Annotated in this window: 49 protein-coding genes and 1 pseudogene (2 of these 50 running past the window's edge); 25 read left to right on the top strand and 25 right to left on the bottom strand. The window is 60.2% G+C overall.

Annotation, left to right across the window (positions count from 1 at the left end; translation table 11 throughout):
- The 6 genes from QXZ85_RS14540 to QXZ85_RS14565 all read left to right on the top strand — a co-directional run.
- On the top strand, nt 1-115 hold the end of the coding sequence (locus QXZ85_RS14540; RefSeq protein ID WP_315704726.1) for a MarR family winged helix-turn-helix transcriptional regulator. It extends 350 nt beyond the left edge of the window; the window shows 115 of its 465 coding nt (coding positions 351-465); its start codon lies beyond the left edge, outside the window; it ends in the stop codon at nt 113-115.
- A gap of 246 nt (nt 116-361) precedes the next feature.
- The gene (locus tag QXZ85_RS14545) at nt 362-1,501 is read left to right on the top strand and encodes an ABC transporter substrate-binding protein (protein WP_315727674.1); all 1,140 of its coding nucleotides are present in this window, start codon (nt 362-364) and stop codon (nt 1,499-1,501) included.
- Between the two features lie 63 nt (nt 1,502-1,564).
- Nucleotides 1,565-4,426, top strand: coding sequence for a branched-chain amino acid ABC transporter permease/ATP-binding protein (locus tag QXZ85_RS14550; protein WP_316166420.1), 2,862 nt, complete (start codon nt 1,565-1,567; stop codon nt 4,424-4,426).
- Complete coding sequence (locus QXZ85_RS14555; protein ID WP_315741964.1) at nt 4,423-5,178, top strand: ABC transporter ATP-binding protein; 756 nt, start codon at nt 4,423-4,425, stop codon at nt 5,176-5,178. Before QXZ85_RS14550 ends, QXZ85_RS14555 begins: the two co-directional genes overlap by 4 nt.
- A 44-nt stretch (nt 5,179-5,222) precedes the next feature.
- Nucleotides 5,223-5,975 carry a class II aldolase/adducin family protein gene (locus QXZ85_RS14560; RefSeq protein ID WP_316174346.1) on the top strand — a complete coding sequence of 251 codons (753 nt, stop codon included), beginning with the start codon at nt 5,223-5,225 and terminating at the stop codon, nt 5,973-5,975.
- A 21-nt stretch (nt 5,976-5,996) separates the two neighbouring features.
- The gene (locus tag QXZ85_RS14565; protein WP_315741965.1) at nt 5,997-6,998 is read left to right on the top strand and encodes a 2-dehydropantoate 2-reductase; all 1,002 of its coding nucleotides are present in this window, start codon (nt 5,997-5,999) and stop codon (nt 6,996-6,998) included.
- Nucleotides 6,999-7,170: 172 nt separating this feature from the next.
- Here the strand turns inward: QXZ85_RS14565 and QXZ85_RS14570 are convergent, their stop codons facing one another.
- The 4 genes and pseudogenes from QXZ85_RS14570 to QXZ85_RS14585 form a co-directional block, all read right to left on the bottom strand.
- Nucleotides 7,171-7,836: a sugar transferase gene (locus tag QXZ85_RS14570; RefSeq protein ID WP_315704732.1), complete on the bottom strand. Its 666-nt coding sequence runs from the start codon at nt 7,834-7,836 to the stop codon at nt 7,171-7,173.
- A gap of 149 nt (nt 7,837-7,985) precedes the next feature.
- A pseudogene (locus QXZ85_RS33765) lies at nt 7,986-8,087 on the bottom strand (PEP-CTERM sorting domain-containing protein); the annotation flags it as partial.
- A gap of 783 nt (nt 8,088-8,870) precedes the next feature.
- A complete protein-coding gene (locus QXZ85_RS14580; protein ID WP_315704734.1) occupies nt 8,871-9,425 on the bottom strand; it encodes an FxDxF family PEP-CTERM protein in 555 nt (184 codons plus the stop codon).
- A gap of 1,195 nt (nt 9,426-10,620) precedes the next feature.
- Nucleotides 10,621-11,808, bottom strand: coding sequence for a glycosyltransferase family 2 protein (locus tag QXZ85_RS14585; protein ID WP_316174349.1), 1,188 nt, complete (start codon nt 11,806-11,808; stop codon nt 10,621-10,623).
- Between the two features lie 160 nt (nt 11,809-11,968).
- Between QXZ85_RS14585 and QXZ85_RS14590 the strand changes: the two genes are divergently transcribed.
- Nucleotides 11,969-13,192 (top strand): glycosyltransferase family 4 protein, encoded by a 1,224-nt coding sequence (locus tag QXZ85_RS14590; RefSeq protein ID WP_315704736.1) that lies wholly within the window; start codon nt 11,969-11,971, stop codon nt 13,190-13,192.
- A gap of 32 nt (nt 13,193-13,224) precedes the next feature.
- Here the strand turns inward: QXZ85_RS14590 and QXZ85_RS14595 are convergent, their stop codons facing one another.
- The 4 genes from QXZ85_RS14595 to QXZ85_RS14610 form a co-directional block, all read right to left on the bottom strand.
- Nucleotides 13,225-13,920 carry a metallophosphoesterase gene (locus tag QXZ85_RS14595; RefSeq protein WP_315704737.1) on the bottom strand — a complete coding sequence of 232 codons (696 nt, stop codon included), beginning with the start codon at nt 13,918-13,920 and terminating at the stop codon, nt 13,225-13,227.
- Nucleotides 13,921-13,984: 64 nt separating this feature from the next.
- Nucleotides 13,985-14,917, bottom strand: a complete 933-nt coding sequence (gene xrt / locus QXZ85_RS14600; protein ID WP_315704738.1) for an exosortase — start codon at nt 14,915-14,917, stop codon at nt 13,985-13,987.
- A 91-nt stretch (nt 14,918-15,008) separates the two neighbouring features.
- The gene (locus QXZ85_RS14605; protein ID WP_315704739.1) at nt 15,009-15,230 is read right to left on the bottom strand and encodes an XrtV sorting system accessory protein; all 222 of its coding nucleotides are present in this window, start codon (nt 15,228-15,230) and stop codon (nt 15,009-15,011) included.
- Between the two features lie 41 nt (nt 15,231-15,271).
- On the bottom strand, nt 15,272-16,102 hold the full coding sequence (locus QXZ85_RS14610; RefSeq protein WP_316174350.1) for a hypothetical protein: 831 nt from the start codon (nt 16,100-16,102) through the stop codon (nt 15,272-15,274).
- Between the two features lie 277 nt (nt 16,103-16,379).
- On the opposite strand from QXZ85_RS14610, the gene epsI reads away from it, so the two are divergent.
- On the top strand, nt 16,380-17,081 hold the full coding sequence (epsI, locus tag QXZ85_RS14615; protein WP_315704741.1) for an exosortase-associated protein EpsI, V-type: 702 nt from the start codon (nt 16,380-16,382) through the stop codon (nt 17,079-17,081).
- A 131-nt stretch (nt 17,082-17,212) separates the two neighbouring features.
- Here the strand turns inward: epsI and QXZ85_RS14620 are convergent, their stop codons facing one another.
- Together QXZ85_RS14620 and QXZ85_RS14625 are read right to left on the bottom strand one after the other, a co-directional pair.
- Nucleotides 17,213-18,004 (bottom strand): CpsD/CapB family tyrosine-protein kinase, encoded by a 792-nt coding sequence (locus QXZ85_RS14620; protein ID WP_315768399.1) that lies wholly within the window; start codon nt 18,002-18,004, stop codon nt 17,213-17,215.
- 21 nt (nt 18,005-18,025) lie between these two features.
- On the bottom strand, nt 18,026-19,357 hold the full coding sequence (locus QXZ85_RS14625) for a sugar transporter (protein ID WP_315765497.1): 1,332 nt from the start codon (nt 19,355-19,357) through the stop codon (nt 18,026-18,028).
- A 352-nt stretch (nt 19,358-19,709) separates the two neighbouring features.
- On the opposite strand from QXZ85_RS14625, the gene QXZ85_RS14630 reads away from it, so the two are divergent.
- From QXZ85_RS14630 to QXZ85_RS14640, 3 genes are all read left to right on the top strand, one after another.
- Nucleotides 19,710-20,459 carry an ExeA family protein gene (locus QXZ85_RS14630; RefSeq protein ID WP_315704744.1) on the top strand — a complete coding sequence of 250 codons (750 nt, stop codon included), beginning with the start codon at nt 19,710-19,712 and terminating at the stop codon, nt 20,457-20,459.
- Nucleotides 20,460-20,584: 125 nt separating this feature from the next.
- On the top strand, nt 20,585-21,163 hold the full coding sequence (locus QXZ85_RS14635; RefSeq protein WP_315768401.1) for a polysaccharide biosynthesis/export family protein: 579 nt from the start codon (nt 20,585-20,587) through the stop codon (nt 21,161-21,163).
- A 110-nt stretch (nt 21,164-21,273) separates the two neighbouring features.
- Nucleotides 21,274-22,413 (top strand): hypothetical protein, encoded by a 1,140-nt coding sequence (locus QXZ85_RS14640; RefSeq protein WP_315704746.1) that lies wholly within the window; start codon nt 21,274-21,276, stop codon nt 22,411-22,413.
- Nucleotides 22,414-22,663: 250 nt separating this feature from the next.
- Here the strand turns inward: QXZ85_RS14640 and QXZ85_RS14645 are convergent, their stop codons facing one another.
- Nucleotides 22,664-25,039, bottom strand: a complete 2,376-nt coding sequence (locus tag QXZ85_RS14645) for a tetratricopeptide repeat protein (protein ID WP_315768403.1) — start codon at nt 25,037-25,039, stop codon at nt 22,664-22,666.
- Nucleotides 25,040-25,056: 17 nt separating this feature from the next.
- Complete coding sequence (locus QXZ85_RS14650; RefSeq protein ID WP_315741970.1) at nt 25,057-26,295, bottom strand: WecB/TagA/CpsF family glycosyltransferase; 1,239 nt, start codon at nt 26,293-26,295, stop codon at nt 25,057-25,059.
- A 317-nt stretch (nt 26,296-26,612) separates the two neighbouring features.
- Here QXZ85_RS14650 and QXZ85_RS14655 point away from each other — a divergent pair, with 317 nt between their 5' ends.
- From QXZ85_RS14655 to QXZ85_RS14670, 4 genes are all read left to right on the top strand, one after another.
- Nucleotides 26,613-27,110: a serine acetyltransferase gene (locus tag QXZ85_RS14655; protein WP_315768405.1), complete on the top strand. Its 498-nt coding sequence runs from the start codon at nt 26,613-26,615 to the stop codon at nt 27,108-27,110.
- Nucleotides 27,111-27,195: 85 nt separating this feature from the next.
- Complete coding sequence (locus QXZ85_RS14660; RefSeq protein WP_315704750.1) at nt 27,196-27,714, top strand: serine O-acetyltransferase; 519 nt, start codon at nt 27,196-27,198, stop codon at nt 27,712-27,714.
- Nucleotides 27,714-28,703 (top strand): glycosyltransferase family 2 protein, encoded by a 990-nt coding sequence (locus QXZ85_RS14665; protein ID WP_315741972.1) that lies wholly within the window; start codon nt 27,714-27,716, stop codon nt 28,701-28,703. Before QXZ85_RS14660 ends, QXZ85_RS14665 begins: the two co-directional genes overlap by 1 nt.
- 72 nt (nt 28,704-28,775) lie before the next feature.
- A complete protein-coding gene (locus tag QXZ85_RS14670; protein WP_316174355.1) occupies nt 28,776-30,008 on the top strand; it encodes a glycosyltransferase in 1,233 nt (410 codons plus the stop codon).
- A gap of 76 nt (nt 30,009-30,084) precedes the next feature.
- On the opposite strand, the gene QXZ85_RS14675 is transcribed toward QXZ85_RS14670, so the two are convergent.
- Entirely contained in the window at nt 30,085-31,053 is a 969-nt protein-coding gene (locus QXZ85_RS14675) for a glycosyltransferase family 61 protein (RefSeq protein ID WP_316174358.1), read from the bottom strand.
- Nucleotides 31,054-31,458: 405 nt separating this feature from the next.
- Between QXZ85_RS14675 and QXZ85_RS14680 the strand changes: the two genes are divergently transcribed.
- Genes QXZ85_RS14680 through QXZ85_RS14690 form a run of 3 tightly spaced genes read left to right on the top strand, consistent with a single transcriptional unit; the run spans nt 31,459 to nt 35,584 of the window.
- Nucleotides 31,459-32,937, top strand: coding sequence for a hypothetical protein (locus tag QXZ85_RS14680; RefSeq protein WP_316174360.1), 1,479 nt, complete (start codon nt 31,459-31,461; stop codon nt 32,935-32,937).
- Nucleotides 32,938-32,967: 30 nt separating this feature from the next.
- On the top strand, nt 32,968-34,392 hold the full coding sequence (locus QXZ85_RS14685) for an oligosaccharide flippase family protein (protein ID WP_316166442.1): 1,425 nt from the start codon (nt 32,968-32,970) through the stop codon (nt 34,390-34,392).
- A 4-nt stretch (nt 34,393-34,396) separates the two neighbouring features.
- Nucleotides 34,397-35,584, top strand: coding sequence for a glycosyltransferase family 4 protein (locus QXZ85_RS14690; protein WP_315741976.1), 1,188 nt, complete (start codon nt 34,397-34,399; stop codon nt 35,582-35,584).
- Nucleotides 35,585-35,666: 82 nt separating this feature from the next.
- Here QXZ85_RS14690 and QXZ85_RS33770 read toward each other — a convergent pair whose 3' ends face one another.
- Nucleotides 35,667-36,464: a glycosyltransferase family 25 protein gene (locus QXZ85_RS33770; protein ID WP_409977721.1), complete on the bottom strand. Its 798-nt coding sequence runs from the start codon at nt 36,462-36,464 to the stop codon at nt 35,667-35,669.
- Nucleotides 36,465-36,586: 122 nt separating this feature from the next.
- Complete coding sequence (locus QXZ85_RS14695) at nt 36,587-39,253, bottom strand: hypothetical protein (RefSeq protein ID WP_315741977.1); 2,667 nt, start codon at nt 39,251-39,253, stop codon at nt 36,587-36,589.
- A gap of 194 nt (nt 39,254-39,447) precedes the next feature.
- Here QXZ85_RS14695 and QXZ85_RS14700 point away from each other — a divergent pair, with 194 nt between their 5' ends.
- Nucleotides 39,448-40,458 carry a glycosyltransferase family 2 protein gene (locus QXZ85_RS14700; protein WP_315741978.1) on the top strand — a complete coding sequence of 337 codons (1,011 nt, stop codon included), beginning with the start codon at nt 39,448-39,450 and terminating at the stop codon, nt 40,456-40,458.
- Between the two features lie 7 nt (nt 40,459-40,465).
- Here QXZ85_RS14700 and QXZ85_RS14705 read toward each other — a convergent pair whose 3' ends face one another.
- The gene (locus tag QXZ85_RS14705) at nt 40,466-41,125 is read right to left on the bottom strand and encodes a hypothetical protein (RefSeq protein WP_315704761.1); all 660 of its coding nucleotides are present in this window, start codon (nt 41,123-41,125) and stop codon (nt 40,466-40,468) included.
- A 399-nt stretch (nt 41,126-41,524) separates the two neighbouring features.
- On the opposite strand from QXZ85_RS14705, the gene rfbF reads away from it, so the two are divergent.
- From rfbF to QXZ85_RS14730, 5 genes are all read left to right on the top strand, one after another.
- A complete protein-coding gene (gene rfbF, locus QXZ85_RS14710; RefSeq protein ID WP_315704762.1) occupies nt 41,525-42,295 on the top strand; it encodes a glucose-1-phosphate cytidylyltransferase in 771 nt (256 codons plus the stop codon).
- Nucleotides 42,296-42,299: 4 nt separating this feature from the next.
- Nucleotides 42,300-43,364 (top strand): SDR family oxidoreductase, encoded by a 1,065-nt coding sequence (locus QXZ85_RS14715; RefSeq protein WP_315704763.1) that lies wholly within the window; start codon nt 42,300-42,302, stop codon nt 43,362-43,364.
- Nucleotides 43,361-43,927, top strand: coding sequence for a dTDP-4-dehydrorhamnose 3,5-epimerase (gene rfbC / locus QXZ85_RS14720; protein WP_315704764.1), 567 nt, complete (start codon nt 43,361-43,363; stop codon nt 43,925-43,927). The genes QXZ85_RS14715 and rfbC overlap by 4 nt, the downstream gene beginning before the upstream one ends.
- Nucleotides 43,924-44,853, top strand: a complete 930-nt coding sequence (locus QXZ85_RS14725) for an NAD(P)-dependent oxidoreductase (RefSeq protein ID WP_315730639.1) — start codon at nt 43,924-43,926, stop codon at nt 44,851-44,853. Before rfbC ends, QXZ85_RS14725 begins: the two co-directional genes overlap by 4 nt.
- Before the next feature lie 895 nt (nt 44,854-45,748).
- The gene (locus QXZ85_RS14730) at nt 45,749-46,132 is read left to right on the top strand and encodes an H-NS histone family protein (protein ID WP_315704766.1); all 384 of its coding nucleotides are present in this window, start codon (nt 45,749-45,751) and stop codon (nt 46,130-46,132) included.
- Between the two features lie 764 nt (nt 46,133-46,896).
- Here the strand turns inward: QXZ85_RS14730 and QXZ85_RS14735 are convergent.
- Nucleotides 46,897-48,357: an undecaprenyl-phosphate glucose phosphotransferase gene (locus tag QXZ85_RS14735; RefSeq protein WP_315704767.1), complete on the bottom strand. Its 1,461-nt coding sequence runs from the start codon at nt 48,355-48,357 to the stop codon at nt 46,897-46,899.
- A gap of 169 nt (nt 48,358-48,526) precedes the next feature.
- Here QXZ85_RS14735 and QXZ85_RS14740 point away from each other — a divergent pair, with 169 nt between their 5' ends.
- Nucleotides 48,527-48,799, top strand: a complete 273-nt coding sequence (locus tag QXZ85_RS14740; RefSeq protein WP_315704768.1) for a hypothetical protein — start codon at nt 48,527-48,529, stop codon at nt 48,797-48,799.
- Nucleotides 48,800-48,996: 197 nt separating this feature from the next.
- On the opposite strand, the gene QXZ85_RS14745 is transcribed toward QXZ85_RS14740, so the two are convergent.
- The 8 genes from QXZ85_RS14745 to QXZ85_RS14780 all read right to left on the bottom strand — a co-directional run.
- The gene (locus QXZ85_RS14745) at nt 48,997-49,200 is read right to left on the bottom strand and encodes a hypothetical protein (protein ID WP_315704769.1); all 204 of its coding nucleotides are present in this window, start codon (nt 49,198-49,200) and stop codon (nt 48,997-48,999) included.
- A 242-nt stretch (nt 49,201-49,442) separates the two neighbouring features.
- Nucleotides 49,443-52,610 carry an efflux RND transporter permease subunit gene (locus QXZ85_RS14750; RefSeq protein WP_315768416.1) on the bottom strand — a complete coding sequence of 1,056 codons (3,168 nt, stop codon included), beginning with the start codon at nt 52,608-52,610 and terminating at the stop codon, nt 49,443-49,445.
- Nucleotides 52,607-54,052 carry an efflux RND transporter periplasmic adaptor subunit gene (locus QXZ85_RS14755; RefSeq protein ID WP_315765353.1) on the bottom strand — a complete coding sequence of 482 codons (1,446 nt, stop codon included), beginning with the start codon at nt 54,050-54,052 and terminating at the stop codon, nt 52,607-52,609. The genes QXZ85_RS14750 and QXZ85_RS14755 overlap by 4 nt, the downstream gene beginning before the upstream one ends.
- A 75-nt stretch (nt 54,053-54,127) precedes the next feature.
- Nucleotides 54,128-54,523: a FixH family protein gene (locus tag QXZ85_RS14760; protein WP_315741983.1), complete on the bottom strand. Its 396-nt coding sequence runs from the start codon at nt 54,521-54,523 to the stop codon at nt 54,128-54,130.
- Between the two features lie 108 nt (nt 54,524-54,631).
- Nucleotides 54,632-54,991, bottom strand: coding sequence for a hypothetical protein (locus tag QXZ85_RS14765; protein ID WP_315765354.1), 360 nt, complete (start codon nt 54,989-54,991; stop codon nt 54,632-54,634).
- Between the two features lie 238 nt (nt 54,992-55,229).
- A complete protein-coding gene (locus QXZ85_RS14770) occupies nt 55,230-55,628 on the bottom strand; it encodes a CopD family protein (protein WP_315741985.1) in 399 nt (132 codons plus the stop codon).
- A 520-nt stretch (nt 55,629-56,148) separates the two neighbouring features.
- Complete coding sequence (locus tag QXZ85_RS14775; protein ID WP_316174365.1) at nt 56,149-57,060, bottom strand: NAD-dependent epimerase/dehydratase family protein; 912 nt, start codon at nt 57,058-57,060, stop codon at nt 56,149-56,151.
- A gap of 4 nt (nt 57,061-57,064) precedes the next feature.
- Nucleotides 57,065-57,671, bottom strand: partial view of a fumarylacetoacetate hydrolase family protein gene (locus QXZ85_RS14780; RefSeq protein WP_315704776.1) — the 3' portion only. 392 nt of this gene lie beyond the right edge of the window; 607 of the gene's 999 nt are visible here — the last part of the coding sequence; the start codon falls outside the window, past its right edge; it ends in the stop codon at nt 57,065-57,067.

The raw sequence follows: 57,671 nt of genomic DNA on the forward strand, positions 1-57,671 counted from the left end.
GACCCGGGAAAAGACCAAACACGTCTTCAAGGAAGCGCTGCGCGGCTTGACCAAGACCGAGGTGCAATTGCTCAATTCGCTGTCGGCCCGCATCTTCGAGAACCTGTCGCCATAATAATGTGACTTCCCGCCGCTCCACGCGCGACGACGGCCGGGATTAGTACTCAACTGACTGCTAATCATGCAGCTTGCCGCGAGAAGCGGCGGATTCAGCCGAATTAACTTGCTTGATTGTTCTAGTGAATATGCGAGTAATTTGAAGCCGCCGGCAGAGAGCCACAGCCCGGCAGCCGGAGTGCCGGCAGCTCGGCACGCCGTGCCGCTTTCGCGGCCGTCATAAAGAATGTGAAAGGATCGTGTCGTGCTCAGACTTATTGCCGCGGCGGCGCTGCTGACCGCGACCGTATTCCCCGCCAGTGCCCAGATGAAAGTGGGCGTCATCGCTTCCTCGACCGGCCCGGTCTCCGTGGTCGGCGTGCAGCAGAAGAACACAGCCGCGCTGCTTCCGAAGAAGATCGGCGACGTCGCCGTCGATTATATCTACATGGACGACAACAGCGATCCGACGCAGGCGACCAAGAACGTCCAGAAGATGCTGATCGACGACAAGATCGACGCGCTGATCGGTCCGTCCGGCTCGCCCAATGCCGTCGCAGTGCTCCCGTTCATCGCCGACGCCAAGACCCCGATGCTGGCGCCGGTCGGCACCACGGCGGTGGTGCTGCCGATGGACGACAAGAAGCGCTGGGTATTCAAGACGACGCAGAATGATAACCTCGTCATGGACGCGATCGTCGCGCATATGAAGAAGACCGGCATCAAGACGGTCGCCTTCATCGGCACCAGCGATCCGCTCGGCGACAATTTTGCGGCCGCTTTCAAGGCCGCCGCCGAGCCGGCCGGCCTGAAGATCATCGCCGAGGAGCGCTTCGCCCGCACCGATACCTCTGTGACCGGCCAAGCCCTGAAGATCCGCGCGGCATCTCCCGACGCCGTGCTGATCGGCGCCGCTGGTGCTGCGACCGTGCTGCCCGAAGTGACCTTGGTCGACCAGGGTTTTGCCGGCAAGATCTACCAGACCCATGGCGCTGCGACGCCGGAGTTCCTGAAGATCGGCGGCAAGAAGGTGGAAGGCACTTTCCTCGCCGCAAGCCCAATGCTGGTGTTGTCCGAGATCGGTGACGATGTCGCATCGCGCAAGGTCGCGCTCGACTACATCGCGGCCTACAAGAAAATCTATGACGTCGAACCCGGCACGTTCGGCGCCAACATCTACGATGCCGGGCTGCTGCTCGAGCGCGCCGTTCCGGTGGCCGCCACCAAGGCAAAGCCCGGCACCCCGGAGTTTCGCGCGGCGCTTCGCGACGCGCTCGAAGAGGTCAAAGACCTCACCGGCGCCCAGGGCGTCTACAACATGACCGCAAAGGATCATTCCGGCTTCGATCAGCGCAGCATCGTCATGATCGCGGTCAAGAACGGCAGCTGGTCGCTGGTCAAGTAAGCGAAAGGCGCGGGCGGAAAACTCCTTCCGCCTGCGCCACCGCGTTCCGGCCGGAGCATCTTCGTGAACCTTTTCGTCGCGCTCTACCTCGCCCAGGATGGCATCGCCAACGGCCTCGTCTATGCCCTGTTGGCGGTCGCAATCGTACTGTTGTTCTCGGTCACGCGCGCGATCTTCGTCCCGCAAGGCGAGTTCGTCTCTTTCAGTGCGCTGACCTTCACGACGCTGCAGGATGGGCACACGCCCGGAACAATCCCGCTCCTCGCGGTCCTCGTTCTCCTGCAATTCATCGCCGACGTGATCGCGGACGGCCGAAGCCGCGGCATCGCGGTGCTGCTCCCGGCCTTGCGGCGCGCCGTGCTGCCACTCGGCATCGCGGCGTTGGCGTTCATCGGCGCTCAACTCGATCTGCCGCTGGTGTTCAAAGCCGTGATCGCGATCGCAGTGGTCGGTGCCTGCGGCCCCCTGCTCTACCGTTTGGTGTACCAGCCGATCGCCGCCGCCTCCGTGCTGGTGTTGATGATCGTCTCGGTCGCCTTGCATTTCGTCATGGTCGGCATCGCGCTGTTCGTCTTCGGCCCGGGCGGTCAGCGCTCCGCACCGCTGATCGACGGCAGCTTTATCGTGGCCGGCGTGCCGATCGCGGGCCAGACCATCGCGATCTTGCTGGTCACGCTGGCTGTGATTGCGCTCCTTTACTACGCCTCCCAGCGCACGCTCTACGGCAAGGCCATGCTTGCCGCCGCGATCAACCGCGAAGGCGCGCGGCTGATGGGCATCTCGGTGCCGCTCTCCGGCCGGATCGCCTTTACGCTCGCCGCAACCATCGGAGCGCTAGCCGGTGTGCTGATCGCACCCACGACCACGATCATCTACGACACCGGCTTTCTGCTTGGGCTGAAAGGATTCGTTGCGGCGATTCTCGGTGGCCTCATCAGTTTTCCGCTCTCGGCGATCGGCGCAATCGTGGTCGGCCTGCTCGAAAGCTACGCCTCCTTCGCAGCTTCGACCTACAAGGAGGTCATCGTCTTCGGCCTGGTGATCCCGATCCTCCTATTTCGTTCGATGCGGATGTCGCGACGGGAAAAGGAAGACATCGCGGAAGAACCGGCCGCCCATGCGCAGGAAGATCTCTGCCCTGAAGCGCTAGCGCGCCGGCGGCTTTGGCGCCGCGGCCTCGAACTCGCATTCCTCGCCTTCGTGCTGGTATCGCCGATCATCTTCTCCGATTACAGCATCGCAATGCTCGACTATGTCGGGTTGGCGTCCATCACCGTCCTCGGTCTCGTATTGCTTACCGGCGTCGCCGGCCTCACCTCGTTCTCGCAGGCCGCCTATGTCGGGATCGGAGCTTATGTCACCGGCTATCTTTCATCGGTCTACGGCATCTCGCCGTGGCTCACGCTCCTGGCCGTCCTGGCCGTTGCCTTTACGATCGCGCTGGTGAACTCGCTGATTGCGGTCCGCCTGTCCGGCCACTATCTGCCGCTGGCGACCTTGGCGCTCGCGATCGTCGCCTTCTATCTGTTCGGCAGCCTGCCTCAAACCGGCGGTCAGGCCGGTATGAGCGACATCCCGCCGCTCTCGATTGCAGGCTTCGCGCTCAAGGATCCCAAAAGCTTCTATGTCGCGACCTGGACGGTGCTGCTCGCGCTCCTGGTCGGCACGCGTAATCTCTTGGACTCTCGGCCCGGGCGCGCCATCCGTTCGCTGCGTTACGGCACGATCATGGCCGAGAGCGTCGGGGTCAATACGCAAAGCTACAAGGTCGCAAGCTTTGTGATCGCCTGTCTGATGGCGGCGCTCGCCGGCTGGCTCTATGCGCATTTCCAGCGCTTCATCAACCCTTCCCCCTTCTCCTTCGGGCAAGGCATCGAATATCTGTTCATGGCTGTGATCGGCGGAGCCTCCTCGATCGCGGGCGCGGTGGCCGGCGCCGGCATCGTGGTGCTCTCCAATCAATGGCTGCAGAGCCATCTTCCGTCGCTCCTGCATGTTCAGGGCGATTTCGAGATTGTCATCTTCGGCATCGCGGCGGTCGCAATGCTGCAATTCCTGCCCGAGGGCATCTGGCCGGCGCTGATCAACCTGTTGAGACTCAACGTGCCCGACGCGCGCCCGAAGGCCGAGGACGCGCCGCGCCTGCCTGAGCGCGACAAGCCGGCGCGCGGCCGCGCTATCCTCTCGGTGATCAACGTCACGAAATCGTTCGGCGTCGTAAAGGCCAACCGCGATATTTCGCTCGACGTCCATGCTGGTGAGATCCTGGCGCTGATCGGCCCCAATGGCGCCGGCAAGAGCACGCTGTTCGACCTGATTTCTGGCGTGCAGTCGCCAACCAAAGGCTCGATCAACTTTCTCGGCAAGGAAAGCCGTTATGCCACCCGCGCACTGTCGCTTGACGGCATGGGCCGCACCTTCCAGCACGTCCGCATCATCCCCGACATGAGCGTGATCGAAAACGTCGCGCTGGGCGCGCATGCCCGTGGGGCGACCGGCCTCGTCACCGCCAGCCTGCTCCTCGATCGCAAGGAAGAGGCGACGCTGCTGGCGGAAGCACAACGGCAGCTCACACGTGTTGGTCTTGCGCAGCTCGCCGAGCGCAATGCCGGCAGCCTCGCGCTCGGCCAGCAGCGGGTGCTGGAAATTGCACGCGCGCTCTGCTCCGATCCCTGCCTCCTCCTGCTCGACGAACCCGCCGCAGGCCTGCGCCATCTTGAGAAGAAAGCACTCGCCGATTTGCTTTCACAGCTCAGGACCGAGGGCATGGCCGTGATGATCGTGGAGCACGACATGGACTTCGTGATGAACTTGGCGGACCGGATCGTCGTGATGCAATTCGGCGAGAAGCTCGCCGAAGGCACGCCAGCCGAGGTCCAGGCCAATTCCAAGGTGATCGAAGCCTATCTCGGAGGCGTGGAATGAGCGCCGCATCCACCAGCTCCGACGTGCTGCTCGCGGCCGAGAACATCAGCATCGGCTACGGCCGCGTCGAAGTCATCCGAGGCCTGAACCTTTCGATCCGGCGCGGCCAGATCGTCGCGATCATCGGCCCCAACGGCGCCGGCAAGACCACATTGCTGAGCGGCCTGATGGGGCAATTGCCGGTGCGCGGCCGGCTGACCTTCTTCGGTGAAGTCGCGGCGGAACAGCCGCCCGTCGAGACGCTGGTTGGCCGCGGCATGACCTTGATCCCGGAGACCCGCGAATTGTTCACGACTATGACCGTCGAGGACAATCTGATGCTCGGCGCCTTCCTGCGCTACCGCCGCGGAGACAAGAGCTATTTAAATACTCTTGAAGAGGTCTACGCGCTGCTGCCCCGATTGAAAGAGCGGCGTTGGCAGCTCGCGAGCACCCTGTCTGGCGGCGAGCGCCAGATGCTGGCGATGGGCCGCGCGCTGATGTCCAAACCTCAGCTTCTGATGCTGGATGAGCCGAGCCTCGGGCTTGCCCCACTCGTCACCCGCGACATTTTGCGCTCCGTGGCCGGCTTGCGCGATCGCGGCGTATCTTGCCTGCTGGTCGAGCAGAATGCGCGCGCCGCGCTGCGCATTGCCGACTACGCCTATGTGATGGAATCCGGTGCCATCATGCTCGAAGGCCCGGCCTCCGAAGTCGCGAGCAATCCCGACGTGATCAATTCCTATCTCGGGATTCGGGCAGCCGCATCCTAGACGTTCTCGAAGCCCGCAATGGCGCGGGCAAAGGCAGGTGCAACATGCTGATGGTCAAACGAAGCGAACGGGACGAGGAACATCACCTCCGGAGCGAGCTCGCGCTGTTCTATCGGCTGGTCGATTTCTTGGGCTGGACCGAGATGATCTTCAACCACATCTCGGTGCGCCTACCCGGCGTCGAGAAGCGCTACCTGGTCAATCCGTTCGGACTGAACTACAACGAGGTCACGCCTGACAATCTGCTGACCGTCGACGTCACTGGCCATCTGATCGGCGACTCGAACTACAAGCCAAATCCGGCCGGCTTTGCGCTGCACGGCGCGATCCACGCCGCGCGCGAGGACCTCCACTGCGTCGCGCATGCGCACACGACGGCGATGTCGGCGGTGGCGCAGAAGAAGGACGGGTTGAGCCACGATAATTTCTACGGCGCGCAGCTCGCCGGACGCACCGGCTATCACACCTTCGAGGGCATCACGCTGTTCGACGACGAGCGCGAGCGCATGCTGGCGAGTCTTGGCAATGGCGACGTGCTGATCCTGCGCAACCACGGCGTCGCCGTCGGAGCCGCCGACGTGCCACGCACCTTCATGCTGCTGTGGACCGTGCAGCGCGCCTGCGAGATCCAGTGCCAGGCCGGCATGATCCCGGGGCCGGATAGCGCGCTACCGGATGCCGTGCGCGCGCAGTGCGTCTCGAATTCCAAGCGTCTGATCGAGGAAGCCGAATTCGCGAGACTATTCTTCGACGCGGCCATCCGCCGCATGAGCGCCGTCAAGGGCAAGCCGTTCTGATCGCGCGATCGGGCTTCATCGATGCCGCCGGCTCAGCCGCTTAAGATCGGGATCGTCGGGGCCGGCGCAATCGGCTCTGCGTTGGCCGCCCAGCTTGCGCTCGCCGGCCAGCCCGTGTCACTGGTTGCGCGCGGCGCGCGCCGCGAACTGCTGGCCAGGGAGGGCGTGCGGCTGCGCAACGGCAGCGGCGAGCTCGCGATCGCGCATCCCGCGATCATCACGCTGCGCGAGCTTGCGACCTGTGATGTGGTCGTGGTCGCAGTGAAGGCGCAGGCGCTGCCGGAGCTGCTGCCGCAGCTTGTGCAAGCCATGGCGCCCTCGGCGCTGCTGATGCCCGCCGTCAATGGGCTGCCCTGGTGGTATTTTCTCGGTGCGAGCCGTTTTGCCCGAACCTCGCTTGCATCTCTCGATCCCAACGGCGACATGCTCTCGCACTTTCCGGCGGAGCGCCTGATCGGCTGCGTCGTCTATACGCGTGCTGCGATGAACGACGACGGCGACATCATCGTGCATGGCGAGCAAAGCCTCCGGATCGGACAGGTCGGACCTGTGCCGCCTCCCATTGCGCTCGGCAATCAGCTGGCGTCGGCGGGAGTTACCGTCAGCGTGGAGACGGATGTTCGCCGCGAAGTCTGGCGTAAATTATTGCGCAATGCTTCGACGAATCTGGTCTCCGGCCTGACCGGCACGAACCTGGAGCAAATCGGCAACGATACCGGCCTCCTCGCTGTCACGAGCAATATCGCGCGCGAGGTGGCTGAGCTTGCCGAGAAACTCGGCTATCCGACCGCACCTGATCTCGACGGCTTCGTCCACGAACTGCGGCGCGCAGGGCCGCACGTGCCATCGACGTTGCAGGACATCCGCGCGGGGCGTGCGCTCGAACTCGACGCGCTCGCGGAAGCACCGCTTGAAGTCGCACGGTGGCTCGGATGCCACATGCCGACGCTGGACTGTGTCCTCACGCTGCTGCGCGCGCAGCTTCGCTACGCCAACTCCGGCCGCCGGAATCAGGAGCGATAGACATCGGAAGTTACACCTAGCGAAAATCAACGGAGTCCCGTTTGAATTTCACTCCGTGCGATTCGACTTCCCGCTACTGGCGAGACCAGCAGGCAGACGCGGCGTGCAACCCGCTCGAACGCCAACTACATCAGGGTGAAACTTCGCTGACCGGCCAGGACGTATCGGCTCGTCAACAAGCTCCGTCGGACAGCAACAACGAAGGGATCGTCACGATCAGGATCTTTGCATCGAGCGCCATCGACCACTGATGGGCGTAGAACGTGTCGTAAGCAACACGTTCGCCGTAGCTCGTCGCACTCCGACCGCTAACCTGCCAGAGCCCAGTGATGCCGGGACGGCAAGCCAGATAAGCGCGGGCGGATTCCGAATATCGCACCAGTTCCTGCTCTGTCACGGGACGGGGGCCGACGATGCTCATATCGCCCTTCAGAACATTGAAGAGCTGCGGCAACTCGTCGAGGCTCGACCGGCGCAAAATGGCTCCGATCATCGTCACCCGCGGATCTCGCTTCAGCTTATGATTGGCAGCCCATTCCGCCGCGGCAGCGCTATCGTGCTCGAGCAGCCATCGCAATTGCTCCGACGAATCCACCACCATCGTGCGAAACTTCAGGCAATCGAAGTTTCGTCCGTTGAACCCTACTCGCCTATGGCGGAACAGAATGGGCCCGGAAGAGGACAGGAAGACGAGGAGGCCGCAGATGATAAGCAGCGGCGCCAAGAGGACAATGCCAGTCAGCGCGAGTATGATGTCTACAGCGCGCTTCGGCGTCAAGCCGATCGGACCGACCGGTGCAGCACGAGCAACAAGGCGCATACCGTCACGTCTAAGCATGTTCAGCACCAACTACTTTGCACAGCACTAACCAGATTTTGCGCAATACGGGCGAAACGGAAATTGACAAGTCGATTTAATCAAAAGTGGACCAACGATTAGATCGCGATCTGCACACAACGCGCAGCAGGCGGCCCCGGAAGAGCCGCTCAGGCCGCAGCCGTTCTCAGCCGCGAACGCCGATACGCCATGAAGCTTAGGCCGGTGAATCCAAGCAGCATCATTGCCCATGTCGAAGGCTCGGGAACGGCACTGACGTTGACATCAGCGATCGACCAGAGCTCATCCTTCGCCCCCTGAAAACCTGCACGATAATCGCCGCCCAGGCTCTCATAAGAGAAGGTCAACGTGTTCTTTCCCGCCACCAGCGGGATGGAGGCAAAACTGAATTGCTGCTCACCGCCGCAATAGCAAATTCCAGTGCCGTTATTGGTTGGGTTGCTGAAAGTTGCACCGAGCGGATTGGAGTATACGACAGCCTGCGTTTCGTCGGATCCGCCGCCGAGATTGAAGGTCCCCCGGAATATCTGGGTGCCATTCAATGCAAGCCTGAAGTCGTCCTCGAAATAGTTATGCCCATCGAGACTGATATAGCCATTAAGCACGAAGCTCAGGCCAGAGGAGATCGCGTTGGACGAATAGAAGTCGACCGAGAAAGATGTGTCTGTCACCATCGGAGTGGACGGGCCGCTGTAAACGATGGCTGCCCGCGCCGGCGCGCAAAACAAGCTGATAACCGTCAGGGTGATCCAGGCCGCTACATTACGCATACAAATCTCCCACTAAACCAGCCGAGCACCGTCTAGACCAAAGCTGAATGCATCAGCCGTACCAACTCGAATTACAAAGATTTACCGCTTCAATTCAGTCAAACATCCGTAAGCGATACGAATCAGCTCGTCCGTTATGCGATGCGACGTTTGCCGAATCACGAGACGAGCAGGTCATGCGCCGAGTTCGCGCCCCTCCCTCGCAACGTTGCCCCGACACACGGGGCAACGACATCGATGAGACGGCAGGGCGAGAGTCTTACTTCAGATGAAGCGGAAGGACGCAGCGCTGCCGCGGCGACGGTAGGCCATGAAGCCAAGGCAAGCGAAGCCGATCCCCATCAGCGCCCATGTGCTGGGTTCAGGAACCGCGACAGTGAAGGTGTTGCCGGCAACCTGAAGGTTGGTCGGACCATTGCCCGAGTTCTTGCCGAAGATCTGCAGGATGTAGTCGCCGTTCGCCGCAAACGAATCGATAGCCTGGGCAAACTGCACCCCGGCAACCAGGAAACCGGTCCCGGACGCAACGAGCGTACCACCGATCGACCCAGACCAGATATCGACCGTCAGCCCCTGGACCTGTCCCGAGGCATCCGTGAGCCCGGCCTTGAAGTTGGAGAGGCCCGACAGAGACGACAGACTGAAAGTATAGTTGATGTCGAAAGCCTCACCGGCGTTCAGCCCGCTGATCGTAAAATTGATGTTGGGGTTCAGCCCCAACGAGCTGCCGCTCGCAGGCACTACGGTATAGGCCTTGGAAGGCACTATGGATGCTGCGACCATCGAGAGCGCCAGCAAACCGGCCTGAATAAGCTTCATATCTCGCCCCTTTCTATTCGAAACTGATCAAACGAATTAGGAAACAAGTCTGGGAGCATCAGACGTCGACAGAACGTTCAGGTTGTCCCGCGAGCTATCAATCGCGGCGACCTTTCGCCTCCTGCCTCCTCTACGACGCGGCCTCTTCCACGGCTAAGGACCGCCCCAAACTCGCTCCCTTCGGATTTAATTCTTATCTTAATCGAGCCGGCAGCTCAATGGATTATTAACCAATAAAATGTTTTTAAACGATAAAATACATGAAATAAATCAATTGCTTAGATTCGACGCAACAATATCCAGCCACAACTGTGGCCGATCAGGAACAGGAATGCCGGCCACAAGATTATTTCAATTGGGATTATGGCAAAGCCGGAAGATCGACATTTAAATGTCCACCTTGGGATTCAAATCACCCTTCAGTCGACCGTCCGGACCTTGGTCAAGCAGGCGTGAATCGTTGATACGAAGCGGTTCTGGGCGTCGTACGCCCTGCCATTTTCTGCAGAAGCCGGATCCAACTGCCCTGGCCCTTGGAGGTCAGCCGAACAGGCTCGATGGTCTACTCGCGACTCGTAAGGCCTGACGAGACGCTCCGGCCCCTCCGTGACATTGTTGAGGGCCTCCAACAACTCGATGGCGAACCGATCCAACGACATGCGACCTCGCTCTCCAGCTTCATGGCGAGCCAGCACAATCCATAATTGGGTACGCAAACGCCTTCAGAGAAGCCGACCGGCAGTTCGTTCACAGCCGGATCAGCGCGAGCGAGCTACGGTGTTCGATTCTCAAGCCGGCCGTGCATCTCGACCGTTTCAGCTTTCATGACCTCTAAGCGAAGCCTTCGGACTTGCAAGTACAGCTTGGCAAGTTGTGGATGTCTCAAAGGCTGACGACATACGACAACGTCTCTCCAGGTCCACGCGCTACGAGAAGCATAACGGGATTGGGAGGATCTCAACCGAACTCTCGACACCATCAATACCTTAAAAAGTCGCTTGCTCAAAATACCGACTGGGAGGCTCAACTCCTACTTCGGTGGCTTTTGTGTCTCTTGGTCACACGGCTCGAGCAAAGGTTCGAATCGTGTGTCGCAACTCGGGCTGCGATTGCCGCTTGGAAGTCGCGGCAGAATTAAATTCGAATATTATGCCGCTCATGCCAAGAAAATATGAAGATACATCATCAATATCAATCAGCTTCGTCGACGCTCCGTTCTTATCCAGCTGCGTGGTCCGCGCCCACGAAAAATATCCACAAAAAGCTTCATCTGCCTCAACAAGCCCAGTCCGCTGAGCACGATGCGGCGGAACGGAAGAATGTTACGCCCAAATCCGGCCCACGCAATCAAGATTGTCACGCTGAGCAACACAAAGTCGGTGGCCGCGATTGCGAAAGGAGCGAGCGCGCCAGTGACCGCGACCATCAGCACGTCGATGACGCAAACTCCGAGCGTCAGCAAGACGAGCAGCGACAGCGGAGGAATGGCGATGTCGAGCGCAAGCAAGAGAAGATCCCAGTTTCGCTGCCGGACCGCCCTAAGAATCAGACGCGGCACGGCAGTCATCAGCGAAAGATGACCTTGGATCCAGCGTTGACGTTGGCGATCCGCACCCTCCTCAGATACCGGAAACTCGCTGACGATTTCGACGAAGGGAAAGAAGCGGGGCGCGTATCCCTGCTCGGCCAGATCGAGCCCGAGCTTCATGTCTTCCACCAGATCCCCGTTCGCCAGTGGCGCACGTTCGATGACGTGCCAGGGAAAGGCCATGCCCGTGCCCATCAATTGAACAGGCCAGCCGAGTCTGCTTAGCCCGAGCGGACGGACCCAGTTCTTGATCGTCCAGGCAAATTGGGCAAGACCGCTGCCCCCCGCAGGTCCGGGAGCAGCGGTCATACGATAATTGCACTGCAACGGTTTCTGGATGCGAGAGCATGCGACCGACATCTTCCGAACAGCGCCGGCAGACAAGCGGCAGTCCGCGTCGACGAACATGATGATCTCGGGAGGATCGGACCGCAGGAAGTCGACCGCGTACGCCAACGCAAAGCCCTTGCCAATCCGTGACGGATCGTGGCGCTCGATGACCTCTGCACCTTCGCCATAGGCCACCGTGGCCGTGTCGTCTGAGCAATTGTCGGCCACGACGATGAGGCGGTCCCGATCGGTCATTTGCGTACGCAAGTCCCGAAGCGTGGGAACGATGCCACCACTCTCGTTGTGAGCGGGCACGACGACGGCCGCCCGTGGCGATGCGCCACGCTGCCCCTCCGCTTCTGCAGCCTTGAGCAGCGATGCGCAAACCTCGATCATCAAGAGGGCGATCGGAATACCGATTACTCCGGCGATCAACGTCAGCGATATCGTCAGAAAGATCGTCATCCTGCTGTCAATTGCCTCTCACTGCCCAGGCGCCATTTGCTGCGGGTCGGCGCGCCGGCGTGCCAAATCTCGTTCGTCGATGGCCCCTGCAACTTGACGAGCCGTCCGATTATGGTCTTGTGCTCGCAGTATTATCCACTTGTGGCGTACGGATTATTGAATGCGTCTTGCCTATTTAATCAATCGATATCCCGCTGTCAGTCATAGCTTCATTCGGCGCGAGATTCACGCGCTCGAGCGATTAAATCACCAGGTCTTGCGGATCGCCCTGCGCGGCTGGGCGGATGAGCTGAGCGACGTCACGGACGAGACCGAACGCAAACTGACCCGCTACGTTCTCGATCAGGGTCCTTTGCCACTCGCTTTCGCCTTCGTCAGGGTCGCCCTGACGCGCCCGGGACGGTTGTCGACCACATTGCGGCTCGTGTGGAAGATCGGCCGCCGCGCCGAACGTCCGCTGATCGTCCACCTGATCTATCTTTTTGAAGCTTGTCGCGTTCTCAACTGGCTGAAGGACGAAGGGATCGAACATCTGCACGCCCATTTCGGGACCAATTCGGCCGTCGTCGCGATGCTGGTCCATTCCCTGGGAGGACCATCCTGGAGCTTTACCGCCCACGGTCCGGAGGAATTCGACAAGGCGCAGATGATCGCACTGGCTGAAAAAATTCAGCGTGCAAGCTTCGTCGTGGCCGTCAGTTCGTTCGGCCGCAGCCAGCTGTTCCGGCAAGTCACTCACGATCAGTGGAACAAGATCGAGGTGGTTCATTGCGGAATCGAGTCGACATTCTATCGGCAAGCTGTCGCAGACGGCGCCCCGCCTGCACGCCTGGTCTGCGTCGGTCGCCTCTGCGAGCAAAAAGGACAGGCACTTCTGCTCGATGCGGCGCGACGGCTCGCCGCCCGGGGCGTGATGTTCGAACTGGTCCTGGCAGGCGATGGCGAACTGAGAGGCGCCATTGAGGCTCTGATCACCCGCTATGACCTGCAGAGGAAGGTGCGGATTACCGGCTGGATCGGCGGGGATCGCGTTCGCGACGAGCTCGTTGCGGCGCGGGCGTTGGTGCTGCCCAGCTTCGCCGAGGGACTGCCAGTCGTCATCATGGAAGCAATGGCATTGCGGCGCCCCGTCATCAGCACGTTCGTTGCCGGGATTCCTGAACTCGTCGTCCCGGGCGAGCATGGTTGGCTCGTACCGGCCGGCGACAGTGAGGCCCTGGCGGATGCGATGCAGGCCTGCCTCGATGCGCCGGCCGAAATCCTCGAAAGCTTCGGGAGCGCCGGCTACCACCGCGTTCGTGACCGGCACGACATCGACAAGGAAGCGGCCAAACTCGCCGATCACTTTCAGACGGCGATAGCGCAAAGCGCGATGGCTGGATAGGACGCTCGGTTGCGGCGCTGCGATCCGTTCATTCAGGGCACCTCGCGCCGATCGGACGAGCCGGTGATTTCCAGATACTCCAACGCGTTGCCGGGCCGATCATCATCGAAAACGCCGACGATCAGCCGTCCCGTCTTCCACGCCATTCCATCGAGATTGGTCCGGTATCTTCCGGCCAGCGGAGCACGAACATCGGCGTGATGGCCATGCACGACGTGCCGGCGGCCGTGGCCGATATCGGCCCGCTCCGAATAGCGTTTCCAGAGCAGCGTGCGCTCGCTCTGCGCCCGCAGCGGAACAGCGGGATCCACGCCGGCGTGAACAAACACCCGATGTCGGTCGGCATGCACGAGCGGAAGTTTGCTGATCCATTGCAGATGTGACACCGCCACATCCCGCATCTCGAACCTGCCGAGGCCCTCGCCGAACGAGGCCAACGTATCGCTGCCGCCGTTCTCGATCCACCAGTCCCATTCGCAGAGCCCGCTGCAGGCCTCCCACATCATCGCTTCATGATTGCCCTTGAGGCTGACGAGACGCATCGTGGCGGATTGCCAGGACATCAGAAGCTCGACCACCTCCCTGCTTTGCGGGCCCCGGTCGACATAGTCTCCGAGCGTAACAACCGTCGCGGGCGTCGCCCCCGCATGTCCTGCAATCGTCTCCATGGCCAGCCGCAGGAGGTCCGCACGGCCGTGGATATCCGGAATGGCGTAGGTCAGACCCATCTGGACAACAAAACCGCCACGACCGGCGCGCTTCCCTCAGGGCTTTCGAGCCCGGCGGACCGGATCAAGTCGAGGACGCCGCATTGAGAACCGGAGTTGGCGCAGAGCGAAGCAACGGGCGCCTGGCCAAGTTTGACACCAAAGTGAGAAGAGCGTCGAGCAGCAGCAGGAGAATGAGTGCAACTATGAAGAGACCGATGCCGGTGAGATCATGGACGATGCCTTCGAGCAGGTCGGGACCACCATAATAGGCGATGAGCACCAGCGTCAGAACGCGGATGAAATTGGCCGCAATGGTGATCGGGATGATCGAGGCCAAGAGGATGAAGCTACGCAGCTTCTCATCCCCTCGGAATACGTAGGCATAGAACACACCGATCGCCGACAAGGCAAAGATCGAGTTCAGACCCGAACATGCATCCTTCACCAGGAGCTGATAGGTCGAGATCATGATCATGACGCCGTTCTGCGCGATCGGATAGCCCAGGTGATACAGCACCTCCGTGACCGTGTTGGAGATGAAGACCTTCAAGGGGATTGTCGCAGCGTCGATCAGCCAATCGGGCATCGGCACCGCAAAGAATAGAAACCCGAGCGGAAATGCGAGCACGCGAAGCGTCGACCACCCGGCCGTGATCAGGACACAACCGATGATGACGAGGATCATCGACAGCGCCTCGAACGTCAGCAGTCCCTGCTGAATGCGGGCGAGAAACAACAGCACGAGCCCCCCCAGGAGAGCTCCCCACCCCAGAATGGGAGCGGGATTATCGACCACGGTCATGAGCCGGTTGCGGCTCTGCCAGATGAACCAGAGCGATGCACAGATCACCAGCGGTCCGTGCCCCTCCTGCTCGGTCTGCCAAGGACCGTCGATCAAGCCCCGGAAAGTCGGAACATATGCAACCAGAAACGCTGCCGAGAGCAGGACGGGTCCCCAGAGATTTCTGATGGAGAGGCCACCAGCCGATTGATCAGCGAACGACAGGGGCTTCATACCCGTCACCAATGAAGACGCACGATAAAGACCTTCCGACGATCACCAAGGCTAACATCCGACGCCATACCTAACAACAACTGCGTTATGTCTATCTCTGCGCTGCCAGAGTGACCCAGACAATCCCGGCCAATATCAAGACTGAAGCAAGGATCGCAGATCCAGCGTTTCCGAGTTGGTTTGCAACCGCGAACAACAGGCACGCCAACAGCACATTCAGCAGTGTTTGGATACCGCGATCGGTGAAGCGAAAGAAGATGAGCACGACCACGCCGAAGCAACCGACCGTAACGAAATCAAAGATCGTGCTCATGCTGCCCTGATGCTGGCGTTGCCGCGACCGGTGCGACCGTTTTACTTGCGGATGGCGCTCTGAGGACCGTCGTCGCGCTGCATCGCCTTGGCATAATCGCCTTCATATTTGACCTCGATATTGGCAGCGTAGGCTGCGAGGCCGGCCTCGGCCTTCACCACATCGGCCCGCATCAATTGTCGCGCCATGTTGGCTGCCGCTTCGCCTTCGAGGGGACGAGCCTGTTCCCCGGTCACCTGGAAAAAAACCCCGGTGGCCCCCGCGCGAACGAAGAAAACTTCGTCCGGCTTGCGCTGCTCGATCGCTGTCAAATAGTCCGGGTTCAGATCGCTGCTGTTCAGAAGCCCCAGCTGCCGGACATGCATCAAGCCGGCTTCGGACAGCGCTTGATCGACCTCGTCGAGCGACTTGGCCTGTTTATTCGCCTCGACGAACGACTGTGCCTCCGGCGTAATCGGAAGGCTGATCTGCTCGATGTTGAAAAGCTTTCGGCCAGCGAATCTCGATAGATTGTTGGCGATGAATTGATCGATATCGGCTCGGCCGGGAGATCGGCCAGAGGCCCGGCGATTGAGATAGGCATTCTCCAGGACCTGCTCGCGGGAGCGGAGCACGTCCAGGAGCACGCTGGGCTCGCGATCCAGCCCCGCTGCCAGCGCCTGTTGTACGACATATTTGCGTACGACGAGCCCGCCTAGCACCTGCCGAACGGCATTGGGATCGTTCTGCCTGTCGAGCGAAACGTTGTTGGCGCGAAACTCGTTCTCCAACTCTTGCGTCGTCACGACGTCCTTGCCGATCCGCGCGACGACCTGGCTCGACGAGCTCGTTTGTTCCTTTTTCTCGCAGCCGACGAGCATCGCCGCAACCATCGCGACGAAAGCGCCTCGAACGAGACCCCGCCCAAGAGGTGCCAACCCGCGCCCGCACCGCAACAAGGGCATCCTAACGCTCATTTAATACTCCACAAACGCGCCGAGGGACGACCTTACCCACGACCCACAAATTATCCGCACTCCGTCATGATCGCTCGACCAGACGCTCGAGACGGCACGGAGGGCCACCGAAGCCATCGCGATTGGCATTAAATACGTTTATCGTATATTAAATCATCCGCTACCCCGCCGTTTCCCGGAGATCAACAGACAAATGAGCCTGCGCCACGCTCAGATCGTTCTGGCGTCGACCGCAATCGTCCTGGCCGCCATCCTTTCCCAGGTCATGGTTCCGAAGCGATTGATGGCCCGGACAGCCGCCTCGCCCAGCCTTGAGGAGATCATCCCGCGGCAGTTCGGCACTTGGCGGTTCGTTCCCGAGATCAGCCCCATCAAGCCGATCGATACCGATGCCTATTTCCAGCCCGACGAACGCGCCGCCAAGGTCTACAGCCAGGAGGCGGCTCGTGGTTACAGCGATGGACAGGGCAACATCGTAATGCTGCTGGTCGCATACGGGCCGGTCCAGAATTATCGGCTGAAAGCCCATCGGCCAGAAATCTGTTATACTGCCAATGGTTTCCGGGTCTCAGGCAAGACCGCGACAACACTGCAAATCGGCCCCGGCGAATCGCCGATCAACGTAGCAAGGCTGATTGCGGAACGAGAATCCCGCCTCGAGCCGATCACCTATTGGATGCGGGTCGGCAACGACATCTCGAATGGCGTGATCGACAATCAGCTGAGTCGTCTCAAATATGGCTTGAAGGGAATCATTCCGGACGGCGCCCTTATCCGAATTTCGACCATCGGCCTATCGGAAGATGCCGCATTCAGATTGCAGGATCAGTTCATCCGCGATCTGCTCCGCGCAATCCCGGCGCAAGAGCTGAAGTTCTTCGTCGGAGCGTCATGACATCGACCGCACATAGGTCAGTTCGGAGGGCGGCGAAGATCTTCGCAAATCGTCCGCCTCAGAACCGCGAGCCGATCGGCGGTCGTCCGCTCCAAGGCGGGTGACCTTGCTCGGACTTTGGACGCAGCCGCTCAATAGTAGCCGTAATAGGTGGAGTGGGACTCGGGCGCCTTGTTGACGACGACGCGCACGATCGGCGTCCGCTGCAGATGTTTCTGACACTCCTTGATCTCGGTCGTCGTGGTCGTCCCGACTGCTGTCACCAGAAGCACCGCATCCATCAACGGCAGGATCGAGATGACGTCGTCCCCAAGCAGAAGCGGCGGCAGATCGAAGATCACGAGACTCGATCGGAAGTCGCGCCTGATCGTCTGCAGCAGGGAAACCATGCAATGCGACGCCATCCACTCCGAGGGTCCCGACGAGGCGATCGAACCGGGCAGCACGGTAATCTGATTGGGGCCAAATCTCGCGCGCAGCATGGCCACACTCGGCTTCAGGCGCCCTTCGAGCAGATCGATGACCCCGGCACCGCTGTCGAGGCCAAGATAGTTCGCGACCGACGGCTTGTGCAGGTCCAGATCGATCAGAAGCACCGATCGCTCCGGGAGCCGGCCAACACTCAGCGCGAGGTTGCACGCCGTCACGGTCTTTCCACAAGCCGGTGAAGGCGAGGTGATCGCGAGAAACTGCCATCCCCGCTTGTCCATCTCCTGCAGCACCTGAGTGCGCAGCATGTCGTATGCACGCCCGTTCGGATTGGTGCCTCCCAGAGCCACGACGCGCTTGGCTTGCAGATCCGGTGGCACCAGCCGTACTTCCCTGGCGATCGGGGTAGCGCTGGAGTGCACGAGATCCGAAGATGCGCTTCCGCTGCCGTCGCCGCCACGCGCCAGATTGATCGCCTGCTTGATCGGGTCCAACCGAAGCCTCCGTCCCTAAGCCTATTTGAACAGACCTACCCTCGCCTTCGCAACCATGAGGTCGATCGGCAGGAAGAGATAGGCCGCGATCAAAGTCGCAGAAACCAGCGCAACCAGACCCAACAACAAGATCCGGATCCGCCATTGCTTCCGGCGCTGCTCGGCCGCCGTCTCGATATACGGAATCGATAAAACGAGCTGGCTATCCACCAGGCTGAAGATATCACTGGTGCGGCGGATCGACTTGTCCAGCATCTCGAAGACCATCGTCAGCCCGGCCCCCGCGGCCAAAGCGAGCAGAAGCGAGAGAGCTGCGAGCTTCGGGCGATTCGGCTTGATCGGCCGTTGCGGGACGGTTGGCTGCTCGATGACTTCGAGCTTCTCAGCCTGTTGATCCTTCTCGAGATTTTCGCCGAGCCGCGCTGCCGCCAACTTTGCCGTCGCGGCTTCCAGATTCTTCTGCAATGCATCCTGCTGCGCCAACAACGCCCCCAGCGTCGCGCCCTGGATGGTCTCCGCCTTCGCAACCGAAGCCGCCGCAGCCTCCAATGCCTGAATTTGCTTTTTCAAGGACTGAATCACGGGATGACGCTCGGAATAGAGCGCACTCTTCTGCACGAGTTCAGCCCTGAGTTGACTCAGCATGGTGGGCTGATCGGCCGCGGCTGAGGTCGGCCTCGACTGCCCGACCTTCAACTGGGCAATCTTCGTGTCGAGGGCAGCGTTGTCGGCCTGAAGCTTTTGGACCTCGCGCGCGAGGAACTTCGTGGTGTCGATCGCCCGGCTCGTGCGATCGCGCAGGTCCTCATTCAATATCCGCGTCATAAGTTCGTTGGCGACCTGGGCCGCAACGGCCGCATCGGAATATTCGAAGCCAACGGAAAACACGATGGTCGGAGGTTCCGAGGAGCGCCGCTGTTTGAAATCGAGATCCAGATCGACGGGAGCGATCTTCGTCTGCTTCTTCATCAGCTCGACGAGCTCGGTCACCGACATCAACGTTCGCTTACCCGGAAAGAGTTGGAACTTGTCTGCGATCGCGACCAGATTGTCGCGCGTCATCGTCCGCTGCTCGATCACCTGGATCCGCTCCTGGGCGGCACTGGTGATCGTGGGGCGTACCAGTTCGGTCGGAATCTGCTGCGATTGCACCAGGATCTTGCCTTCGGACAAATAGGTCGCGGGCCAAACGATGGCCACAGCGATCCCGAGGCTGCCGAAGACGAGGAACGGCACAAGGATCAAAGCCCAGCGGCGCTTCAGAACTTCCAGGTAAAAGCTTGCAGTCAGCAGGTAGCTGCGATCCTGCTCGTCCTCTTCGAAATCGTCCTCGTAATCAAGCTTCTTAAGCATGCTTCATGCCATGAATTGGCCAAAACGACCTGAATGGGAGCCTTTCCGAAATATAGCATCGCTTCAGATTTAATTGAGAGATTAATGCGCCTTGCCATCAAAAACCGTGCAAACCAGTGACGGCGTGGCCGGTGCGGCGTGCATCTTGCATTAATTTGCCGGAATTCGATACTTTTCCCAAGTTGCCTCTTTTAATTGCGCTATAATTGCGGCGGTCAGCTGCGAATTCCGCTATAGTCAATCGGAGTCCCAGCAAGGAATTTCGATGTACGAGGCATTCTATCAGCTCCGGGAGAAGCCCTTCACGATCCTGCCTGATCCCGATCTGATCTACTGGGGCAAAATCCATTCGATGGCGTTCACGATGCTGGAATTCGGCATCATGAACAATGCCGGGTTCACCGTAATTACCGGCGAAATCGGATCCGGAAAGACGACGCTGGTCCGTTATCTCCTGCGGCAGGTGACCCCGGGAATCACCATCGGCTTGATCTCCAGCGCTCCCCAGGGCCGCGAGGAACTGCTGCAGTGGATCCTGATGTCGCTCGGCCAGCCCTTCGAGGGCAGTTATCCAGCCCTGTTCAAGCGCCTGCAGGATTTTCTCCACGGACAGTTTGCAAGCCGCCGCCGGACCATTCTCATCATCGACGAAGCCCAGAACCTGGAGCCCGGGGCACTGGAACACCTGCGGATGTTGTCGAACATCAACTCCGACAAGTTCCAGATCCTGCAGTTGGTCCTCGTCGGGCAGCCTCAGTTGCGCGAGCTCCTGCAGAGCTCACAGCTGCACCAATTCGCACAGCGCATCTCGTCGGATTTCCACATACCGGCGCTCGATGACAACGAAGTCGCCTGCTACATCGACTTTCGCCTGAGAGCCGCAGGCTCGCCTCGACCACTCTTCACCTTGGATGCCTGCAGTCTGATCGCAAAGGCCAGCGGAGGTATTCCCCGGATGATCAACGTGCTGTGCGATATCGCGCTGGTCTACGGATTCGCAAACGAGAGGACCGTCATTACGGACCAATTGATCCAGGACGTCATTGCAGACAAGCAACAGTACAGTATTTTTCCGGTCAAGACGATCGCACGAGTTCCCTAAAACATTGGCTTCGCATTAATTCTTCATTTAAGAGTCCAACCGGTGGCGACACTGCGCTTTTAATTCGACCGCGCCGGGGACGCCACCAAAAATGCAGTAATATTCAATACTTAGGGCCTGCGAGCATGCGAACTCTGGTATTTATTTTTTGTCTGCTCGGTTTAATTTCCAGTGCCAAGGCGCAGGCACTGAAATCGGGCGACACCCTCACCATTACGGTTTTGCAGGAGCCCAAGCTCGACCGAACGGTCGTGGTTGACCCGCTCGGCGAGATTGCCTTCCCGTTGGCAGGCCATGTCCGGGTGAGCGGCCTCACGCCTTTGGCAGTCGAGAACTTCCTCAGGGCCAAGCTCCGGGCGAATTACAAGGATGGCGATCTCGATATCACGGTCGCGGTCGCCAATGCGGCGACCCCGGAGGAAGATCTGAAGCCGCGGGTTTACATCACCGGCGAGGTGCTCAAGCCCGGCTACTACGTCGTACGCCAACCGACGAACTTGATGCAGGCCATCGCACTGGCCGGGGGGCTTGGACCATACGCCGCCAAGCGGCACATTCAGATCAGGCGGCGCGAGGCCAGCGGTAACGAGGCGATCTTCGTATTCGATTATAAGGCCTACGAAGCCGGCGCCGCCGTCGAGGGCAACATCATGCTCCGCGCCGGCGACGTCATCATGGTTCCGGAACGAGGGCTGTTCGACTAGTTGAATTCGATCTCGCGTCGAGGCACAGCGCTGTGAAAAGGGCGGCCATAGCGGTCCCGGTCTGGCTCGGCTTGGCGGCATCACCGGCCCTTGCTGTGGACTGGTCGCTGATGACGTCCCAAAGCCAGACCGTCGAGCTCAACAGCAATCTCTTCTTGAACACGCCGCCCGCAGGTGTGGTCGGATCCTATTCACTGCTGTCGGCCCAAGCGGAAGCGCGGACCCCCATCACCAAATTCAATCTTGATGTGGACGGGTCCTATCGCAAGAACTGGGGACCGGCGGCGAACCTGCAGGCATCCGAGTTCATCAACTACGGCGTGAACGCCCGCTATGAGTTCAAGGAAAAGACGGCGTTCGATCGAGAATATGTCGAAACGAGCTGGCGGCAGCAGAGCACCGCGCTTGCGCTCCTGAGGGATCTCGGCGTCGCCACCAACGTCAACGGCTTTCTCGATCGCCTGACACTCGGCGGGGGGATCGACCGAACCTTGACTGCACTCGATTCGATCAGTCTCAGGGCATTCTCGACACGGACGAGCTACGAGCCCGCGACCGGCGGCACCCCCTTTACGGATACCCTTGCGACCGGCTTCTGGCGACACAATCTATCGCCGATCGCGGCCATGACGGCCTCGTCAGAGGCCGAATTTCTCAACTTCGACAACGCGTTCAACACGCGGATTCAGATCTATCGGAACCAGATCGGGACCGATCTCGCGCTATCGCCGCAGCTTTCTTTCCGCGGCAGCGTCGGGCCTGCCGTCACGTCCATCCAAGGCGGTGTGCCCGCGACCGGTCCGATCGTTCCCTTCGGAAGCACCAGCACCGACTGGATCGGTAATGCGGTCTTGACCTACAAGATGTTCCGAGACACGACCTTGATCGTCGCGGCCGACCAGTCGATATCGCCGAGCATCGTCGGCAGTCTCTTCAAGCGCGACTCGCTCACGACGACGCTGAACTACACGATCAACTCGCATTCATCGTTGTCCCTCTCGGCCAGCGGCAATCGCCAGGTGTCAACCACGACGACCGACTTCGCCTCGGCGTCAGCCGGCTACACCCACGAGTTCACACGGGAATGGAACGCCCAACTATCCTACCGCTACCTGCACCGCTTCTCGAGTTCCGGGACCACGATCTTTGATCCGATCACCGGCCTCCCCACCGTCACCGGCTTGGGCGCCGCCGACTCGCACTCCATCCTGATGGTGGTAACCCATAGCTATATGGTGCTTCCGCCGTAGCGCCGGATGACGTGCCCCCCCGCGGGCCACGGCGAAACGCACCCCACGAGGCTTGGCCGTCGTCCCTGGACGGCCGACGCGACAATCCTCAAGTTCGACGCGACGGAGTGGGGTCGGCCTTCGTTGCGATCGCCGGCAGGGCGGAAAACCCGGGCCATCGCTCGACCGTGTAAGAGGCCGCCCCGCTGACTACGGCACGAGCAGGCCTTGCGAAGTACCGGCCGCCATGGGCGAACAGCCGGCGGCAGGCCTATTGGATCGCGGTGCGGATGCGATCCTTCAGCTCGGTCCCGTCCGGCTCGAGGTTCAGAGCGGTCTTCAGCTGATCGGCGGCCTTGTCGGCCTGCCCTGCTGCCTTGTAGCTCATGCCGAGATGATAGCGCGCCACAGCCAGATTGGGGACTGCCGCGACGACATCCTCAAGCGTTGCAATCGCGCTCTTGTAATCTCCGCTGCGGTATTGAGCCCATCCCAGCGTATCCTTCAGAGACGGCAGCGCGGTCCCCTTCAGCGACTGCGACAGCGTGACGGCCCGATCAAGGCTCTGCTGGTCCGTGCGGTAATCCAGCAACAGGCTGACCAGATTATTGGTCGCAACGACGGACGTCGGCTGATCGCGCAAGATCGCTTCGTATTGGGCGATGGCGGCTTCATAGTCCGGCCTCAGCAGCTTCACGCCAGCCAGAGCGAGACGGAAGTTGAGATTATCAGGCATCTGTTTGAGCGCTGCCTGAATGACCTCTTCGGCCGCGTCGTATTTCTTCTGGGAGTCGTAGAGGTCGGACAGAGCCGTGTAGCCGGCGGCGTCCTTCGGCTGCCTGGCGATCGCCTCCTTGAAATGGTTGATCGCATCTCGTTCCTTGTTCTGAGCGAGCTCGACCTTCCCCAGCGTCACGAGCAGCTGCGCATTATCGGGGTTTTTCTGCCGGGCTTCGCTCAACACGGCAAGTGCCTTGTCGAAGTTCTTAGCCCTGGCGTAGGCCGAAACCAACGCCACCAGCGGAGCCACCGCATCCGGTGACGCTCGCCGGGCTTGTTCCAGCGCGGCAACGCTTTCCTCGATCTTGTTCTGGCCGGCGAGCGCAGAAGCGCGAACTTCGTCGGCCAACACGCTGCCGCCGTTGACGTGGCCGATGGTCTCGGCCAGCGCCATGGCACCAGCCCAGTTTTGGCGCGCCAGCCTGATCTGGGCCAATGACGACAGCACCTGCAGATTGCCGGGTGTCCGCCCGGCGGCCTCGGCCAGGATGTCCTCCGCACGCGAAAGATCCTTCCTTCGCTGCAGGAACGCGACATAACGAAGCACCACTTCCGGATTGAATTCGGAAGACCGCAGCGCATCGGCATATTGCCGATCCGCAAGTTCGTTCTTGTCCCCCCGCTCATAGGCGAGCGCCAGCGCCATCAGGAGGTCGACCGATTTCGGCTCATCGTTGAGCGCTTCGCGCAGATCAGCGACCGCACTGTCGAACTGTCCCCTGCCGACGGCGATACCGGCCCGTAGGCGCAGGGCGCCCGAATTGCGCCGGTCCTTGGCCAGGATACCGGCGATCAGCGGCTCCGCGGCAGCCAGATTGGACTTGGCGACGTACATCTCCGCGAGCTTGACCTGCGCTGAGACCTTCCGCTCCGGGGTCGAGGCATTGGCGGCCAGCGCTTGCAGCGCCTGGACCGCATCCGCAGCGTTACCTTGGGCAAAATTGAGCTCCGCCAGGGCAAGCTGGTAGTCGAAAACCTCACCGCCTGCCTTGATGCGGCTTTCCAGCTCGCTGCGAGCCGCATCGGGACCGCGTGCGCTCGCCAGGAACCGCACCAATTCGAGCTCAAACTTGCTATCACCCGGATGGGCCGTGGCCCGCGTCCGCAACACCTTCTCGGCATCGTCGAACCGACGCTGGCTGAGCAGGAAGCGGAGCCAAGACTCCTGATAGGTCTCCGGATCGAGTGTCACGAGCGTCTTCAGGAGACCTTCGACTTGTTTCAGGTCTCCCTTTTTCTCGAAGGCCTGCGCTCGTAGAACGGTGACGCGCGCTTCGTCCGCCGGCGTCACCTTGACGGCCCCAAGCAACTTCAGGGCGCCATCGGCATCGCCGTCGGACAATGCCTTGGCCGCCAGCAGGGTCAAGGCCTCGGAATTGGAGGCATCGATCTCGACCGCGCGGCGCGCCTCGCGCACAGCGCCCTGCGTGTCCTTGTTCCGCAACAGCGCGATGGCTCTGACGGCGTGCAATTCGCTGTTCGGCTTGTCGCCTTCCGTGGCGACGTCGAGGACCTTGAGCGCAGCCTCGGCCGCTCCGCCGGACACCATAATCCGCACCAGCTTCAGACGTGCGCCGAGATCGTTCGGGTCGAGCTCGACGATACGGCGGAGATCGAGAAAGAGCGACTGGGCTTTGGTGCGCTCGTCGATCCCAGCCAAAGCACGCCAGACCTCGACCTTGTCGCTCTTGTATTTGACCGCCTTCAACAGTTCCACGCGGGCATTGAGGTCGTCCTGCTTTTCGATCAAAGCCATGCCGCTTTGATAGTAGGCCTGCGCCTTCTCCTCCGGCGAACCACAGCCGGATAGCAGCAGGCTCGACAGAACGATCGATGCCGCGGTCGCAAGCCACCTGCTCGTACTCATTGGAAGCCGACGCAACATCATCTGCACACCCCGAACTCAAGATCTGGTACTGCCACACCCGTCTGCGACAGGAGAAACTCGAACCTGTTCAGCCTGAATAACCGCCTCATCCCGCGCCTCAGCCCGGTGAAGTCGAGTCGGTTGCCACCTTCGGAGAGGGCCTGCCTCAGCGTCAGCAAAAGTCCGAAGAAACGAGCATCGATCCGGCGCGCCTCAGACAGATCAATCGATATCGATTTTCCTGCGGCCAGTGCCGTCCGGAACTGGAGGATCGCGCCATCGACATGCGCGGCGGTGGCGTCGCCGGCGAGGCACACCACGACCGAATCGGCGTTCTCCGCAACGGAGATCCTCAAGGCGTCCTGCGATCGGCGCGAACGAAGTGCTTCCAACATCAACGGCAGCACCGAGCCAGCGAGGAGGCCGAGCAGCGCCCTGCCATCGTTGAAGTAGCGGCGCCAGAGATAAGGCTCCTCCTTGATCCGCCACAACCACTCAAGGCCGTTACGCCGCATGAATCGCGGCGCTCGCCTGACTCGTCCGGCCTCGAAATTGATGGTCGCGCCGAACTGGGCCCGGATCGGCGGACGCAACCGTTGCGCGTTGTGCATCAGCCAGCCCTGCGCCTTTTCCGCGCCGAAGAACACCGCGAGCAGGTCGGCGGGATTTTCGTTGATCTGGTCCAGCACGGCCGGGGCGCTGATCTCCTCGATGGAGCCATAGCCCGGGTTGAGCGCGCCGACACAACGCAGGCCGCACTGCTCCGCGTTGAGCTTGTCGCGGACTTCCGCAGCGACCCCCTCCGCTCCGCCCACCAGAAACACCCGCAGCGGCCGCTCACTGCTGACCGCCGACTTCAGTCGGCTGAACAGGTCGGCTCCTGCAATCCGCTCCGGCAGCGGAATCCCCAGCAGCCTCGCAATCCAGATCAGCGGCATGCCGTCGGCGAGGCAGAGATGGCTGCACAGGAGCGATTCCCGGAAGGCGGCACTCTCCTGGCTCTTCACCAGAAAATTCACGTTCGGCGTCGAAATCAGAAACGGCGCCCCACGGTCCGCAGCGTCCTGGATGGCGGCCAGCAGGATGGTAAAGCTGATCGCGTCGATGGGGATTCCCAGCAGGCCGTAGACGTTACGCGAGAGATGATCGTTCCTGTCGTCCTGCGCCGGGGTCGACTGCGCCTCGTCCTGAAATGTAGGCTGCGTTCGCGCCGCCGTCGCTAACCCAGCACCACGACCGAAAGGCAAGGTTTTCACGACAACGCCTCGAACTAAAACAATTATACCAATATCGACGATAACGGCCCGATGCCTCCCGCCTTTAAATTTAGTTTAACGCAGAATACAAGGGCGGTAAATTCGATTTAATCCATTTAATTTGCGGCGCAGCGTGGCAAACCAGTCACATCACCCAAGGGCATCCTGTCCCGCTATATCCACTCCCGGCAGCCGCCCGTCTCCCAATGACCGTGGCCGACCGGCCGGCAGAGAGCAGAAATGTGCTATTCGGATAGTCGCGGCGCGCCGCGCACCCGCCAACCGGCATTCCCCATTCGGCCACCTGGCCCTTCGATATGATGGATCGGACGTTACCCGAGATCAGCGCGGACATTGCGGACTGGAGCCGCGAACAGCCGCGGCAATTCTGGGATCCGGGACGAAAGCTGCTGCTGGCCATTCGCAACTACCAGGCCTGGCGCGCGCGGCGTGGGCTGTTGCCGAAACTGCTCTGCAAGCTGGCCGTCCTTCGCCATCGCTTCTGGAGCGTCGTCACCGGCGCCGATATTCCGCTGACCTGCAGGATCGGCGGCGGCCTTTTGATCCCCCACCCGAACGGCATCGTCATCCATCCCGCAGCCGAGATCGGGGTCAATTGCCTGATCTTCCAGCAGGTGACGATCGGCAGCCGCGAGGGCCCCAGCGTGCCGCTTATCGGCGGCCACGTGGATATCGGCGCCGGAGCCAAGATTCTGGGTGCCTTGACCATCGGCAACCATGCACGGATCGGCGCCAATGCCGTGGTCATCACCGACGTTGGGCCAGGCCAGACGGCCGTCGGACTGATCCGTTGACGACGCGGAGCCACGCGTTGCAGGAGCGCCATGCGAAATGAGCGATTTGACCCGAAGCAAACCGGACCAGCGAAATCAATCATCCATGTTTGAGAACATCCGCGCTGATTTTGCCGCGCATGGGCGCAACTGGGGCGCACAGGGACTTTGGGTCATGGCCGTCTACCGCTTCGGCCGGTGGCGTTACGGCATTCGATCTCCGCTGCTGCGCAAGCCCTGCTCGCTGCTTTACAAGTTCATGTTCAAGCTGGTTCAGATCCTGACCGGCATCGAGCTGCCGTGCGAGGCGGTGGTCGGCCGCAATTTCGTGATCGATCATTTCGGCGGCATCATCATCAGCGGCTACGCACGGTTCGGCGACGATTGTCGGATCCGCAACGGCGTCGTCGTGGGGCTGCGCCGCGTCGATGAGCCCGCCGCCCCCGTCATCGGCAACAATGTCGACATTGGCGCGGGCGCCAAGTTGCTCGGGCCGATCACGATCGGCGACAACGCGATCATCGGCGCCAACGCCGTGGTCTTGCAGGACGTCCCCGAGAACTGCATTGCGGTCGGCGTTCCCGCCGTCATCAAGCCGCGATCGCGCGGCGCCGAGGAAGCATGATGCCGGCCGTCTGCAAGCCGCCCGCCTACGGCGTTGTCGCGATCGGTCGCAACGAGGGTGAGCGGCTCAAGCGCTGCCTCTCGTCGGTGTCGGACGCGGCGCTGACGGTCTATGTCGACTCCGGCTCGAGCGATGGATCGATGGAATGGGCGACGAGCCGCGGCATTGAGGTGGTGGAGCTCGACACCGCGGCGAGCTTCACCGCGGCGCGTGCGCGCAACGCCGGCTTCGCCCGCCTGATGGAGCTGGCGCCTGATCTGCTCTATGTGCAGTTCGTCGATGGCGATTGCGAGATGATCTCGGACTGGCCGGCGCAGGCAATCGAATTCCTCGCTTGCCACGCGAGAGCTGCGGTCGTTTTCGGCCGGCGCCGCGAGCGCCACCCCGAACGGTCACCGTACAACTGGCTGTGCGACCAGGAATGGTCCGGGCAGCCCGGCGAGGTGCGTTATTGCGGCGGCGACATCATGGCACGGACCGAAGCCTTGCGCGCCCTCGGCGGCTATCGCGACACGATGATCGCCGGCGAAGAGCCCGAGCTGTGCGTGAGGCTGCGGGCGGCAGGCTGGTCGATCTGGCGGATCGATCAGGAGATGACGCGGCACGATGCCGACATGCTGCGCTTCGGCCAGTGGTGGCGCCGGACACTGCGCAGCGGCTACGCCTTCGCCGAGGGCAGCCATCTGCATGGCGCGCCCCCGGAGCGCTTCTGGGTGTGGGAGAGCCGCCGCGCCTTGATCTGGGGCCTCGGACTGCCGTTGGCGGTCCTGGCGGCCCTGGCCGCGATCGGCCCCATCGGCCTCGCGCTGCTGCTGCTTCTGCCGCTGCAAGTGCTGCGGCAGACCCTGCGCGGCTCAGGCCCGTGGCAGGAGCGCTTCAAGCTCGCTCTGTTTCAACTGATGGCGCGTTTTCCCGAGGCAATCGGGCAGATGAAATTTCGGGTAAACCGTTTGAACTGCAGCAGCCAGGAGATCATCGAATACAAGTGAGGCCTGATCGAACCGGGCGAACCTACCCACATTAATCTCCACTTGGCATCTGCCCCTCCTGACATCGTCGACATGATGGCAAACGAAAGCATTCTCCTTGTGCTGCCGCTACGGGCGTACAACGTTCACGGCAGGATCTTTACCGATGATCAGGCGTGCAATGGCCTGCTGAGGTGGCTGGACAACTTCCAAACCGTCACTCTGGCATGCCCCACCATCGTTGCAAGCGAGGCACCAGCCGATACCCTGCCAATCGATTCCCTGCCGACGCAAGGTCGATTTTGCTTCCATGCATTACCCTATGCATATTCACCCGGCACGTTCGCCCGCGCCCTCCTGCCGACGATGTCCCGGCTGCGGACCCTGATTGCGGAATCGAATTACCTGCACTTTGCGATCGGCGGTTTCTGGGGGGACTGGGGCTCTTTTTCATGTGTGCTCGCAAGCCGCATGCAGCGCCCCTACGCCGTCTGGACTGATCGGGTGGAGTCTGACGTCATCCGTTTTCAGGCCTCATCAAAGAGCGGCCTGAGGCGCCTGTATGGGCAGATGAATGCGATCGTAACTCAGCTCCTGGAACGGTCCGTCATCAGGCGAGCTGGCCTCGGCCTGTTTCACGGCATGGATTGCTACAACGCCTACTCTCGCTTTTCGACGAACCCGCAGCTGGTTGACGACGTACACCTTGGTGCGGACGCTCATATCTCCGAAGCCGAACTCTCCACACGGCTGGCGAGGCAATCATTACGCCATTTCGTTTACGCCGGGCGCGCACATCGAGACAAAGGCATCCATGATTGGATCGCGGTCTTCGCCACGCTCGCGCAGAAACGGCAAGATTTTCGCGCCACCTGGTTTGGCAGCGGCCCCGATCTGGAGGCTGCCCGAGCGGAGGTCAAAAGACGGTCTCTCGATGCAGTCATCCGCTTCGAGGGATCGATCTCCCATAACGACCTGCTGAGTGCGCTCAAGAACGCCGACGCTTTCGTGTTCTGTCACAAGACCCGGGAATCGCCGCGATGCCTGATCGAAGCCCTGGCATGCGGCCTTCCCCTGGTCGGATATCGCTCGGATTACGCTTCCCAACTCGTTGCCGAACATCACGGTGGACTGTTGATTTCGCCGGATGACGTCGTCTCTCTGGCCGCCGCGGTCGAGACATTGTTCGATGACTCGACCCTGCATTTGCGTTCAAGGGCAGCTGCGCGCGACGGCTCGCTATTCTCGACCGAGGCCATCTTCAAGCACCGCTCTGATCTGATGAAGCGGTTGATACCCATATTGTTGGAGGCTCGCGACAGTTAGCGACCGAGGCGTCGCCGGCAGCTTACAGCTAGAACCACTGACGCGCGCTTTCAACAATCCGGGGACTGCGCAGAACCTATGCCAAGCCGCTCAGGACCAGATCGGCCGTTCTGAGGATCTCCTCGGGGTGGAAGACATACGCCGCTCGGTCTACCTCGCCCACGACGAAGCCGAGACCGACGCCGACGCATTCGGTCCAATGTCGGTGGATCGCCGTAAACCGGTCTGCCGGCTGCAGGAGCACCAATCCGCATCCCGGATCGAGCGTAAAGGTACAGTGCGCGACATGACTGCCCTCCATCGAGATCACCAGCTTGGCCCGCTGGAGCGTAGGGATTATCTCGCTGAGCGGCCCAGCGACGTCGACGATCTCGAATCCGTTCCGCTGGAGAGCATTGATGAGTTCTGGCTCATCCTTCACGACGCGGGCCGCTCCGGTGTTGCCACGGCGAAGATAGATCAACTTGTCGCGCCTCAAAGGCGGTGGGAACGACTCCGCCAGCCGCTGCGACAGTATCCTGTAGCGCTGGTGCTTCAGGCTGTTCTGCGCGAAATCCTGATAGATCGTCAGCTCGCCGAAAACCGCATATTCCATCGGCGTCCACGCCTGCCGCAAACACGACGCATAGGGCGGAAGATGTTCGAACGCCGATGGTCTGAACACGCAGATCGGATGGCCCGCCTGCTCGGCGAGCAAATATTGGCAGCAATCGTCCCGCAGCCAATGGCCGAAATAGGTGTAGCCGACCGCGCTCGATGCCAGGGCCCCCTTGCGGATGTGGCGAACCTGTCCCGCCCGTCCCGTACGCCGGCCGATAAAGTGTCGCATATTCTTCGCATAGATCGACCCGTCGTGAAGCACGGCATCGCGCAGGTGATATGCGATCGTCGGCGCATGCGTGTAGCGCGCCGCGAGCATGCTCTCGATCTCGACGTTCAGCGGGTTGTGTCCCGTGCTCGCGGTAAGGCGGTCAAGTTGACCCGCGAGGTACACCGGCGGCCGGGTCGCGGCGATCTCTTCCGGGCAGAGGACCTCACGATCCACCGCAGCCGACTCCGCCGTTCCGGGGCCTTGAAACACCCGCCGCACCAGCCGGCAATAAGGCGCCGCAGCAACCGCTGGAGAAAAACGCACTTTTCTACCGATCATACAATTGATTTCTATTTAATTTGAAGCGCAGGCAAAATACCACTTTCAATATTCTTAAAAACGATATTTAACCTCCATTGTCCGGACGCGATCGGCTCTATCCACACAACATTTTCGCCAGACGGCGCGAGAGGCACACGGCAATTTTCTCGTGCGCACTGTTGATGCAGGGCCCCAATGAGACCTCAAGGCCTTTGGCCGCCAAGACATCGAAGGACGAGAGAGCGCGAATCCCTTCATCAAAGGCTTATGGGATCACTATACTGGCGCCAAACCTCCATACGGCCGGGCTAACAGGATATGGTTTCTGAAAATCTGACACCGGCGGCCGTCATTGCGTTGTCATTGTGGCTGCCGATTTCGATCTTCATCTTCGCGTATTGCAGAGCCCCCTCGATAGCCCTGATCGCCATTTTCTTGAGCGCTCAGTTGCTCCTCCCTGCCAACACGAACATCAAGTTCCCGATGTTACCGCCAATCGACAAGGCATCCATCGCCAGCTTCGGGGCACTCGGCGGCTGCCTGCTTTTTGCGCGTCGGCCGCTGTTTCGAAAGCGCTTCGAATTCGGATTCCCAGAGATTTTAGTCTTACTACTTGTGGCCGGCCCCATCGTAACCTCAGAACTGAACACCGATGCGATCCTCGTCGGCGACCGATTTCTTCCTGGCGTAGGCATCTATGACGCCATGTCGGCTGCAGAAGCGGCGTTAATCGCTCTGCTTCCGTTCTTTCTTGGACGTCGTCTCCTACGCAACCACGAAGATCTCACGGCAATCCTACGGACGATCACAATCGCCGGCATGATCTATTGCATCCCGCTCCTGTTCGAGGTTCGCTTCAGCCCCCAACTGCACTACTGGGTCTATGGTTACTATCCGAGTGACTTCGTTCAGGCCGTACGTGAGGGTGGCTTCCGTCCCATGGTCTTCATGGGTCATGGTCTGCTTGCAGCCTTCTTCATCATGATGAGCTTCCTAGCAGCCATCTCGCTTTGGCGTCGCAAGATGTCTATTTGGTCCCTCCCTCCCGTCACGCCCGCGGCAATTCTGACTTTGATGCTGCTTGTCTTTAAAAGCCTCGGTGCCCTCTTGTACGGGATGTCTGGCGGAATGATTGTCCTGTTTCGAAAGCCGAAGACAATCTTCAGTGCTTCGCTCGTTCTCGTCGCCATTTCGATCACCTATCCGCTCCTCCGTGCCACGAGCCTTGTACCAACGGGAGAGATCATCAGCTTTATCGAACAGATCAACTCCGAACGCGCACAATCCCTCGACTTCCGCTTCCGAAACGAAGACCGCCTGCTCGCGCGAGCCTTCGAACGGCCCTTCTTCGGCTGGGGTCGATATGGCCGCAGCCGGATCTACGAATACGGCAACGACACGAGCGTGACGGACGGCCGGTGGATCATAGACCTCGGCCAATTCGGCCTCATCGGCTTCCTGGGTGAATTCGGCTTGCTTGCGCTATGCGTGTGGAGATCAGCAAGTACGTGGCGTTATGCAAACTCATCTGGAGAGCGCCTTTCGCTTGCAACGCTGACGTTGATCATCGCGATTAACATGTTCGACTTGTTGCCAAACGCCTCTCTCATTCCCCTTACTTGGCTGCTCGCGGGCAGCTTGCTTGGTCAAGCCGAAAGGCTGGTTACGGCAAGGAAAACATTCCGCCGTACTCAGGTCGCAAACACGGGAGGTATCCAAACATTAGACCCTCTTGGCGCGCCCGTACCGCGACGGTATTTGGAGAGGCAATACGAATTGAATTCAGGCCATGCTTAGATCTGGTTGGCGCGAAGGACAACCTACTGGATGCCGGCAATTACCGTTTCGTCATCTAAAGATCATCCACCTCACACCAGACTCCGCCGACGAATACTTCGCGCCGGAGCCTGGACGCTTGCCTCCCATGGAGCCGAATTATTGACGAGGCTTGCCTCGAATCTGATACTAACTCGGCTCCTTTTCCCTGACGCATTCGGTATGGTCGCTCTCAGCACCGCTCTAATTGTAGGGCTTCAGCTTGTCAGCGACTTTGGGGTACGGACAGTAATCATCCAGAGTCCTTCTGGAGATAGCGCCGATTTTCTACGGTCTGCCTGGGTATTTCAGTGCTCGCGCGGGTTGCTCTTGTGGCTTGCCCTGTCTCTCATATGTCTTGCCCTCTACATCCCCTCTATACACGCACTCGTTCCCGCGTCTTCGGCCCTCGCCGATCCTCTTTTTCCTCTCGTTACCCTTGCCCAAGGCTTGACACTGATCGCGACAGGACTGGAATCGACTGCCGTATGTCTGTGCGCGAGGCTTCTCGATCTGAAGCCGATTTTTAGATTGGAGATCATTTCCCGACTTACGTCGATTCCGATTATGATCGGATGGGCCTACATATCTCCTACCGTTTGGGCCGTTGTCGCCGGCATTCTCGTCAGCAGCCTCACTCGACTGCTAATGTCGCACTTCGCGATGCCCGGTCCGAGAATGGCTCTAGTGTCAAAACGCGAGCATATTAGAGAAATCGTTGATTTCGGCAGATGGATCAACCTATCGTCGTTCGCAAGTTTCGTGAGTTCGCAAAGTTACACTATCGTGCTTGGCATCTTATTACCTGGGTCAACACTCGGTCTATTCTACATCGCACAGATGCTCAGCGGGGCTGTCGAAGGCCTGCTCGAACGACTGAACGGCTCGCTCACGCTGCCCGTGCTGGCCGAAGTTGTCAGAACTAACCCGACCGCTCTAAGGGATCGCTACTACCGATTTAGATTGCCAATCGAACTTGTTGCAGCTGGTAGCGCCGGATTCTTACTCGCCGCCGGCGATCTGATCGTCCGGACCCTCTACGATTCCCGGTACGAAGACGCCGGATTCATGCTCCAGATCATGAGCTTCGGCCTTCTGATCTACCCTTTTCAGCTGATCAGAAGCGCCTTTACAGCGATCGCCAGAACGAACATCGTAGCTTGGCTCTCGGTTCTACAAGCCATTTCCTTGATTTTCTGCCTTGGCCTCGGATACTACCTTGGAGGAACCTACGGCGCAATTTTCGGAATTTCGGCCAGCCGCCTGATTCCTTCGATCATATTCCTCTGGTTGTCATACCGCCACGGCTGGCTGAGCATCCCAGGCGAATTACGATGGCTGCCAGCCTACATTCTTGGAATCCTGGTCGGCCGCCTCGTTGATAACTTTTCGCCCACGTTTCATATGACGAACCTACGTCATATTCTTGGCTGGTAACTCGATGAAGATTTCACTCTATGTGCCCGCCTGGCCGCCCGGCCAATCGGCCAATGGTATTGTGACGTATGCGGCCACACTCGTTCCTGCATTACGCAGACTCGGTCACGATGTCTATATTCTCACTTCGTATTTCCTGGACTCGGCACCCGACGAATACACGATCGACCTACGATCGATTGACATCCAACCGTCGATCTTCGCTCGTCTAATCGGTCGGCTCTCGCCGGAACGATTCATCTACGACCAATTCACAACCCGACTGACGATAGCTCTATCGCAACTTAAGAAAGAAAAGGACATCGACATCTTCGAAATAGAAGACTCCTTCGGATGGGGGCTACGGCTCGCTGAGAAAAATATTGTTCCAGTCGCAATCAGACTGCATGGCCCGTGGTTTCTCAACGGTCGCTTCGGGCATAATGCAGGTACTATGCGTACAAGAATCGCCCGAGAAGGACAAGCGCTAGCCGTCGCATCACTCGTAACAAGCCCTTCAGCAGCCGTATTGTCCGAGGTTCAATATTTTTATGCAACCCCTCTTAAGCACGCCAGGGTAATTCCGAACCCGATAAACATTAGTCCTGATAGCGCCAGGTGGACACTTGGGCTCAGCGATACGAGGCGCATCCTGTTTGTGGGTCGTTTTGACCGACGCAAAGGCGGCGACCTCATCATATCGGCATTTATCAATCTTGCACAATTATATCCAGACTTGAGACTTACATTTGTCGGCCCGGATGATGGCATCGTCGATAGCAGAAATGGATCCCGTGTTCTCTTCAATGAACATCCTATTCCGAGCGCCGTGCGCGCGCGCATCGACTTTTTGGGCCAGCAGTCCAGCTCTCAAATCGCAAATCTTCGTACCAAACACCTATTCACGATCGTTGCTTCTCAGTTCGAAATTCTGCCCTACTCTGTCCTTGAAGCGATGTCATATGGATCACCAATTATCGCGTCTAAGGTCGGGGGGATTCCTGAACTCATCCGTCACGAGGAAAACGGCCTCCTCTTCGAGAGCGGGAATGTCTCAGCATTGGTTTCCGCCTGTCGCCGATTAATCGAAGATAATGCTCTAGCGGCAAAACTCGGAGCGAGAGCCCGCGTTGATTGCGCCGGCACTTACAACCCTCTTCTGGTCGCAGAGCAAACCATCGCTGCTTACCAAACAGTATTCCACTCAAGCTAACAAGCCGGCAACGCTCGATCTTCACCTTCCAGCACAATTGCCTCGGCAAAACGGGAGAACGCTGCCCTCTACAATCGTTCCCCTATTCAACGGGCCAAGACACAGCAGATTTAGTGGCAGCAGTATCAACACCCTTGGGACCAACTCTCAGCAATCCACGGCGCCACAACTCATCGCGCCCCTTCCTCCCCGACTGAACAAGAGCTGACGTCAGCCTCATCTTTTCATACCAACGTCGCGAATTGAGACTGCTCGGCGAACCTCGCTGTACAGACATGCATGGCGACGACAAGAGGCAGACAGCATCGGGATTAAGCCGTCGGAAGAGCGTATGGGCGGCGTCGATATACATCTTCCCGCCAAGCGGATGTCCGACGGGACGGTCGATGGTCTCCTCGAGATACTCCGCCAGATGAGGCATGATCCTACGATTCACCGCGTAACAGTGAGCCCATAGAAAATCGCCCGAATACCTGACCAAGCCAGACTTCGAAAATGGAAGCCCCCTCGACACCGAATGTCCCAAGAATAGCACGTCCCAGGCATCGGAGCTAAGGGCCGATGCCAGTTCAGATTGACGCCGACTGAACTCATGGCTGAATATAGCGTCGTCTTCGAGTACTAAGACGGATCGTAGCCCATCCTCGTAGGCCTGCCTGATGATACCCAGGTGGCTCAGAAAATTGCCGTATACGCCGCGTGATGGAAACCCTTCCGGGCTTGACGGGCGAGGCGCTTGCGGGATCTCGACGCGCCGATCCTTTATATCCAACCCGACAAACTCGAGCTCCGTGGTGAGTTCGCGAAGGCGATCTTCGCGCTCTGGAAGATGGATGATTGCGATGCGATCAAAGCAGCGAAAGACGGCTCCCTTTACCATGATAACTCGTATCTCTCTTTTACATAATGATATCGGCTAACGATCTAACTACGCAAGCCGTACTGAAATACACTAACCGAATTCGCCTCTCCCGAAATTCGATCCGGCACTCGAAGCATGAACTATACTACTCTTCGATTTCGATCTGCGATCTGTTGCCAAGCAACATCCAAATCGCTCCACTCGCTGCTTCCAAGGCCGTATGCGGACGGAAAGCAATGGCCCCATCGCAATCCATTCTGCACGTATATTGATGGCATGCCACTACCACCTCCGAATTGATCGAAGTATGCGAGGAGAGCACTGGCCCACGCGCGGCTCCGTTTAACGGCAAGAAGGAAGGCCTGCTGAGATGAGAATGCGACGAATTGCGTCGGGTTCAGCTTGAGCAGCGTGCGCTGCGAAAGCTCGATCAATCCACCGTCCACCGACGTGACAGTGGTATTCGACGCGATTCCATGCCCCAGAATGAACGAGCCAGGCGCAAGCGCCGCAGCATAGGTCGGGTTGACACCAGTGATTACGTTGGTCTCACCGTCGATCAAACCGGAGGCAAAGGGCAGCGTTCCGGTGACAAGCCCTGCAGCACTTACCGGCCTGATATCATGGTCCCATCCCCCCTCGTACATGATCACGGACTTACCGAGAGATTTCATCTTGTTCACGTAGGCAGGAAGCAACGCTCGCCCATACCGGTCCGTCGTTTCGCCACCTCCTACGGAGGGGTCAACCAGGCCCCTGACATACGCGGCGCAGACCACCTCTTGCGCTGCGGGATCTCCAATCGAGTTCACCCAAGCCTTGGTAAGGCTGTCAAGATTAGCAGCATCAAAGGCTTGGTTCGCGACGAAATAGCCGGCGAACGCAAATAGGTCGTGATGAGCCATTGGCGGCACTCTGGCCCCCCAAATATTCATCGGGTCCGCCAGAAAAAACTTTGTGCCCTCGATCCGCGCTGCGTTCACGCCGGAAACTCCAACTGTACCCTGGCCGGCCAACACGAAACGCAGCCGATGGCTATTCGACATAGCAGTCTTGATGTCCTCCACGTTCACCACGGACCGAAGAGTTGCCATACTTGCATAGTCAGCCTCGCCAGAGGTCGGCCAACGTAACAGACCACGATAGGCACAGTAGTAAGTCTGAGAAAACGCCGGGCCACCGGAGTTCCACGTCTCGTTGCTATACTCCAAAAAGAGGTCAACCCCGCTTGTCAATCCAGCAAATCCGTTGGCACCGTTGAGAACTGTCTTGACGGCCTGAATGCCCCAATTCGACGCCGGCGCATAATCGGGATCCATCGAACAAAGACCAAGGTGCGGGATATTGAGCCACATATGAATGGGATGCACGGGCTGCAGCGCGTTGACTTCGTTCACGAGCGCGGTGCAAATCTCAAGCGGCACCCCGCCCGCATGACCGTTATTTGCTCCCGCGTCGTTGAACATCCAGACGCCATAGACGTAATGGCCTTGGCCGTCGGTCCGCGCTGCTATCGACTTGTCGAAGATGAAGGTCTTGTAGTCTCCTGCCTTGATGTAGTCGTTGCCAAATTGGGAAGCCATGGCCTGCGGGACCGGAAATGTGACCGGATAGGCGCCGCGTCCTCCGACATCAAGCATGATGAACTGATTGACGCTGGCATTGCCCGAAAAGCTGCCAAATCCTGTCGTATCCACGTCGATCGCATAACGATCGCGGTCAATGACCGTAATCCGGCAAGGTCGCAGATGCAGCTTCGGCATCACGCCCTGGGACAATTGATGAACGACAACGTCATCCGTCGCGAAGCCATGCTCTGGCGCCGTCACGAAGCCCGGATTCGAATTGCTGACGGACTTGACCTTCTTTCCTCCCGCTCTCACCATGCTTGAGCCAATCCGGCAGGTGACGATCTCACCATGGAGCAATTGAGCGGGCATTCCTTTGACCGCGGCTAGAGCGTATTGATTAGTCCCCGTTGTTTCGCCATAGGGCGGAGAGGCGACCCAATTTGCTTGTCCCTCATATGCAGCGTAGCTCGGTAAGGTGCGGGTCTCAAAGCGAGTCAACTTCGAATTGTTGCCGCCAACCCAATCCATAAATCTGATCGCGCTGGGACAGAGATCCACGATCGACTTCTTATACGGTGTTCGAAATACTTTTCCTGCCTGTAGATCGGCCTCGTCGGTCAGTCGGTAGAACTGCACACCATGTAGACGAGCACCGACGCCATTCGGGTCGGTCGCCTGGATCACAACCGAGAACAATTGAGCCGGACCGGTAAAACTTAGTACGACATAGGAGTCTGAGCCGAATGTGGTCTGCCATGCATCGGGCGAGACGGGGGTTACATTCCGGCTCCGGCTCGAATAGAACGTCCAGGCGCCAGATTGCAGCATGAGTCTGACGACGCCATTTCCCTTCCATCTCAAGACATAAAACTGGCCACTACCAACTTCTCCATATTGGAAAGAGGCTGGAATTCGCACTCCGCCGCCGAATCCCCTATTATCCGATGGCCTAAGGCTGACCTTCGGATAACCGTCCGCCGCAACGACCTGAGTCCAGGTTGCTCCCTTACTCCAGGCATTTCCGACTGGTCCAAATTGCTCTGCAATCCGGAAATGATCGATAAAACGATATTCGTTACCTCCGGAGGCGAAGCCGATGTTGAGAACCGAGCGGAGTGAGACAACTTGGCTGGACGCCATCGCGAGAGAAGTTTCAGAAGCTGCGTGGCTCAATGACACGGGCGTCATGGTGAGAGCTGATACGGCCGTCAGAAATTCGCGACGATCAAGACTCATGGATGGAGCTCCGAAAATGCTCAAGTGACAAATTAACGATAGCAGCAGCAGAAACTGGGCTGTGCGAGATTATCCCGCTTTTGGTCATCCATCCCGTCCACGCCCGCCGCAGCACTGGATCACCGCTCCATCCCGCCATAAAATACACGCTATCTCGCCCACCACGCCGCGCGGCCCCACCGGATTGAACCACCTTGAAGCTGCTCGTTGTCATCGTCAATTATCGCGTCACCGACCTCGCCATCGATTGCCTGCGGTCCGTGGCGCCGGAGATCGCAAGCGTCCCGGACACGCAGGTCGCCATCTGTGAGAATGGGACCGGCGGCGATGCCGCGGCGCGGCTCCAGCGTGCCATCGACGAGCATGGCTGGGACGGGTGGTGCACGCTGACCACCCTCCCCGTCAATCTCGGCTTTACCGGCGGCAACAACGCCGTCATCCGGCCGGCACTCGCCGCGACCGACGCGCCGGACTACGTGTTGCTGCTCAACGCCGACACCGTGGTGCGGCCGGACGCCTTCAAGGCGCTGGTCGACTTCATGGATGCACATCCACAGGTTGGCATTGCCGGCAGCCGGCTCGAAGACCCCGACGGCACACCACAGCGCTCCGCCTTCCGCTTCCAGTCGCCACTCGGTGAATTCGAGGCGCATCTGCGGCTGGGCATCATCAGTCGGCTGCTCAATCGCTGGATGGTGGCGCCGCCCGTCGTCGACCGCACGTTTCAGACCGACTGGGTGCCCGGCGCCAGCATGATCATCCGCCGCGCGGTGCTCGATGAGATCGGCCTGCTCGACGAAGGCCTCTACACCTATTTCGACGATTGCGACTATTGCTTCCGGGCGCTGCGGCGGGGCTGGACCACATGGTATGTGCCGGGGAGCCGAGTTGTCCACCTCGTCGGACAGTCGACCGGCGTCACCGCAAGGCCGAAGCGCCTCCCCGCCTACGTATTCGAAGCGCGGCGGCGCTACTTCCTGAAGAATTTCGGGCCGCTGCGCGCAGCGCTGACGGACGCCGGCATGCTCACAGGCCTCGCGCTGTGGCGCCTGCGCGTGCGTCTCACCGGCAAGGAGGATAGCACGGCCCCCCACCTGCTCGGCGACTCGCTACGTCACAGCGTCTTCGCAAAGGGCTTTGCACTCAACACGGTGCGCAATCCGGCCTTGCCTGACTGCCCGCCCTCTCCCGCAGGAAGCGCCTAACGTAATCTCACCACGCGTCAGCATAGGCCGTCTCCAAGCAACTCCTGCACGCTGCCGCATCGAACCGAGACGATTTCCTGAACTCCGCCATCCTGCCATGCATGGCAACCAGTTCGGCGAAACTCTCGATGGTCTGATAATTCCGCCCGAGATAATCGTCGACCAGTATCCTGGTATCCCGCCCGACATGGCGCAGGCTTTCCAGCGCGCAGGCAACGCGGAAGCGCCCGTCGATCAGGATGGTGTCAGGAACGGCGTCTCGCAGAACAGGCCATGGTGCCTTGGGATACGCCTTCCATTTCTCGGTTCGCGACGGCGTCGGCCTGCCGAAGACGGGAAATCCCCACGCGTGAGTGACGCCGATATCCGGCCTCAGCACGGCAACCTCAGCCGTGGCGTCGGCGGGGATTGCGTCCAACACGGCCCGGCCGAAGACGGGATCGCTCTCGACGCTCACGAGCTTGCGGACCATACGCGATGCGGTCAGCGTCGACCCTCCGCTGCCATACTCGAGATAGACCGAGGTCGTTTCCAACGCGGTGGTGAAAGCGGCTAACCCCTCCTGATCCAGGGCGGGTGTCCGGATGACCTCGCAGCCCAGCAGGCGCTCGCGCGCAACGAAGATCGCGGCCTTGGAGAAATGTTCGACGCGCTGCCAGACTCCCATTCCAAGATCGCTCCTGCGACACGACCGTCGCGCCTCGCCTGGTTCCGGCCGCGCTCCAGATGGCGAGCCGTGCCCGTCCAACTGAGTACAGTTTATTCCCGCGCCCGATCCCTTTTGACGTGTTGTCGGCCAGCGGTGCAATCCCGATTTTCCCGTGAGCCGAAGGCACATGGGGAAAAACACCTCCAGCCGCCGGACCGACAGAGCCAGCCCTCGCGTGCCGAAAAGTCCGTTACCCTCTGGTTTTGCAGGATTTTTCCATTTCGACCGCTGCGCCGATTGAATTTAATCTCTCGACGATTTAAACGAGATTATACGGCACATTCCCGCGCTCCGCGCTGGACAATGTGTCGCGCCGGTCGCGGTTTTTCAAATCTATATTCAACAGTGTCGAATTAAATGCGTGCAGTGATTCTGGCCGGCGGCCTTGGAACCCGATTTGCCGAAGAGACGGATGTTCGGCCCAAGCCGATGATCGAGATCGGCGGCTGGCCGATCCTCTGGCACATCATGAAAATCTACAGCCATCACGGCATCCACGACTTCATCGTCTGCCTGGGCTACAAGGGTTACGTCATAAAGGAGTACTTCTCCAATTATTTCCTGCATCAGTCCAACGTCACCTTCGACCTGCGCGAGAATCGCATGGAAGTGCTCGAGAAGCACGCGGAGCCCTGGCGTGTCACGCTGATCGACACCGGCGAGGACACCATGATCGGAGGACGGATCAAGCGGATCCTGCCGTACGTCCGCGATGACGATGCGTTTTGTCTGACCTATGGCGACGGCGTAGCCGATATCGACATCCGGGAAAGCATCGCGTTTCACCGCCGGGAAGGACGACTTGCAACGGTGACCGCAACCAAGCCGCCGGGCCGCTTCGGCGCCATCAATCACGACGGCACGCGCGTGACCGGTTTCCAGGAAAAGCCCCGTGGTGACGGCGGCTGGATCAATGGCGGCTTCTTCGTGCTTTCGCCCAAGGTCGGCGACTATATCGCCGACGATGCGACGGTCTGGGAAAAGGAGCCCATGACCGCTCTGGCCCAGGACGGCCAGCTCAGCGCGTACTTCCATGACGGTTTTTGGCATCCGATGGATACACTGCGCGACAAGCGCTACCTTGAGGATCTCTGGTCGCGCAAGGTCGCGCCTTGGAAGAAGTGGTAGGCCCATGCGGATATTGATTACCGGGGCGATGGGCTATGTCGGGCCCGTTCTGGCGCGACATCTGCGCCGACGATTTCCCACGGCCGAATTGATCGGGTTCGACAGCGGCTTTTTTGCCCACAATCTCACCGCAGCGCAGAGGCTTCCGGAGACGCTGTTCGACCGGATCCATATCGGCGACATACGCGACTTCCCTGCGGAACTGCTCGACGGCGTCGATACCGTGGTCCACCTCGCAGCGATCTCGAACGATCCGATGGGCAAAGAATTCGAGCACGTCACGGAGCAGATCAACGAGCGCGCGAGCATCCGCCTGGCGCGGCTGGCAGAGCACCGAGGGGTGGCCCGGTTCGTGTTCGCGTCGAGTTGCAGCATCTATGGCGCGGCCGAGGGGCGCCCACGACGCGAAAGTGACGAGCTCAACCCTCTGACGGCCTATGCCCGCTCCAAGGTGGCCATGGAGGATACACTGCGGGCCAGTAATGAAGGGATGATGACCACGACTTGCCTGCGCTTCGCCACGGCGTGCGGCATGTCGGAGCGGCTGCGCCTCGATCTTGTGCTCAACGACTTCGTTGCCGCTGCGATGGCGACCGGAGAGATCACCGTCCTCTCGGATGGCACGCCGTGGCGCCCGCTGATCGATGTGAGCGATATGGCCCGCGCGATCGAATGGGCGATCGGACGCGACCCAGACCAAGGCGGTCGCTTTCTGGTCGTCAATGCCGGCAGCAACAGCGCCAATTACCAGGTGCGCGATCTGGCGGAGGTCGTCGCTGCGAAAATCCCGGACGTGCGCGTCAGCATCAACCGGCAAGCCCCGCCTGACAAGCGTTCCTACAAGGTAGACTTCTCACTGTTTGCGCAGCTCGCGCCGTCGCATACGCCCGTCGTATCCCTCACCGATTCCGTCAGAAACCTGCACGATGGCCTGCGCTCGATCGGTTTTGCGGATAGAGAGTTCAGGACCTCGTCCTTGATCCGGCTGCATTCGCTGAAAACCCATATCGCCGAGCGGCGGTTGTCCGCCGACCTCAGATGGCAAGAGGCAGAGAACAACCGCCGATGAAGTTCGTCCCGACACCGCTGCATGGCGCCTTTACCATCGAACTCGAGAAGCGCGGAGACGACCGCGGCTTCTTTGCGCGCTTCTTTTGCCAGCAGGAATTTGCCGAGGCCGGACTGCCGATGGCGGTGGTCCAGATCAACAATTCGCTCACAGCCAAGGCCGGCACGCTGCGCGGCATGCATTATCAGCTGCCGCCGGCCGCAGAAATCAAGGTGGTGCGGTGCATCAAAGGCGCGCTGTTCGATGCGATCATCGATCTGCGCCCGGACTCCCCGACCCATGGGCGCTGGTACGGCACCGAATTGACGGCCGAGAACCGGCGCATGCTGCTGGTGCCGCGCGGTTTCGCCCACGGCTTCCTGACGCTCGCCGACGACACCGAGGCCTTGTATCTCGTGAGCGCCACCTACGCGCCGGACCATGAACGTGGTGTGCGTTTCGATGATCCGCGCTTCGGCGTGCAATGGCCGCGGCCTCCGGTGGAGATGTCGCCCAAGGACCGCAACTGGCCCGATTTCGACCCGGCGTTCCACGGTTCAGAGTTGATGCGAGGATTGGCGTGAGGATCCTGTTGACGGGCGCCTCGTCCTTCACGGGGCTGTGGTTCGCACGTGAACTGGCGGCAAAAGGGCACACGGTCGTTGCACCGCTCAGAAGCGGCGATTACGACGGCATCCGAGCAATGCGCATCGCTGAGCTAAAAAAAATTGCGGCCGTTGTCGAGAACGCCCCCTTTGGGTCGGCACGCTTCCTCGACCTGATTGCGGACGGGACCTGGGACCTTCTCTGTCATCATGCCGCACAAACGCAGGACTATCGCAGCCCGGGTTTCGATGCCGCAGCGGCGCTCGCCGAAAACACCCACAACCTTGGGACCGTGCTGAAACAGCTGTTGAGCCGCGGCCTATCCGGGGTGGTCCTCACGGGCTCGGTATTCGAGAACGATGAGGGCGCGGGTACCGCGCCGCTTGCAGCCTTCTCGCCCTACGGCCTGTCGAAAGGATTCACCTGGCAGTCCTTCCGCTTTCTCAGCGCCACCATGGGGTTCAACCTCGGCAAATTCGTCATCGCCAATCCGTTCGGGCCGTTCGAGGAGCCTCGCTTCTGCAGCTATCTCATCCGGTGCTGGCTCAAGGACGAGGTCCCCTCGGTCCGCACGCCGCTCTACGTCCGCGACAACATCCATGTCGATCTGCTCGCACAAGCCTATCGGGATTGGGCCGAACGTGTGCCGGCGCAAACCAGCCGCATCGCAAGGTTCAACCCAAGCTTTTATGTCGAGAGTCAAGGCGCCTTCGCACGACGCTTCGCTGACGAAATGAGACCCCGCCTCGGCCGGCCGTGCGCCATTTCGCTGCTCGCTCAGACGGACTTTGCTGAGCCCATGGTCCGGATCAATACTGACCTGGTCGATGGCGGACGTTACGGCTGGAGCGCGACAGACGCGTGGCAGGCCGCAGCGGATTACTACCTGTCGATGGCATCGTAGCAGGGCATCGGGGCACAGAACCCGAATTGCAGATGCCCGGGTGGGTGAATGCCGCCGCGGTCCGAGATTGCTTCTTGCACCTAACGGGGCTTCCTCCGACCAAACATGCGTCGGCTCTGGAATTGGCGGCTCGCATGCGAACACCCGCTCGCCGCCGCGCGCAGCCGCCCTACTCCGAATTTGACCGAGCTGCTACGGCGGCAACTATCCTCGCGCTGACCTGCCCCCCCGCGCCCTCCTGACGGCGATGGCGATGTCCCCCAATCAGGGCGATTTCACCGCACATCGCGCAGAGTTCCGCAAGCATCCGCAGAGGGCCGGGTTTGACATCGGCTTCCAGGCAGCAGCTGTCCCCCGATTAAAGTGCGGCGAGGGCTCGGGCAGTAGAGCTACGGGGACGATATTTCTGCGCAGCAGGGCTCGATAGAAGCCATCAATTTAATGAAATGAAACATTTAAGCTGTCGACAATTGCTTTTTCCGAGAGGTCTCCTCCGGATATTGCCAATGGTGCAATGGCCGATTCTTATCGATACTTGAGTATGGCTTCCTGGCCGTTCGCATTAATGCCGCCGAGCAGCATTCGCTCAGCGCCGAATGACACCCTTCCGAGCCAGACCGCGGATCAGTGTCATTGCTATTTATCGTGCATTGCGAAACGAAAATTGGTTCGGCAGGCAATTCTTGCACAACTTTGCGATAAGGCCGCCAGTTGGCTTGCAATTTCCCGCCGCTGGTCACAAATACTGTGACGTCCTGTCAACTGCAAGTTGATCTGCGGTCATTTTTTCGTTTTGATGAGTTGCGAATCCGGGAAAATGTGACGCTCTTATCCTTCGCGCGACTTTAACTGCCACGAGGAGACGCTAGGCGCCAAGATGCCGAAGTCAGACCCCATGAAAGCATTCAATTTCAATTCCATGACCGTAGACGAGATGTGGCAGCTCTACGAGGAAGTTGGGCGGGTCCTTTCGGTGCGGCTGGCCTCTGAAAAACGCGAACTGGAAAATCGGCTCGCGCGGCTCAATCGGGAAAAGGGCATGGGTGGCCCTGATCTTTCTGCGGCGCAACCCGCAACTCGCGGACGAAGAAAATACCCAAGAGTTTATCCCAAATATCAGAATCCGAGTCAGCCGTCGGAAACGTGGTCCGGCCGCGGCAAGCAGCCACGCTGGCTGGTCGCAGCGCTCAAGACGGGGCGGCATATCGAGGATTTTGTGATCAAAAAAGCCGAAGATTCCAAGAGTTCTGGCCAGAAGAAGGGCCATCGTGCGCGATGATCCTGGTCGGCAATGGAGGCTGGACGTGAAACGTTTGGCAAGCGTGGCGTTATTCTGCATTCTCGTGCCCCATACGGTTTGGGCTGAAGGCCTTGCGACAAAATTTCGCGTCGCGCAATCGTCGACCGAAGCCTGCCTCGCCAATTGCGCCGCAGTGGATGCGTCCTGCAAACGTATCTGCCCAACGACCTTGGGAGCCCCCTGCGTCAGTTCGTGTGACGGCCAAGCTCAGACCTGCCGGCAGGCCTGCAGGGGTCGTTAGCCGAGGACGGCGCCCCGACATCTCTGACCGCCGCGCACACACTTAACTCCATCCCCGTACTGGGATGTTCTATTGGTCTTTCGGAATTCTCCGACGATTGAGCGAGCGGCGGCGGCGCGCTTGCCGTTCTCTCTCCTCGACCTTGTCCCGAAGCTTCTTGACCTCGGCATAGCTCGCTCTCAGGGCCTCATCGTCGTGCAACGGGAGATCCGGCGGTTCGCTGCTCGTGTAACGCTTGTCCTTCATGACATACTCTAATGCACTATCTGCAATCTTCGAATGACCCACTATTGATGGGTGGCGCAGCGAACTGATCCAACCTCGATCGGCAATTGATCTCCCGCGACGAGGGACTTCAGATCCCACGGCTCGGCTCCAACAGTTGCACGACGAGAGGCGCCGCTCATCACGCATCACCGCTCTCTTAACTCCACATGCGCAAATGGCGTGCGTGGAGGGACATCTTCAAGTTCCGCGACGACCGACCTGTCGGCATCGTGCTCTAGTATGCGTTACGCTTCCGCAGGACCTCGAAAAACGTCTTGATGAGTATTTGGACGTCGAGCCAAAGACTCCAGTTGTTGATGTACCAAAGATCGAGCTTCACACGTTCCTTGACGTATTCCAGGGAAGGGGTCGCCCCTCTCGCACCATTGCATTGCGCCCAGCCGGTCATGCCTGGTTTGACATGATGCCGAAAGGCGTATTCCCGCAGAGCCTTCTCGAAATAACTGTCATGCGCGAGGGCATGTGGACGTGGCCCGATCAGTGACATCTCACCCCGCAGGACATTGAGAAACTGCGGCAGTTCATCGATGCTCGCAGCCCTCAGCGGCTTCCCCACCCGGGTGACCCTCGGATCATTGCGCACAGCCTGAACGATATCCGGTCCGTTCTCCTGAACCGTCATGGTCCGGAATTTGAACATGACAAATTCCTTCCCATTAAACCCCTTACGGGATTGCTTGAAGATCACCGGCCCCGGGCTGTCGATCTTGATGGCAACGGCGGTCAACAGCAGGACTGGCGAAAGAAAAAGCAGCGCCAGGCTGGACAGCACGATGTCCATACCACGCTTGACCAGTCGTTCCATGGCCGTAAGCGGCGCCCGCTGAATATCGACCGTCAACACCCGCTGCCGGGCGGACCACACATAACTCGTCAGCGTTCTGACCCGCATGTCAGGCAGCAGGCGCGCAGCGATGGGAACCGTTTTGAGGTAGTCGCGGACAAGGTCGAACCGCGCCGAGTCGTGCCAGGGCAAGATCACCAGCAGTTCCCTGCAGTCATTTTGGCGCACGAAGTTCGAGAGCGAGGCGAGCGTTCGCCGGTCCGCCGCCTCGCGCGCGTTGGGATCACATTCATCGCTCAAGGCAAACTGCACAGCACTGGGCGCGCCAACGAATCCGAGCATGTCCCGCTGGTCGAGAGCATCCAATTCCGTTCGATCGCCTAGTATCACGACGTCGCGGCGTCCGATGACGTCATGCACGAGCGCATTGGAAAGCCAATATTTCGTCAGCTTGCGCACGCCGAGCAATCCGACCGGCGTGACGACGTAAAAACCGATGAAAGCTCCCCGGGAAAAGAAGACGCTGACTTTGAACAGGAACGCAAAAAACGCGAGCAGCAAACCGGTCATCGACCAGACCACAACGACCTCGGTGATCTCCACGGTCGGCTTTGCGCTGTCGAACAGCTCATAATAGCCGCTACCGCTCATCCTCGAGATATGGATGAAGGCAGCCAGGAGACCGAGCGCGCAATAGGGAAGGAGGTCGGAGGCCCGATAGCCAGCCAGATACTCGTAACCCAGTCCGGCACCGACACAGGAAAACAGGATGATCAGGGCATCCGCGGTCGAAAGCACATAGGGAATCAGATTGCCGGAGAGGACGACGGAATCCCTGGTCGGGACCGCGGGCTGCTCCATCGCCTGATGTATCTCAGAACCAGTCGGCATGAACAAACACTCTGGGGCCGAAAGGCTGACGTAGCGACGCCAACCACACCCCAATAAGCGACGCATTAAAACACAGTTTAATTTCTTATTAATACTCGAAAATATAAAATAAAGAAACGACAGATGCAAAATATCCGATGGCAGTCAGCCCACTACGGAACCCATAGAAATGACTGCACTTTCTGTGTACGCCTGTGTTGCTGGGATTTATATCGGCCTATATTTTGATATTTTGGCGCTCGTTCCGCTCTTCACCTTGGGTGCAGGCTTCCTCGTGCTGACGGGCTGGGTGGTCGGCGCCGACCTGGCCGGACTCGCCAAGCAACTGGTGGCGCCGCTCGTCTGCCTGCAGTTCGGTTACGTGAGCGGCATCTGGTCGCGCGACAGCTATGCCAAATTCCTCAGGCGAGTGAACCCGCGCGGTCTAGGCCCGCGAACCTGAAACTGCATCAGGCGCCGACACCCGCACAAATCGAGCGGGCACTGTACCGGCTTTCCAGGGCGCGATCGAGCTCAGACGAAGACACACACGCAGAGATCGCACTTATTTATCTTTGCGACCACAATAGGACCGACGCGAGCATGAGCTGACTGCTCCCGCAGTTCATTGCGATTGGCGCGGGCGAACCCGCGGTTGATCTACTCCCGGTCCGGCCAATCTGTGAAGGCCAGAACCCAAAGTGCGATCAGATTGACCAGCGGAATGAGCGTCAGGATCGACCAAATCGGCGAAAGCCCGAGACGGCTGAGAATGCGGCCCACCGGATAGATGACCACCGCGATCATTACGATGAACCAAAACCAATGGGCCGGGCCGAAGCCGTACATCCAATAGTCCATCATCTGCAGCCTCCAGCGAGAACCGGCCAGCATCCTGCCGCAGCTTTCAAATCGCTCGGTTGATCCAGATCAGGGTCTTGCCCACGTCCCGTTTGCGGGCTCGCTGACATGTGTGCGATGTGGAATTCTTCACAGCAAACAGCACTTCTCCTGTGGCGCTTGTGCTCCGTCAGATGGACCCGCAAGGGAGCACAGCAACGGAGTTCGCCCTTGCCGAGCCATTCTGTCGTCGATCATGGCGCACCTTACTCGGCAGCCTCGGCAATGGGCTTTGCCATCGCTTGCTCGTTGACGTTGGTCGGATGCAACCGGAATCCTTTGACCAGCCCGAAGATCGCCGGGATCACGATCAGCGTCAGCAAGGTCGACGAGATCATGCCGCCGATCATCGGCACGGCGATGCGCTGCATGATCTCCGATCCCGTTCCTGTGCTCCACATGATCGGCAGAAGGCCGGCCATGATCGCGACGACTGTCATCATCTTCGGACGGACCCGCTCGACGGCGCCCTCCATGATGGCGTCGTAAAGGTCCTCACGCGTCAGGCGGCGGCCTTCTTCCGCACGCCGCTTCACCCTCATCTCGGCGAGGGCGTGATTGAGGTAAATCAGCATGATCACGCCAGTCTCGGCGGCGACGCCGGCGAGCGCGATGAACCCAACCGCCACCGCGACCGAGAGATTGAAGCCGAGCCACCACATCATCCAGATGCCGCCGACCAGCGCAAACGGCAGCGACAGCATCACGATCAAAGTCTCGGTCAGCGACCTGAAGTTCAGGTACAGCAGCAGGAAGATAATGGTCAGCGTCACCGGGACCACGATCTTCAGGCGGGCAGCGGCACGTTGCAGATATTCGTACTGGCCGCTCCAGATCACGTAATAGCCCGCTGGAAACTGGATGCTCTCGGTCACGGCGCGTTGCGCGTCGGCCACGTAGCTTCCGACGTCGCGATCGCGAATATCGACATAAACGTAGGTCGCGAGCTGTCCGTTCTCGGTGCGGATCGAGGTGGGGCCGCGGGCCGGCTCGACTTTTGCGACCTCGCCGAGCGGCACGGCGCCGCCGGTGGGCATCGGCACCAGGATGTCGCCGGCGATGGCCTTCGGATTGTCGCGGAGATCCCGCGGATAGCGCATGTTCACCGTGAACCGCTGCCGCCCCTCGACCGTCGTGGTGACCGTCTGGCCGCCGAGCGCCGCAGCGATCGTGTCCTGCACGTCCTGGATCAGGATGCCGTAGCGGGCGAGCGCCTCGCGATCCGGGGTGATCTCCAGGTAGTATCCGCCGATGCCGCGTTCGGCATAGGCCGAAGAGGTCCCAGGAACCGTCTTGATGACGCGCTCGATCTGCTTGGCCAGCCGATCGATTTCGACGAGGTCGGTGCCCATGACCTTGATGCCGACGGGCGTGCGGATACCGGTGGAGAGCATGTCGATGCGCGCCCTGATCGGCATGGTCCAGGCGTTCGACACGCCGGGAAACTGCAGCGCCTTGTCCATCTCGGCAATGAGGCCGTCGACGGTGACGCCAGGCCGCCACTGCTCTTTCGGCTTCAGGTTGACCACGGTCTCGAACATCTCGGTCGGCGCCGGATCGGTCGCGGTCGCCGCCCGGCCGGCCTTGCCGTAGACCGAGGCGACCTCCGGGACCGACTTGATGATGCGGTCCTGCATCTGCATCAGGTCGGCCGCCTTCGTGACGGAGATGCCGGGCAGCGTGGTCGGCATGTAGAGCAGCGTGCCTTCATTCAACGTCGGCATGAACTCGGTGCCGAGCTGGCGGGCCGGCCAGATCGTGACCGCGAGGAGCGCTACGGCAGCGAGAATGACCAAGGTCTTGGCCCGCAGCACGCCCTTGATCACGGGGCGGTAGATCCAGATCAGGAAGCGATTGATGAAGTTCTTGTGCTCGGGGACGATCCTTCCACGAACGAAGATCACCATCAGCGCCGGCACCAGCGTCACGGACAAGAGAGCCGCCGCGGCCATCGAGAAGGTCTTGGTGAAGGCGAGCGGGCTGAACAGCCGGCCCTCCTGCGCTTCCAAGGTGAAGATCGGCATGAAGGAGACGGTGATGATGAGCAGACTGAAGAACAGCGCCGGCCCGACCTCCGAGGCCGCATCGATCAGGATCTGGACTCGCGATTGCTCGGGCTTGGCCCGCTCGAGATGCTTGTGGGCGTTCTCGATCATGACGATCGCGGCGTCCACCATGGCGCCGATTGCGATCGCGATGCCGCCGAGACTCATGATGTTGGAGCCGAGCCCCAGCGGCTTCATGGCGCCGAACGCCATCAGCACGCCGACGGGAAGCATCAGGATCGCCACCAGCGCGCTGCGGACGTGCAGCAGGAACGCCACGCAGACCAGCGCGACGACGAAGCTCTCCTCCACGAGCGTGTGCTTGAGCGTGTCGATGGCAGCATAGATCAGGTTGGAGCGATCGTAGACCGGGACGATCTCGACCGATTTCGGCAGGCTGCTCGCGATCTCCTTGAAGCGCTTCTTGACGTTCTCGATCACATCGAGCGCGTTCACGCCGAAGCGCTGCAGCACGATGCCGCTCGCGACCTCACCCTCGCCGTTCAGCTCGGCGATGCCGCGCCGCTCGTCGGGACCGAGCTCGACGCGCGCGACGTCGCGCAACAGCACCGGCGTGCCACCGGAGGTCTTCAGCACGATGTTGCCGAGATCGTTGATGCTCCTGAGGTAGCCCTTGCCGCGAATGACATATTCGAATTCCGAGAGCTCGACGGTGCGCCCGCCGACATCGGCGTTGCTGGCGCGAATGGCCTCCCGGATCTTCTGCATGCTGATGCCGCGATCGCGCATCCGCTGCGGATCGAGGACCACGTTGTATTGCTTGACGAAGCCACCGATGCTGGCGACCTCGGCGACGCCTTCGGCCTTGGCCAGCGCGAATTTCAAGTTCCAGTCCTGGATCGTGCGCGTGTCGGCCAGGTTCAACTCTTTCGAGATCACGGCATACTGGTAGACCCAGCCGACGCCGGTGGCATCGGGGCCGATCGTGGGCGTGACGCCAGCCGGCAATCTGGACGCCGCGCTGTTGAGAAATTCCATCACACGCGAACGCGCCCAATAGATGTCGGTGCCATCCTCGAAGATGACGTAGACGAAGGACACGCCGAAAAAGGAGAAGCCGCGCACGACCTTGGACTTCGGCACGGTCAACATCGCCGTCGTCAGCGGATACGTGACCTGATCTTCAATGACCTGCGGTGCCTGGCCCGGGTATTCGGTGTAGACAATGACCTGGGTGTCGGAGAGGTCCGGAATTGCATCCAATGGGAGGTGCACGAGCGCATAGAGGCCGGCAGCGGCCGCAAAGCCGGTGCCGAACAGCACCAGCAGCAGGTTGCGCGCGGACCAGGCGATGATGCGGGCGATCATTGCTGGTCTCCCTTGTTCTTCATGCCGTTCATGTCGCTCGACGGAACTGTTGCCCGCGGCGCGTCCGCTTCGGAAAAGCTCTTCAACGCCGCCTTCAAGTTGCTTTCGGCGTCGATCAGGAAGTTCGCCGAGGTGACCACCGCTTCACCTGCGGAAAGGCCGTCCCGCACCTCGATGTAGCCGCCGCCGCGGCGACCGAGCTTCACCTGCCGCGGCTCATACCGGCCTTCGCTCTTGTCGACGAGGACGACCTGGCGCGTACCGGTGTCGAGCACCGAACTGTCGGCTACGGCCAGGACGGGCGCGGCATCGGCGGTGTCGATATCGGCATCGACGTACATGTCCGGCAGCAGTGCGAAGTCCGGATTGGCCAGTTCGACCCGGACGCGAGCGGTCCGCGTATCGCGGTTCACTTGGGGATAGATGACCGAAATTTTTCCTGAGAAGGTCCGGCCGGGAAAACTGCGCGCCCGAATCGCAACCGGCTGTCCCACCGCGATGCTGCCCAAGTCCCGTTCGGCCACATCGATCAAAGCCCAGACGAGCGATATGTCCGCGATCCGAAACAGCACATCGCCCGGATTGGCCCGCATGCCTTCGACCGCGTTGCGTTCGAGCACGATCCCGTCGCGGGGCGCCGACCACTGCACCGTGACGGGCGCAACGTGGGACTTCTCCATCGTTGCGATGACCGGTTCCGGAACATCCAGATTGGTCAAGCGCTGGCGGGAGCCGCGGCCGTAGGACTCGATGCCGCCCACGATCTTCGAGTTGATGGTGGAAAGATACTCCGCTGCCGCGGCGGCAATGGCCGAACTGTAGATTTCCATCAGCGGCTGGCCCGCCTTGACGCGGGTGCCGGTGGTCACGTCGGCCACCTTCTGGACGAAGCTTTCGGAGCGCATCGCGATCACCGACACACGCCGCTCATCCAGCTGGACGGTGCCCGGCGCCCTGATCGAGACGCTGATCGCGCGTCGCTCGACGGGCTCGGACTTCACACCGGTGCGCTGGATCTTGCCCGGCGAAAGCTTGACGGCACTGTCATCGGTGTCGTCACCTTCATAGACCGGGACGTAGTTCATCCCCATTGGGTCCTTCTTGGGGATGGGGGACGTGTCCGGCAGGCCCATAGGGTTGCGGTAGTAGAGAATTTTGCGCGACGAATCCGCCTGCTGCTTCGGCTTGGCGGGCTCGGAAGAGCCCTCGTCCTCATCATAGACCGGCAGATAGTCACGGCCATCGCTGTCCTTCTTCGGACCGGCTGACCAGAACGGCGCCCCGCTTGGATCACGGTAGTAGAGCGCGGGCCTCTCGGCGGCGACGGCCGGCGGTGCGAGATGCGAGCCTAACGGCCAAAGGGATTTTTGTGACGTCCAATATCCGCCTGCGGCCAGGCCGATGCCGAGCGCAAATGCCGTCAGGAGTCGAATCGTGGTCATGGCGTTTACCTGCTGATCGTGAATGAGGGCCGCAATCGAAGCGGGAGCTCTGTTGAAAAGCAGAGCTCCCGGACCTCACTTGTTTGCCTTGATCACGACCTTGCCGCTCACGGTCTCCACCTCGCCCTGCACTTTCGCAGAGAGGCTCAGCTGATAGCGTCCGGCCATCGGCAGATCCGTCTTGAACGCGTAGACACCAGGCTCATTCGCCGGCAGGGGCGCGACGGGCGATTCCATTTCCGCCATTCCGTCCGGCGCCATGTCGACGCGCGTACGGATGATCACCGCATCCGATACCGGCTTTCCTGTCACCTTGTTGGTCAGGCGCACGGCAACCGTGACGTCATCGCCCTTTTTCGTTTCAGCATTGACCGGCTCGAAGGTGTAGTCGCTTGCCGCTGCGAAGGCTGCGGTGCCGGCAAGCGTCATCGTCGCAGCGAGCGCCGCGATTCGCGTGAACTTCGAAATCATAACTTTCTCCTCATGGATCTGATCTCCGTCGCGCCGCAAAGCGGTACGCACGGCAAGCGTCGTTACGCGCGAGCCCAAGGATCACGCGCAGCTTGTTTTGGGAGAGGATCAGACTCGAGGAGGTCGGAAGGGCGGACTGCTGCTGTGCAGAGCGAGAACCTGGTCCTCCGGAATCGGAAGCGGATGACCCGCACCCATTGGAGAATCAAAGTGGAAAGCAGCAGCAACGGCGAGGCTCACGGCTTGGATCGCGCAAAATGCCATCGGGCATTGACCGTTCGACTGGTCGCAGGGCTTGGGCTTGGCCTTGGCGTGATGCGGACAGCATTCATCCATTGCGCCGGACATGTCGGAGGCCATGACGGTATCCTTTGCCGTCGCCTCCGTGGTAGCTTGCGGCGTCGATTGGACGACCGGCGTAGCCCTCACCGCTGCCGGCAGCATTGCCACCGACAGGGCGATCATCAAGGCCATCATCGTTCGAACCAGACGCATTGCGGTCCACCTGCCCACTCATATCGTATGCGCGGAGCATAATCTCAAGCTTTTAGACTATGCATGCCTATGCGTAAAGCATCACTTGGGTCGTTGATCTGGCTCAACTTCCCAATGCACGCGCAAAGGCGGCGCCCTGCAAAAAACACCATTCGCTGAACGACAGATCGGACTGGCACTCGGTGAGTGCCGACAAGGTCAAGAGTCGCCGTTACTTGGAAAGACCCGGCGCCATTGTGCCGAGGAGACTCTCGATCGCGATGATCATTGCTCCCAACACCTGTTCGCCTAGCACGTGTTTGCACAACTTCCGGAGTGGCGCGTCGCCCCGCTCTGCCGAGGCGGCAGGCCCCAAGCCCATGACAGCTGGAACCAGCGAAAACCGGTTCGCCATCGCAAGTGTGAGCATTCCGCCGAACAACAGAAGCTTCGCAAGCAGGACCTGGCCATAGGCGGTTGTCAGCAGGTTGGGGACCGAGCCAACCAAATACCAGCTATTGACGAGCCCAGTTCCGACAAGCGTCGTGACTGCGAGGTACCCCTTGTTCGAAAATCTGAGGAGCACACTGATCGTCGGCCATTCCTCGTCGGGCGTTTTGCTTCGGCGCATTTCTCGATGCCGTCCGCAAACCAATGCGCCAGATTCGCGACGCAATCGGGACGACCACAATTCATCCCAACCTGTTCACCGTGGCCGAGCGCCTGTATTGTGAAGATATACTAACCGCGAGGACACCAACGCGACCATCATGACCCATCGAAGAGCGGGATGACGATCGAGCAAATCCCGCGCGATACCGGCCATAGCAGTAGGATGGTTCGCGGACAGACCGAGGAGATCACCCGGCTCAAACTCCTAGAGCCAAAAAATATACAATCGTTGGAAAATCTAGCTGCTCCAAGCCAGACTAATCGGCGCTGCACCAAGATTGCTCAAGAGCCAATATTGCAGGCGGAATGACAACCTGGTGTCCGTCGTCAGAATTCTGCTCAGCTCAGCTTCCAGGTCCAAATCGAGGAGGCGCAACCTCGATCAGCGTGCCCTGTTGGCCCGGCGGCCGGTTGTCCGTTCGAAAGCCCGCGAGGGGACCGGAGCGGTGAGGATGGCGCTTGTGTTACCCGCTTCCGGCTCAAAGCGCATTCGGAATCATTTCCGCGACCGATCCATCGTGAACAAAGCCCAGGGCCGATTCGGCGCGCGTATCCAGCGCGGGATAGCGACCGAAAACCGCCTCGATGCGTGGGTCGGGATCGAACGTTACGCGTGCGGTACGCTCGGGGCCATACAGCTCAGCCAATCCGTTCACGACTTCGGCGATCGAGAGGCGAAGCGCCGGGAGTTGCAGAGTGCCGCAAGTGTCGATAGCGCCGGCGGTGATGAGATTGTCAACTGCGGTCTTGGTGGAGAGCCACCAGGCAGTGGCTGCCGGCGATACCGGACAGACATACTTTTCTGCCGCGGAGACCGCATGCAGCAGCTCGCTCATGAAGGCCGATCCAAAGCCGCTCACCGGTCTCGGGCGCGCGACGATGCCGGGCAGCCGCAGCGAAATCCCAGACATATCTCCGCGCCGGGTGTGATCGGCGAGTGCAATCTCTACCATCCGCTTGTGCGCGCCGTAAGTAATGGCCGGCCGCGCCTCCGTGTGCGAGGTCACCGGCTCCCCGGAGAGCGCGCCGTACACAGCGATGCTGCTCGCGTAGACGACGCGCGGGCGGTTTCGTACCTTCGCAAGCGATTGCAGGAGATCGAGCGACGCATCGAGATTGACGCAGCGACCGAGCGCCGGCTCCACCTCGGCGCGACCGCCGGGAATGCTGGCGAGATGAAACACCAGATCGAACGAGGTACGGCCAAATTGATCCAGCACGGCGCGATCGTCAAGGCCACCCCTGATCCAGCGCAGGCGAGGGCCGGAGGCCCAGGACGGCTGCGCCGTGAGATCGAGCGCGGTGACCTCGGCTTCGTCCGAGTCCCTCAGCAAACGACCCAGCAAGGCGCCGCCCACAAAGCCCGCAGCGCCCGTGATGAGAATGCGCATCGGTTCAACCCGGCATCTCGCCAGATGCGCAAACAACCTGCTGATCGATGCGTCCAAATGGACCGGGCCTGCCGTCGCCGAGACAGGCCTCCATCGTCACGCGCTCACCGAAGCGCAGAAATGGCGTCCGTGCCTCGCCAAGATCGATCATTTCGATCGCCCTGCGTTCGGCAAGACAGCTCGACCCGGCAGCGCGGTCGGCATTCGAGACCGTTCCCGATCCGATGATCGTCCCCGCCGTCAGCCGACGGGTCCGCGCAGCATGGGCGATCAGTTGCGGAAAGGAGAACGCCATCTCGAGGCCCGACGCCGCACCGATCCGCTCGCCATTGCGCCAGACATGCAGAGCCATGTCGAGACGGCCGTCACGCCAGGCGTGGCCAACGTCGTCCGGCGTGACGGCGATCGGCGCAAAGCTGGTGGACGGCTTGGCCTGCAGGAAGCCGAAGCCGGTGCGAACCTCGCGCGCGCCGACCGCACGCAGGCTCCAATCGTTGATCTGAACCAGCAGCCGGATCCGTCGCGCGGCCTCTTCGGCGGAAACGGCCATGGGCACCTCGTCCACGACCACGCCGAACTCGCCTTCGAAATCGATGCCGTCGGCCTCAGCG

This window comes from Bradyrhizobium sp. SZCCHNGR1005, assembly GCF_032489995.1.
Taxonomy (GTDB): Bacteria; Pseudomonadota; Alphaproteobacteria; order Rhizobiales; family Xanthobacteraceae; genus Bradyrhizobium.

What these genes read in the sequence shown, in the direction of transcription:
- QXZ85_RS14555 (WP_315741964.1), top strand. Translation starts at nt 4,423, where the DNA reads ATGAGCGCCGCATCCACCAGCTCCGACGTGCTGCTCGCGGCCGAGAAC.
- QXZ85_RS14560 (WP_316174346.1), top strand. Translation starts at nt 5,223, where the DNA reads ATGCTGATGGTCAAACGAAGCGAACGGGACGAGGAACATCACCTCCGG.
- QXZ85_RS14565 (WP_315741965.1), top strand. Translation starts at nt 5,997, where the DNA reads ATGCCGCCGGCTCAGCCGCTTAAGATCGGGATCGTCGGGGCCGGCGCA.
- QXZ85_RS14570 (WP_315704732.1), bottom strand. Translation starts at nt 7,836, where the DNA reads ATGCTTAGACGTGACGGTATGCGCCTTGTTGCTCGTGCTGCACCGGTC.
- QXZ85_RS14580 (WP_315704734.1), bottom strand. Translation starts at nt 9,425, where the DNA reads ATGAAGCTTATTCAGGCCGGTTTGCTGGCGCTCTCGATGGTCGCAGCA.
- QXZ85_RS14585 (WP_316174349.1), bottom strand. Translation starts at nt 11,808, where the DNA reads ATGACGATCTTTCTGACGATATCGCTGACGTTGATCGCCGGAGTAATC.
- QXZ85_RS14590 (WP_315704736.1), top strand. Translation starts at nt 11,969, where the DNA reads ATGCGTCTTGCCTATTTAATCAATCGATATCCCGCTGTCAGTCATAGC.
- QXZ85_RS14595 (WP_315704737.1), bottom strand. Translation starts at nt 13,920, where the DNA reads ATGGGTCTGACCTACGCCATTCCGGATATCCACGGCCGTGCGGACCTC.
- xrt (WP_315704738.1), bottom strand. Translation starts at nt 14,917, where the DNA reads ATGAAGCCCCTGTCGTTCGCTGATCAATCGGCTGGTGGCCTCTCCATC.
- QXZ85_RS14605 (WP_315704739.1), bottom strand. Translation starts at nt 15,230, where the DNA reads ATGAGCACGATCTTTGATTTCGTTACGGTCGGTTGCTTCGGCGTGGTC.
- QXZ85_RS14610 (WP_316174350.1), bottom strand. Translation starts at nt 16,102, where the DNA reads ATGGTTGCGGCGATGCTCGTCGGCTGCGAGAAAAAGGAACAAACGAGC.
- epsI (WP_315704741.1), top strand. Translation starts at nt 16,380, where the DNA reads ATGAGCCTGCGCCACGCTCAGATCGTTCTGGCGTCGACCGCAATCGTC.
- QXZ85_RS14625 (WP_315765497.1), bottom strand. Translation starts at nt 19,357, where the DNA reads ATGCTTAAGAAGCTTGATTACGAGGACGATTTCGAAGAGGACGAGCAG.
- QXZ85_RS14630 (WP_315704744.1), top strand. Translation starts at nt 19,710, where the DNA reads ATGGCGTTCACGATGCTGGAATTCGGCATCATGAACAATGCCGGGTTC.
- QXZ85_RS14635 (WP_315768401.1), top strand. Translation starts at nt 20,585, where the DNA reads ATGCGAACTCTGGTATTTATTTTTTGTCTGCTCGGTTTAATTTCCAGT.
- QXZ85_RS14640 (WP_315704746.1), top strand. Translation starts at nt 21,274, where the DNA reads ATGACGTCCCAAAGCCAGACCGTCGAGCTCAACAGCAATCTCTTCTTG.
- QXZ85_RS14645 (WP_315768403.1), bottom strand. Translation starts at nt 25,039, where the DNA reads ATGAGTACGAGCAGGTGGCTTGCGACCGCGGCATCGATCGTTCTGTCG.
- QXZ85_RS14655 (WP_315768405.1), top strand. Translation starts at nt 26,613, where the DNA reads ATGATGGATCGGACGTTACCCGAGATCAGCGCGGACATTGCGGACTGG.
- QXZ85_RS14660 (WP_315704750.1), top strand. Translation starts at nt 27,196, where the DNA reads ATGTTTGAGAACATCCGCGCTGATTTTGCCGCGCATGGGCGCAACTGG.
- QXZ85_RS14665 (WP_315741972.1), top strand. Translation starts at nt 27,714, where the DNA reads ATGCCGGCCGTCTGCAAGCCGCCCGCCTACGGCGTTGTCGCGATCGGT.
- QXZ85_RS14670 (WP_316174355.1), top strand. Translation starts at nt 28,776, where the DNA reads ATGATGGCAAACGAAAGCATTCTCCTTGTGCTGCCGCTACGGGCGTAC.
- QXZ85_RS14680 (WP_316174360.1), top strand. Translation starts at nt 31,459, where the DNA reads ATGGTTTCTGAAAATCTGACACCGGCGGCCGTCATTGCGTTGTCATTG.
- QXZ85_RS14685 (WP_316166442.1), top strand. Translation starts at nt 32,968, where the DNA reads ATGCCGGCAATTACCGTTTCGTCATCTAAAGATCATCCACCTCACACC.
- QXZ85_RS14690 (WP_315741976.1), top strand. Translation starts at nt 34,397, where the DNA reads ATGAAGATTTCACTCTATGTGCCCGCCTGGCCGCCCGGCCAATCGGCC.
- QXZ85_RS33770 (WP_409977721.1), bottom strand. Translation starts at nt 36,464, where the DNA reads ATGGTAAAGGGAGCCGTCTTTCGCTGCTTTGATCGCATCGCAATCATC.
- QXZ85_RS14695 (WP_315741977.1), bottom strand. Translation starts at nt 39,253, where the DNA reads ATGAGTCTTGATCGTCGCGAATTTCTGACGGCCGTATCAGCTCTCACC.
- QXZ85_RS14705 (WP_315704761.1), bottom strand. Translation starts at nt 41,125, where the DNA reads ATGGGAGTCTGGCAGCGCGTCGAACATTTCTCCAAGGCCGCGATCTTC.
- rfbF (WP_315704762.1), top strand. Translation starts at nt 41,525, where the DNA reads ATGCGTGCAGTGATTCTGGCCGGCGGCCTTGGAACCCGATTTGCCGAA.
- QXZ85_RS14715 (WP_315704763.1), top strand. Translation starts at nt 42,300, where the DNA reads ATGCGGATATTGATTACCGGGGCGATGGGCTATGTCGGGCCCGTTCTG.
- rfbC (WP_315704764.1), top strand. Translation starts at nt 43,361, where the DNA reads ATGAAGTTCGTCCCGACACCGCTGCATGGCGCCTTTACCATCGAACTC.
- QXZ85_RS14730 (WP_315704766.1), top strand. Translation starts at nt 45,749, where the DNA reads ATGAAAGCATTCAATTTCAATTCCATGACCGTAGACGAGATGTGGCAG.
- QXZ85_RS14735 (WP_315704767.1), bottom strand. Translation starts at nt 48,357, where the DNA reads ATGCCGACTGGTTCTGAGATACATCAGGCGATGGAGCAGCCCGCGGTC.
- QXZ85_RS14740 (WP_315704768.1), top strand. Translation starts at nt 48,527, where the DNA reads ATGACTGCACTTTCTGTGTACGCCTGTGTTGCTGGGATTTATATCGGC.
- QXZ85_RS14745 (WP_315704769.1), bottom strand. Translation starts at nt 49,200, where the DNA reads ATGATGGACTATTGGATGTACGGCTTCGGCCCGGCCCATTGGTTTTGG.
- QXZ85_RS14750 (WP_315768416.1), bottom strand. Translation starts at nt 52,610, where the DNA reads ATGATCGCCCGCATCATCGCCTGGTCCGCGCGCAACCTGCTGCTGGTG.
- QXZ85_RS14755 (WP_315765353.1), bottom strand. Translation starts at nt 54,052, where the DNA reads ATGACCACGATTCGACTCCTGACGGCATTTGCGCTCGGCATCGGCCTG.
- QXZ85_RS14760 (WP_315741983.1), bottom strand. Translation starts at nt 54,523, where the DNA reads ATGATTTCGAAGTTCACGCGAATCGCGGCGCTCGCTGCGACGATGACG.
- QXZ85_RS14770 (WP_315741985.1), bottom strand. Translation starts at nt 55,628, where the DNA reads ATGCGCCGAAGCAAAACGCCCGACGAGGAATGGCCGACGATCAGTGTG.
- QXZ85_RS14775 (WP_316174365.1), bottom strand. Translation starts at nt 57,060, where the DNA reads ATGCGCATTCTCATCACGGGCGCTGCGGGCTTTGTGGGCGGCGCCTTG.